At 65.3% G+C, this 54,063-nt stretch carries 55 protein-coding genes and 1 pseudogene (1 of these 56 running past the window's edge); 45 read left to right on the top strand and 11 right to left on the bottom strand.

Annotation, left to right across the window (positions count from 1 at the left end; genetic code table 11):
• A pseudogene (locus HMPREF2716_RS19130) lies at positions 1-820 on the bottom strand (transcription-repair coupling factor); the annotation flags it as partial.
• Between the two features lie 139 nt (positions 821-959).
• Here HMPREF2716_RS19130 and HMPREF2716_RS19135 point away from each other — a divergent pair.
• The 11 genes from HMPREF2716_RS19135 (at position 960) to sthA (ending at position 12,857) form a co-directional block, all read left to right on the top strand.
• Positions 960-2,426, top strand: coding sequence for a glyceraldehyde-3-phosphate dehydrogenase (locus HMPREF2716_RS19135; RefSeq protein ID WP_010793199.1), 1,467 nt, complete (start codon positions 960-962; stop codon positions 2,424-2,426).
• Positions 2,427-2,527: 101 nt separating this feature from the next.
• Positions 2,528-3,937 carry an amino acid permease gene (locus tag HMPREF2716_RS19140; protein WP_003118089.1) on the top strand — a complete coding sequence of 470 codons (1,410 nt, stop codon included), beginning with the start codon at positions 2,528-2,530 and terminating at the stop codon, positions 3,935-3,937.
• Between the two features lie 258 nt (positions 3,938-4,195).
• Positions 4,196-5,533, top strand: coding sequence for a Na(+)-translocating NADH-quinone reductase subunit A (locus HMPREF2716_RS19145; RefSeq protein ID WP_023517799.1), 1,338 nt, complete (start codon positions 4,196-4,198; stop codon positions 5,531-5,533).
• Between the two features lie 3 nt (positions 5,534-5,536).
• Positions 5,537-6,748 (top strand): NADH:ubiquinone reductase (Na(+)-transporting) subunit B, encoded by a 1,212-nt coding sequence (locus HMPREF2716_RS19150; protein ID WP_003109478.1) that lies wholly within the window; start codon positions 5,537-5,539, stop codon positions 6,746-6,748.
• Entirely contained in the window at positions 6,741-7,526 is a 786-nt protein-coding gene (locus HMPREF2716_RS19155; protein ID WP_003105182.1) for a Na(+)-translocating NADH-quinone reductase subunit C, read from the top strand. The genes HMPREF2716_RS19150 and HMPREF2716_RS19155 overlap by 8 nt, the downstream gene beginning before the upstream one ends.
• Positions 7,523-8,197 carry an NADH:ubiquinone reductase (Na(+)-transporting) subunit D gene (gene nqrD / locus HMPREF2716_RS19160; RefSeq protein WP_003119802.1) on the top strand — a complete coding sequence of 225 codons (675 nt, stop codon included), beginning with the start codon at positions 7,523-7,525 and terminating at the stop codon, positions 8,195-8,197. The genes HMPREF2716_RS19155 and nqrD overlap by 4 nt, the downstream gene beginning before the upstream one ends.
• Positions 8,197-8,805 (top strand): NADH:ubiquinone reductase (Na(+)-transporting) subunit E, encoded by a 609-nt coding sequence (gene nqrE, locus HMPREF2716_RS19165; RefSeq protein ID WP_003091182.1) that lies wholly within the window; start codon positions 8,197-8,199, stop codon positions 8,803-8,805. The genes nqrD and nqrE overlap by 1 nt, the downstream gene beginning before the upstream one ends.
• Positions 8,806-8,815: 10 nt before the next feature.
• A complete protein-coding gene (gene nqrF, locus HMPREF2716_RS19170; protein ID WP_003113984.1) occupies positions 8,816-10,039 on the top strand; it encodes an NADH:ubiquinone reductase (Na(+)-transporting) subunit F in 1,224 nt (407 codons plus the stop codon).
• The gene (locus HMPREF2716_RS19175; RefSeq protein WP_023517798.1) at positions 10,032-11,060 is read left to right on the top strand and encodes an FAD:protein FMN transferase; all 1,029 of its coding nucleotides are present in this window, start codon (positions 10,032-10,034) and stop codon (positions 11,058-11,060) included. Before nqrF ends, HMPREF2716_RS19175 begins: the two co-directional genes overlap by 8 nt.
• Positions 11,057-11,284 carry a (Na+)-NQR maturation NqrM gene (gene nqrM / locus HMPREF2716_RS19180; RefSeq protein WP_023517797.1) on the top strand — a complete coding sequence of 76 codons (228 nt, stop codon included), beginning with the start codon at positions 11,057-11,059 and terminating at the stop codon, positions 11,282-11,284. Before HMPREF2716_RS19175 ends, nqrM begins: the two co-directional genes overlap by 4 nt.
• A gap of 178 nt (positions 11,285-11,462) precedes the next feature.
• Entirely contained in the window at positions 11,463-12,857 is a 1,395-nt protein-coding gene (gene sthA, locus HMPREF2716_RS19185) for a Si-specific NAD(P)(+) transhydrogenase (protein ID WP_003091177.1), read from the top strand.
• 42 nt (positions 12,858-12,899) lie between these two features.
• Here the strand turns inward: sthA and HMPREF2716_RS19190 are convergent, their stop codons facing one another.
• Genes HMPREF2716_RS19190 through HMPREF2716_RS19200 form a run of 3 tightly spaced genes read right to left on the bottom strand, consistent with a single transcriptional unit; the run spans position 12,900 to position 14,536 of the window.
• A complete protein-coding gene (locus tag HMPREF2716_RS19190) occupies positions 12,900-13,622 on the bottom strand; it encodes a glycerophosphodiester phosphodiesterase (RefSeq protein ID WP_023517796.1) in 723 nt (240 codons plus the stop codon).
• Entirely contained in the window at positions 13,619-13,927 is a 309-nt protein-coding gene (locus HMPREF2716_RS19195; protein WP_023115228.1) for a hypothetical protein, read from the bottom strand. The genes HMPREF2716_RS19190 and HMPREF2716_RS19195 overlap by 4 nt, the downstream gene beginning before the upstream one ends.
• Positions 13,928-13,936: 9 nt before the next feature.
• On the bottom strand, positions 13,937-14,536 hold the full coding sequence (locus HMPREF2716_RS19200; RefSeq protein ID WP_003105196.1) for a PilZ domain-containing protein: 600 nt from the start codon (positions 14,534-14,536) through the stop codon (positions 13,937-13,939).
• A 102-nt stretch (positions 14,537-14,638) separates the two neighbouring features.
• Here HMPREF2716_RS19200 and HMPREF2716_RS19205 point away from each other — a divergent pair, with 102 nt between their 5' ends.
• The 3 genes from HMPREF2716_RS19205 to HMPREF2716_RS19215 all read left to right on the top strand — a co-directional run bounded on the left by HMPREF2716_RS19205 (position 14,639) and on the right by HMPREF2716_RS19215 (position 17,879).
• Positions 14,639-15,889, top strand: coding sequence for a lipoprotein-releasing ABC transporter permease subunit (locus tag HMPREF2716_RS19205; protein WP_003091170.1), 1,251 nt, complete (start codon positions 14,639-14,641; stop codon positions 15,887-15,889).
• On the top strand, positions 15,882-16,565 hold the full coding sequence (lolD, locus tag HMPREF2716_RS19210; RefSeq protein WP_003118086.1) for a lipoprotein-releasing ABC transporter ATP-binding protein LolD: 684 nt from the start codon (positions 15,882-15,884) through the stop codon (positions 16,563-16,565). Before HMPREF2716_RS19205 ends, lolD begins: the two co-directional genes overlap by 8 nt.
• A 69-nt stretch (positions 16,566-16,634) precedes the next feature.
• Positions 16,635-17,879 (top strand): lipoprotein-releasing ABC transporter permease subunit, encoded by a 1,245-nt coding sequence (locus tag HMPREF2716_RS19215; RefSeq protein WP_003113987.1) that lies wholly within the window; start codon positions 16,635-16,637, stop codon positions 17,877-17,879.
• An 87-nt stretch (positions 17,880-17,966) separates the two neighbouring features.
• On the opposite strand, the gene HMPREF2716_RS19220 is transcribed toward HMPREF2716_RS19215, so the two are convergent.
• Entirely contained in the window at positions 17,967-18,500 is a 534-nt protein-coding gene (locus HMPREF2716_RS19220; protein WP_003091165.1) for a DUF2062 domain-containing protein, read from the bottom strand.
• A gap of 130 nt (positions 18,501-18,630) precedes the next feature.
• On the opposite strand from HMPREF2716_RS19220, the gene HMPREF2716_RS19225 reads away from it, so the two are divergent.
• The 8 genes from HMPREF2716_RS19225 (at position 18,631) to murB (ending at position 25,466) form a co-directional block, all read left to right on the top strand.
• Positions 18,631-20,856, top strand: coding sequence for a DNA internalization-related competence protein ComEC/Rec2 (locus HMPREF2716_RS19225; protein WP_023517795.1), 2,226 nt, complete (start codon positions 18,631-18,633; stop codon positions 20,854-20,856).
• A gap of 72 nt (positions 20,857-20,928) precedes the next feature.
• The gene (locus HMPREF2716_RS19230; RefSeq protein WP_003091163.1) at positions 20,929-21,564 is read left to right on the top strand and encodes a MotA/TolQ/ExbB proton channel family protein; all 636 of its coding nucleotides are present in this window, start codon (positions 20,929-20,931) and stop codon (positions 21,562-21,564) included.
• Entirely contained in the window at positions 21,561-22,001 is a 441-nt protein-coding gene (locus HMPREF2716_RS19235; protein WP_023517794.1) for an ExbD/TolR family protein, read from the top strand. Before HMPREF2716_RS19230 ends, HMPREF2716_RS19235 begins: the two co-directional genes overlap by 4 nt.
• Entirely contained in the window at positions 22,001-22,999 is a 999-nt protein-coding gene (gene lpxK / locus HMPREF2716_RS19240; RefSeq protein ID WP_023517793.1) for a tetraacyldisaccharide 4'-kinase, read from the top strand. The genes HMPREF2716_RS19235 and lpxK overlap by 1 nt, the downstream gene beginning before the upstream one ends.
• A 37-nt stretch (positions 23,000-23,036) precedes the next feature.
• Complete coding sequence (locus HMPREF2716_RS19245; protein WP_003091157.1) at positions 23,037-23,222, top strand: Trm112 family protein; 186 nt, start codon at positions 23,037-23,039, stop codon at positions 23,220-23,222.
• Positions 23,222-23,986: a 3-deoxy-manno-octulosonate cytidylyltransferase gene (kdsB, locus tag HMPREF2716_RS19250; RefSeq protein ID WP_070621984.1), complete on the top strand. Its 765-nt coding sequence runs from the start codon at positions 23,222-23,224 to the stop codon at positions 23,984-23,986. The genes HMPREF2716_RS19245 and kdsB overlap by 1 nt, the downstream gene beginning before the upstream one ends.
• Positions 23,986-24,450 (top strand): low molecular weight protein-tyrosine-phosphatase, encoded by a 465-nt coding sequence (locus HMPREF2716_RS19255; protein ID WP_023517791.1) that lies wholly within the window; start codon positions 23,986-23,988, stop codon positions 24,448-24,450. Before kdsB ends, HMPREF2716_RS19255 begins: the two co-directional genes overlap by 1 nt.
• Entirely contained in the window at positions 24,447-25,466 is a 1,020-nt protein-coding gene (murB, locus tag HMPREF2716_RS19260; protein WP_003124431.1) for a UDP-N-acetylmuramate dehydrogenase, read from the top strand. The genes HMPREF2716_RS19255 and murB overlap by 4 nt, the downstream gene beginning before the upstream one ends.
• 158 nt (positions 25,467-25,624) lie before the next feature.
• On the opposite strand, the gene rne is transcribed toward murB, so the two are convergent.
• Positions 25,625-28,798 (bottom strand): ribonuclease E, encoded by a 3,174-nt coding sequence (rne, locus tag HMPREF2716_RS19265; RefSeq protein WP_031758917.1) that lies wholly within the window; start codon positions 28,796-28,798, stop codon positions 25,625-25,627.
• 576 nt (positions 28,799-29,374) lie between these two features.
• Here rne and rluC point away from each other — a divergent pair.
• From rluC to sppA, 3 genes are read left to right on the top strand one after another with little or no spacing between them, the layout of a single operon-like run.
• Entirely contained in the window at positions 29,375-30,331 is a 957-nt protein-coding gene (gene rluC, locus HMPREF2716_RS19270; RefSeq protein WP_003104143.1) for a 23S rRNA pseudouridine(955/2504/2580) synthase RluC, read from the top strand.
• Complete coding sequence (locus HMPREF2716_RS19275) at positions 30,324-31,016, top strand: HAD-IA family hydrolase (RefSeq protein ID WP_003104140.1); 693 nt, start codon at positions 30,324-30,326, stop codon at positions 31,014-31,016. Before rluC ends, HMPREF2716_RS19275 begins: the two co-directional genes overlap by 8 nt.
• Positions 31,009-31,989 carry a signal peptide peptidase SppA gene (gene sppA / locus HMPREF2716_RS19280; RefSeq protein WP_003091146.1) on the top strand — a complete coding sequence of 327 codons (981 nt, stop codon included), beginning with the start codon at positions 31,009-31,011 and terminating at the stop codon, positions 31,987-31,989. The genes HMPREF2716_RS19275 and sppA overlap by 8 nt, the downstream gene beginning before the upstream one ends.
• Positions 31,990-32,071: 82 nt before the next feature.
• Here the strand turns inward: sppA and HMPREF2716_RS19285 are convergent, their stop codons facing one another.
• Positions 32,072-32,650 carry a Maf family protein gene (locus HMPREF2716_RS19285; protein ID WP_023517789.1) on the bottom strand — a complete coding sequence of 193 codons (579 nt, stop codon included), beginning with the start codon at positions 32,648-32,650 and terminating at the stop codon, positions 32,072-32,074.
• A gap of 109 nt (positions 32,651-32,759) precedes the next feature.
• Here HMPREF2716_RS19285 and HMPREF2716_RS19290 point away from each other — a divergent pair, with 109 nt between their 5' ends.
• The 13 genes from HMPREF2716_RS19290 (at position 32,760) to HMPREF2716_RS19350 (ending at position 42,814) form a co-directional block, all read left to right on the top strand.
• A complete protein-coding gene (locus HMPREF2716_RS19290; protein WP_003091144.1) occupies positions 32,760-33,296 on the top strand; it encodes a YceD family protein in 537 nt (178 codons plus the stop codon).
• Positions 33,297-33,309: 13 nt separating this feature from the next.
• The gene (gene rpmF / locus HMPREF2716_RS19295) at positions 33,310-33,492 is read left to right on the top strand and encodes a 50S ribosomal protein L32 (RefSeq protein ID WP_003091143.1); all 183 of its coding nucleotides are present in this window, start codon (positions 33,310-33,312) and stop codon (positions 33,490-33,492) included.
• Positions 33,493-33,495: 3 nt separating this feature from the next.
• Positions 33,496-34,506 (top strand): phosphate acyltransferase PlsX, encoded by a 1,011-nt coding sequence (gene plsX / locus HMPREF2716_RS19300; protein WP_071533934.1) that lies wholly within the window; start codon positions 33,496-33,498, stop codon positions 34,504-34,506.
• 105 nt (positions 34,507-34,611) lie between these two features.
• On the top strand, positions 34,612-35,550 hold the full coding sequence (gene fabD / locus HMPREF2716_RS19305) for an ACP S-malonyltransferase (protein WP_003104134.1): 939 nt from the start codon (positions 34,612-34,614) through the stop codon (positions 35,548-35,550).
• Between the two features lie 24 nt (positions 35,551-35,574).
• Complete coding sequence (gene fabG / locus HMPREF2716_RS19310) at positions 35,575-36,318, top strand: 3-oxoacyl-ACP reductase FabG (RefSeq protein ID WP_003091137.1); 744 nt, start codon at positions 35,575-35,577, stop codon at positions 36,316-36,318.
• Positions 36,319-36,513: 195 nt separating this feature from the next.
• Positions 36,514-36,750, top strand: a complete 237-nt coding sequence (gene acpP / locus HMPREF2716_RS19315) for an acyl carrier protein (RefSeq protein ID WP_003091135.1) — start codon at positions 36,514-36,516, stop codon at positions 36,748-36,750.
• A 128-nt stretch (positions 36,751-36,878) separates the two neighbouring features.
• Complete coding sequence (fabF, locus tag HMPREF2716_RS19320; RefSeq protein WP_003104132.1) at positions 36,879-38,123, top strand: beta-ketoacyl-ACP synthase II; 1,245 nt, start codon at positions 36,879-36,881, stop codon at positions 38,121-38,123.
• Positions 38,123-38,938 carry an aminodeoxychorismate lyase gene (pabC, locus tag HMPREF2716_RS19325; RefSeq protein WP_003110198.1) on the top strand — a complete coding sequence of 272 codons (816 nt, stop codon included), beginning with the start codon at positions 38,123-38,125 and terminating at the stop codon, positions 38,936-38,938. The genes fabF and pabC overlap by 1 nt, the downstream gene beginning before the upstream one ends.
• Positions 38,939-38,943: 5 nt before the next feature.
• Complete coding sequence (gene mltG, locus HMPREF2716_RS19330; protein ID WP_003104128.1) at positions 38,944-39,993, top strand: endolytic transglycosylase MltG; 1,050 nt, start codon at positions 38,944-38,946, stop codon at positions 39,991-39,993.
• A 28-nt stretch (positions 39,994-40,021) separates the two neighbouring features.
• Complete coding sequence (gene tmk / locus HMPREF2716_RS19335) at positions 40,022-40,654, top strand: dTMP kinase (protein ID WP_023517788.1); 633 nt, start codon at positions 40,022-40,024, stop codon at positions 40,652-40,654.
• Positions 40,647-41,633: a DNA polymerase III subunit delta' gene (locus HMPREF2716_RS19340; RefSeq protein WP_003104126.1), complete on the top strand. Its 987-nt coding sequence runs from the start codon at positions 40,647-40,649 to the stop codon at positions 41,631-41,633. The genes tmk and HMPREF2716_RS19340 overlap by 8 nt, the downstream gene beginning before the upstream one ends.
• 33 nt (positions 41,634-41,666) lie before the next feature.
• Entirely contained in the window at positions 41,667-42,023 is a 357-nt protein-coding gene (locus tag HMPREF2716_RS19345) for a PilZ domain-containing protein (RefSeq protein ID WP_003091119.1), read from the top strand.
• A 14-nt stretch (positions 42,024-42,037) separates the two neighbouring features.
• On the top strand, positions 42,038-42,814 hold the full coding sequence (locus tag HMPREF2716_RS19350; protein WP_003091117.1) for a TatD family hydrolase: 777 nt from the start codon (positions 42,038-42,040) through the stop codon (positions 42,812-42,814).
• A 225-nt stretch (positions 42,815-43,039) separates the two neighbouring features.
• On the opposite strand, the gene HMPREF2716_RS19355 is transcribed toward HMPREF2716_RS19350, so the two are convergent.
• Positions 43,040-44,173, bottom strand: a complete 1,134-nt coding sequence (locus tag HMPREF2716_RS19355; RefSeq protein ID WP_003118082.1) for an aminotransferase class V-fold PLP-dependent enzyme — start codon at positions 44,171-44,173, stop codon at positions 43,040-43,042.
• A gap of 85 nt (positions 44,174-44,258) precedes the next feature.
• Here HMPREF2716_RS19355 and HMPREF2716_RS19360 point away from each other — a divergent pair, with 85 nt between their 5' ends.
• The 4 genes from HMPREF2716_RS19360 to HMPREF2716_RS19375 all read left to right on the top strand — a co-directional run bounded on the left by HMPREF2716_RS19360 (position 44,259) and on the right by HMPREF2716_RS19375 (position 47,202).
• Positions 44,259-44,897 carry a TetR/AcrR family transcriptional regulator gene (locus tag HMPREF2716_RS19360; protein WP_003091114.1) on the top strand — a complete coding sequence of 213 codons (639 nt, stop codon included), beginning with the start codon at positions 44,259-44,261 and terminating at the stop codon, positions 44,895-44,897.
• A gap of 149 nt (positions 44,898-45,046) precedes the next feature.
• Positions 45,047-45,943: a radical SAM protein gene (locus tag HMPREF2716_RS19365; RefSeq protein ID WP_023517787.1), complete on the top strand. Its 897-nt coding sequence runs from the start codon at positions 45,047-45,049 to the stop codon at positions 45,941-45,943.
• 64 nt (positions 45,944-46,007) lie between these two features.
• The gene (locus tag HMPREF2716_RS19370) at positions 46,008-46,640 is read left to right on the top strand and encodes a DUF4823 domain-containing protein (RefSeq protein WP_003091112.1); all 633 of its coding nucleotides are present in this window, start codon (positions 46,008-46,010) and stop codon (positions 46,638-46,640) included.
• Entirely contained in the window at positions 46,633-47,202 is a 570-nt protein-coding gene (locus tag HMPREF2716_RS19375; protein WP_070621985.1) for a DUF1285 domain-containing protein, read from the top strand. The genes HMPREF2716_RS19370 and HMPREF2716_RS19375 overlap by 8 nt, the downstream gene beginning before the upstream one ends.
• A 48-nt stretch (positions 47,203-47,250) precedes the next feature.
• Here the strand turns inward: HMPREF2716_RS19375 and HMPREF2716_RS19380 are convergent, their stop codons facing one another.
• The gene (locus HMPREF2716_RS19380; RefSeq protein WP_003102932.1) at positions 47,251-48,906 is read right to left on the bottom strand and encodes an electron transfer flavoprotein-ubiquinone oxidoreductase; all 1,656 of its coding nucleotides are present in this window, start codon (positions 48,904-48,906) and stop codon (positions 47,251-47,253) included.
• A gap of 320 nt (positions 48,907-49,226) precedes the next feature.
• Between HMPREF2716_RS19380 and HMPREF2716_RS19385 the strand changes: the two genes are divergently transcribed.
• From HMPREF2716_RS19385 to fabV, 3 genes are all read left to right on the top strand, one after another.
• Complete coding sequence (locus HMPREF2716_RS19385; protein WP_003091107.1) at positions 49,227-49,976, top strand: electron transfer flavoprotein subunit beta/FixA family protein; 750 nt, start codon at positions 49,227-49,229, stop codon at positions 49,974-49,976.
• Positions 49,976-50,905, top strand: a complete 930-nt coding sequence (locus tag HMPREF2716_RS19390; RefSeq protein ID WP_003091099.1) for an electron transfer flavoprotein subunit alpha/FixB family protein — start codon at positions 49,976-49,978, stop codon at positions 50,903-50,905. The genes HMPREF2716_RS19385 and HMPREF2716_RS19390 overlap by 1 nt, the downstream gene beginning before the upstream one ends.
• A 184-nt stretch (positions 50,906-51,089) precedes the next feature.
• Complete coding sequence (gene fabV, locus HMPREF2716_RS19395; RefSeq protein WP_003102929.1) at positions 51,090-52,286, top strand: enoyl-ACP reductase FabV; 1,197 nt, start codon at positions 51,090-51,092, stop codon at positions 52,284-52,286.
• A gap of 72 nt (positions 52,287-52,358) precedes the next feature.
• On the opposite strand, the gene HMPREF2716_RS19400 is transcribed toward fabV, so the two are convergent.
• Together HMPREF2716_RS19400 and cobM are read right to left on the bottom strand one after the other, a co-directional pair.
• Positions 52,359-53,306 carry an alpha/beta fold hydrolase gene (locus tag HMPREF2716_RS19400; RefSeq protein ID WP_003091085.1) on the bottom strand — a complete coding sequence of 316 codons (948 nt, stop codon included), beginning with the start codon at positions 53,304-53,306 and terminating at the stop codon, positions 52,359-52,361.
• Between the two features lie 128 nt (positions 53,307-53,434).
• A protein-coding gene (gene cobM, locus HMPREF2716_RS19405) for a precorrin-4 C(11)-methyltransferase (protein ID WP_003102926.1) crosses the window boundary here: on the bottom strand, positions 53,435-54,063 show its 3' portion. 124 nt of this gene lie beyond the right edge of the window; 629 of the gene's 753 nt are visible here — the last part of the coding sequence; its start codon lies beyond the right edge, outside the window; it ends in the stop codon at positions 53,435-53,437.

Genomic DNA, 54,063 nt, shown 5'->3' on the forward strand with positions numbered 1-54,063 from the left:
AGTCGAAGAGGGTCGCGGTTTCCTCGAAGAACAGCGGCAGGTAGTACTCGATTCCCGAGGGTGTCAAACCGCTGGCGAGGTCCTGGTAGATCGGGCAGCGCCGGTAGTCGACGTCGAAGCGCTCGCGGAAGCGGCCGCGGAAACCGGTGACCGCTTCCTTGTTCAGGGGGAATTCGCGTGCCGGCAGCAGGCGGATCGACTCGACCTTGTCGATGGAGCGCTGGGTCTCCGGGTCGAAGGTGCGCAGGGTCTCGATCTCGTCGTCGAACAGGTCGATACGGAAGGGCAACTCGCTGCCCATCGGGAACAGGTCGATCAGTGCGCCGCGGACGGCGAATTCGCCGTGCTCGTAGACCGTGTCGACGCAGCGGTAGCCGGCGCCTTCCAGGCGCAGGCGCATCCGCTCGACATCGAGTTTCTGGCCGACGTCGAGGACCAGGCTGCTGCCGAGCAGGAAGCGGGTCGGCGCCAGGCGGTGCAGGGCGGTGGAGATCGGCACCACCAGCACGCCGTGCTTGAGCTGCGGCAACTGGTAGAGGGCGGCGATGCGCTGGGAAATGATGTCCTGGTGCGGCGAAAAGACGTCGTAGGGCAGGGTTTCCCAATCGGGGAAATGCAATACCGGCAGGTCGGGGGCGAAGAACCGCAGTTCCTGTTCCAGGCGTTCGGCATTCTGGCTGTCGGCGGTCAGCAGCAAGGTGAAGCGCTTGGCGGAACTGGCGGCCTCGGCGACAGCCAGGCTCAGCGCGGCACCGGGGAGGTTGCCCCAGTGTTGCTTGCCGGCGCTGGCCGGCAGGCTGGGAAGACGCAGTACGGACACGGGCAAGCTGGGCTCCGGTCGGGAATTTGACCCGCCGGATTGTAACTTTCCCGACTGCTGGATGTCAGTCTTCCGACTGCTGCAGATTGCCGAGCCTGGCCGGCGCGGTCATAATGTAGCCCCTTTTTTCATCCCCTACATGTGGAAGGTATTGCCCGTGACTCAGAAGCCCGACCAGTGTCTCGGTGAATGGATCGATCGTGAAGCCATCGCGGAAGCCATGATCCCGCTGATTGGCCAGCTCTACCGCAATAACAATGTGGTGACCTCGATCCATGGCCGTGGTCTGATCAACCGCTCGGTGATCGCGATCATGAAGGCGCATCGTTTCGCCCGTCATCGCATGGCTGATGACGCCGAGCTGTCGGTTCACGAGACGTTCCCGATCCTCAAGGCGATGAGCGAGCTCAAGCTGGGCGCCGCTTCCGTCGATCTGGGCAAGATGGTCGCCAAGTTCAAGGCAGAAGGTAACGGCCGCAGCATCGAGGACTTCGTCAAGGCCGAGCTGGCCGAGGTGGTCGGCAAGCAGAACGGCGATGCCCGCGAAGGCACCGACGTCGTGCTCTACGGCTTCGGCCGCATCGGCCGCCTGCTGGCGCGCATCCTGATCGAGAAGACCGGCGGCGGCGACGGCCTGCGCCTGCGCGCGATCGTCGTGCGCAAGGGTGCCGAGAACGACCTGGTCAAGCGGGCCAGCCTGCTGCGTCGGGACTCGGTGCACGGTCCGTTCGACGGCACCATCACCATCGACGAAGAAAACAACACGCTGACCGCCAACGGCAACCTGATCCAGGTGATCTACTCCAACGATCCGGCGTCGATCGACTACACCCAGTACGGCATCAAGAACGCCCTGCTGGTCGACAACACCGGCAAGTGGCGCGACGCCGAAGGCCTCGGCCAGCACCTGAAGTGCCCGGGGATCGATCGCGTGGTCCTTACCGCTCCGGGCAAGGGTGCGCTGAAGAACATCGTGCACGGTATCAACCACACCGACATCGGCGCCGACGACAAGATCATCTCGGCCGCCTCCTGCACCACCAACGCCATCGTGCCGGTGCTGAAGGCCGTCAACGACCAGTACGGCATCGTCAACGGTCACGTCGAGACCGTTCACTCGTACACCAACGACCAGAACCTGATCGACAACTTCCACAAGGGCAGTCGTCGTGGCCGCAGCGCGCCGCTGAACATGGTGATCACCGAGACCGGTGCCGCCACCGCCGCGGCCAAGGCCCTGCCGGTGCTGAAAGGCAAGCTGACCGGCAATGCGATCCGTGTGCCGACGCCGAACGTGTCCATGGCGATCCTCAACCTGAACCTGGAAAAGGCCACCACCCGCGAAGAGATCAACGAGTACCTGCGCCAGATGGCCATGCACTCGGACCTGCAGAAGCAGATCGACTTCGTCAGCTCCCAGGAAGTGGTTTCCACCGACTTCGTCGGTTCGCGCCATGCCGGCGTGGTGGACGCCGAGGCGACCATCTGCAACGACAACCGTGTCGTCCTGTACGTGTGGTACGACAACGAGTTCGGCTACAGCTGCCAGGTAGTGCGCGTGATGGAAGACATGGCTGGGGTCAACCCGCCGGCCTTCCCGCGTTGATGCGCAAGGCGTAGAGGAAAACGGGAGCTCTCGGGCTCCCGTTTTTCATTTCTGTGGATAACCAGAACAAGAAACTACTCACTTCGATTTAGGGTTTTTCAATGGATGGTCAACATCTGCACCAGGGCGAGCTGAAGCGTGGCCTGAAGAATCGCCACATCCAGTTGATCGCGCTGGGCGGGGCGATCGGCACCGGGCTGTTCCTCGGCTCGGCGGGCGTCATCAAGACGGCCGGCCCGTCGATGATCCTCGGTTACGCCATTGGCGGCTTCATCGCCTTCCTGATCATGCGCCAGCTCGGCGAGATGATCGTCGAGGAGCCGGTGGCCGGCTCCTTCAGTCACTTCGCACACAAGTACTGGGGCGGATTCGCCGGTTTCCTTTCCGGCTGGAACTACTGGGTGCTGTACATCCTGGTGGGCATGTCGGAGCTGACCGCGGTGGGCAAGTACATCCAGTATTGGTGGCCGGACGTGCCGACCTGGGCGACGGCGGCGGCGTTCTTCGTGCTGATCAACGCGATCAACCTGGCCAACGTGAAAGCCTTCGGCGAGACCGAGTTCTGGTTCGCGATCATCAAGGTAGCGGCGATCGTCGGCATGATCCTGCTCGGTATCTACCTGCTGGTCGGCGGCGGTGGCGGACCGCAAGCCTCGGTGAGCAACCTGTGGGACCGCGGCGGCTTCTTCCCCAACGGTCTCAGCGGCCTGGTGATGACCCTGGCGATCATCATGTTCTCCTTCGGGGGGCTGGAGTTGGTGGGTATCACCGCAGCCGAGGCGTCCGAGCCGCGGAAGGTGATCCCGAAGGCGATCAACCAGGTGATCTACCGGATCCTGATCTTCTATATCGGCGCCCTGGCGGTGCTGCTCTCGCTGTATCCATGGGACCAGTTGGTGGAGACCATCAACGCTTCCGGCGACGACTACAGCGGCAGCCCGTTCGTGCAGATCTTCTCGTTGATCGGCAGCGGCACCGCGGCCAACATCCTCAACTTCGTAGTACTCACCGCGGCATTGTCGGTCTACAACAGCGGCGTCTACTGCAACAGCCGGATGCTCTACGGCCTGGCCGCCCAGGGTGACGCGCCGAAGGTGCTGATGTCGGTGGACCGCCGGGGCGTGCCGGTGCTGTCGATCCTGGTCTCGGCGCTGATCACCTTCCTCTGCGTGATCGTCAACTACGTATTGCCGCACAAGGCGCTGGAGCTGCTGATGTCGCTGGTGGTGGCGGCGCTGGTGATCAACTGGGCGATGATCAGCCTGTCGCACCTGAAGTTCCGCGCGGCGATGAAGCGCCAGGGCGTGGACACCTTCTTCAAGGCGCTCTGGTCGCCGTTCAGCAACTACCTGTGCCTGGCCTTCGTGGTGTTCATCCTTGGCATCATGCTGATGATCCCCGGGATCAACATCTCGGTGTACGCCATTCCATTCTGGCTGCTGCTGATGTGGTTGTGCTACCGGGTCAAGCTGTCGCTGGCGGAAAGGCGCGGGCTCGGCCAGCAGGCCTGAGCCTGCGGGTGGCGCAGGACGGGAGCTTCGGCTCCCGTTTTTCATTTCGCACGGGCATGTTTTTCTGTCGTTTTCTGTTACGCGTTTCAAGACCCGGTGTGCGGCTTGGGTGGCTCCCGGGGAGGTGGCTCTTTATAATCCCGTGGTTACCTTGCGGGGCCATTCATCAATCGTGCCAATTCAGTACGTTGCGCGCGATGATGGTCATTTTCTGACTTGGGCCTCGTCTTTTTTGTCCACGACCACTAGGCACTAGACATGATCAAGATAAAACGTGGCCTGGACCTGCCCATCAGCGGCGCCCCCGAACAGCGCATCGAGGCAGCACACCCGGTACGCAGCGTGGCGTTGATCGGTTTCGACTACCACGGCATGAAGCCGACCATGGCGGTGCAGGTAGGCGACCGGGTGAAGCTGGGGCAGGCGCTGTTCACCGACAAGAAGAATCCCTCCGTCAGCTATACCGCACCCGGCGCCGGTGTGGTCAGTGCCATCCATCGTGGCGAGAAGCGCGTCCTGCAATCGGTGGTCATCGATCTCGACGGCGACGAGCAACTGGAGTTCGCCCGTTATCCCGCTGACAAACTCGCCACGCTGAGCGCCGAGCAGGTTCGCGACAACCTGTTGCAGTCGGGCCTGTGGACCGCGCTGCGGACCCGGCCGTTCAGCAAGGTGCCCGATCCCGAGTCCAGCCCCAGTTCGATTTTCGTCACTGCCATCGATACCCAGCCGCTGGCCGCCGATCCGCAGGTGGTTATCGCGGAGCAGGGCGAGGCCTTCCAGGCCGGGCTGACGGTGCTCGGGCGCCTGGCCCGGGTGTTCCTGTGCAAGGCGGAAGGCGTTTCGCTACCCGGCGAGGCGCTCTCCGGCGTGACCGCGCAAGCATTCTCCGGTCCGCATCCGGCGGGCCTGCCCGGCACCCATATCCACTTCCTTGACCCGGTGGGTGCCGGCAAGAGCGTGTGGAACCTGAACTACCAGGACGTGATCGCCATCGGCAAGCTGTTCACGACCGGGCAATTGTGGACCGAGCGGGTGATCGCCCTGGCCGGTCCGGTGGTGGAAAAGCCACGTCTGGTGCGCACCCGCTTGGGCGCCAACCTCGACGAACTGGCCGCCGGCCAGTTGCAGCCGGGCAACAACCGGCTGATCTCCGGCTCCGTGCTGGGCGGTCGCACCGCCCATGGCGCCTACGCCTACCTGGGGCGCTACCACCTGCAGTTGTCCTGTCTCAAGGAGGGCGACCAGCGCGAGTTCCTCCACTACCTGCGCGCCGGGGTGGAAAAGCATTCGCTGCTCAACGTGTTCGTCTCCAGGCTGCTCGGCGGCAAGCGCTTCGCCTTCACCACCAGCACCAACGGCAGCCCACGGGCGATGGTGCCGGTAGGTAACTACGAGGCGGTGATGCCGCTGGATATCCTGCCGACTCAACTGCTGCGCTACCTGATCGTCGGCGACACGGAAATGGCCCAGAAGCTCGGCGCCCTGGAACTCGACGAAGAGGACCTGGCGCTGTGCAGCTACGTCTGCGCCGGCAAGTACGAATACGGCCCGATTCTGCGGGACAACCTGGCACGCATCGAGCAGGAGGGCTGAGCCATGGGTTTGCGTAACCTGCTCGACAAGGTCGAGCATCATTTCGAGAAGGGCGGGCGCTACGAGAAGTGGTACCCGCTGTACGAAGCCGTGGACACCTTCCTCTATCGTCCCGGCAGCGTCACCCGCACCACTGCACACGTGCGCGACGGCATCGACCTGAAGCGCATGATGATCATCGTCTGGCTTTGCACCTTCCCGGCGATGTTCTTCGGCATGTACAACGTCGGCCACCAGGCCAACCTGATCTTCGCCCAGAGCCCCGACCTGTTGAGCGCCCAGGATGGCTGGCGCTTCGCCCTGATCGGCGCGCTGGCCGGGTTCGACCCGAACAGCCTGTGGGATTGCCTGGTCCAGGGCGCCGCGTACTTCCTGCCGGTGTACCTGACCACCTTCATCGTCGGCGGTTTCTGGGAGGTGCTGTTCGCCAGCATCCGCCGCCACGAGGTCAACGAAGGCTTCTTCGTCACCTCGGTGCTGTTCGCCCTGACCCTGCCGCCGTCCGTCCCGCTGTGGCAGGTAGCCCTGGGGATCAGCTTCGGCGTGGTGCTGGGCAAGGAAGTGTTCGGCGGCACCGGGAAGAACTTCCTCAATCCGGCACTGGTCGGCCGGGCCTTCCTGTTCTTCGCCTACCCGGCGCAGATGTCCGGCGACGCGGTATGGACCTCGGTGGACGGCTTCGCCGGCGCCACCTCGCTGAGCCTGGCCGCCGCCGGCGGGGTGGACAACATCCTCGGCCACGGCCTGACCTGGATGGATGCCTTCCTCGGCCACATGCAGGGTTCGATGGGCGAGACCAGCACCCTGGCGATCTTCATCGGCGGCGCCGTGCTGCTGCTGACCCGCATCGCCTCCTGGCGCATCGTCGCTGGGGTGATGCTGGGGATGGTCGCCATGAGCTACCTGTTCAACGCCATCGGCTCGGCCAGCAACCCGATGTTCGCCATGCCCTGGTATTGGCACCTGGTCACCGGCGGCTTCGCCTTCGGCATGATCTTCATGGCCACCGACCCGGTCTCGGCGTCCATGACCGATACCGGCAAGTGGCTGTTCGGCGCCCTGATCGGAGTGATGGTCATGCTGATCCGGGTGGTCAACCCGGCGTTCCCGGAAGGCATGATGCTGGCGATCCTGTTCGCCAACCTGTTCGCACCGCTGATCGACCATTTCGTCGTTCAGGCCAACATCAAGCGGAGGCTGGCGCGCAATGGCTAATCAAGAATCCACCACCCGCACACTGCTGGTAGCCCTGGTGGTGTGCCTGGTCAGCTCGGTGTTCGTCGCCGGCGCGGCGGTGGCGCTGAAGCCGACCCAGGCGGAAAACCGCCTGCTCGACAAGCAGCGCAGCATCCTCGCCATCGCCGGTCTCGGCGAGCCGGGCATGTCCGGCAAAGAGGTCAAGGCGCTGTTCGACAGTCGCATCACCGCCAAGGTGGTCGACCTGCAGAGCGGCACCTTCAGCGATGCCCAGGACCCGCTCGGCTACGACCCGCTGAAAGCGGCCAAGGACCCGGCCCTGTCGGATGCGCTGCCCGCCGCCGAGGACATCGCCTCGATCAAGCGCCGCGAGCGCTATACCACGGTCTACCTGGTGGAGACCGACGGCAAGCTCGACACCCTGATCCTGCCGGTGCGCGGCTACGGTCTGTGGTCGACCCTCTACGGCTTCCTGGCGCTCAAGGGCGACCTCAACACGGTCGCCGGCTTCGGCTTCTACCAGCATGGCGAGACCCCCGGTCTCGGCGGCGAGGTCGACAATCCGAAATGGAAGGCGCTGTGGGTCGGCAAGACCCTCTACGACGCCCAGGGCGATCTTGCCGTACAGATCATCAAGGGCTCGGTGGACCCGCAATCGGCGAAGGCGACCCACCAGGTCGACGGCCTGGCCGGCGCCACCCTGACCAGCAAGGGTGTCGACAACCTGCTGCATTTCTGGCTCGGCAAGGACGGTTTCGACGCCTTCCTCGCCAATCTGCGCAAAGGGGAGGCGTGATGGCTGCTCAACCCACGATCCGCGAAGTCCTGTTCAATCCGGTCTTCCAGAACAATCCGATCGGCCTGCAGATCCTCGGGATCTGCTCGGCGCTGGCGGTAACCTCGAACCTGAAGACCGCCACCGTCATGGCCATTGCCCTGACCCTGGTGACCGGCTTCTCCAACCTGTTCATCTCGATGATCCGCCGGCAGATTCCCAGCTCGATCCGGATGATCGTGCAGATGGTGATCATCGCCTCGCTGGTGATCGTCGTCGACCAGGTGCTCAAGGCCTATGCCTATAGCCTGAGCAAGCAGCTCTCGGTGTTCGTCGGGCTGATCATCACCAACTGCATCGTGATGGGTCGCGCCGAAGCCTTCGCCATGGCCAACCCGCCGCTCGTGTCGTTCTTCGACGGCATCGGCAACGGTCTCGGCTACAGCGCCATGCTGCTGGTGCTGGGCTTCGTCCGCGAGCTGTTCGGCGCCGGCAAGCTCTACGGCATCAGCGTGTTGCCGACGGTCAACGATGGCGGCTGGTACCAGCCGAACGGCCTGCTCCTGCTGCCGCCTTCGGCGTTCTTCCTGATCGGCCTGATCATCTGGGCCCTGCGGACCTGGAAGAAAGACCAGGTCGAGGCCCCGACCTACAAGATGGCCCCGCAGGTATCCAGCAAGGAGGCTTACTGATGGAGCACTACATCAGCCTGTTCGTGAAGGCCGTGTTCGTCGAGAACATGGCGCTGGCGTTCTTCCTCGGCATGTGTACCTTCATCGCCATCTCGAAGAAGGTGGAGACCGCCATCGGCCTGGGTATCGCGGTGATCGTGGTGCAGACCATCACCGTGCCGGCCAACAACCTGATCTACACCTACCTGCTCAAGGACGGCGCGCTGGCCTGGGCCGGGCTGCCCGAGGTGGACCTGAGTTTCCTCGGCCTGCTCAGTTACATCGGGGTGATCGCCGCCATCGTGCAGATCCTCGAGATGCTCCTCGACAAGTACGTACCCAGCCTCTACAACGCGCTGGGCGTGTTCCTGCCGCTGATCACGGTGAACTGCGCGATCATGGCCGGCTCGCTGTTCATGGTCGAGCGCGACTACAACCTTGCCGAGAGCACGGTGTACGGCGTCGGCTCGGGCTTTTCCTGGGCGCTGGCGATCGCCGCGCTGGCGGGTATCCGCGAGAAGCTCAAGTACAGCGACGTCCCCGAGGGCCTGCAGGGCCTGGGGATCACCTTCATCACCATCGGCCTGATGTCGTTGGGCTTCATGTCGTTCTCCGGCGTGCAGTTGTAAGGAGAGGCCCGTGATCGGATTCGAGATTTTCCTGGCCATCGGCATGTTCACCGCCATCGTCCTGGGCCTGGTGGCGATCATCCTGGTCGCCCGCGCCAAGCTGGTGTCGAGTGGCGACGTGACCATCCAGATCAACGGCGAGCACAGCCTGACCGTGCCGGCCGGCGGCAAGCTGCTGCAAACCCTGGCGGCGAACAACGTGTTCCTGTCTTCCGCCTGCGGCGGCGGCGGCACCTGCGCGCAGTGCAAATGCGTGGTGGTCGAGGGCGGCGGCGAGATGCTGCCCACCGAGGAGTCGCACTTCACCCGGCGCCAGGCGAAGGAAGGCTGGCGCCTGTCGTGCCAGACGCCGGTCAAGCAGGATATGCAGATCCGCGTGCCTGAAGAGGTCTTCGGGGTGAAGAAATGGGAGTGCACGGTGGAGTCCAACCCCAACGTCGCCACCTTCATCAAGGAACTCACCCTGCGCCTGCCGGACGGCGAGAGCGTGGACTTTCGTGCCGGCGGCTACGTGCAGCTGGAATGCCCGCCGCACGTGGTCGAGTACAAGGACTTCGATATCCAGCCGGAATATCGCGGCGACTGGGACAAGTTCAACATGTGGCGCTACGTGTCGAAGGTCGACGAGACGGTGATCCGCGCCTACTCGATGGCCAACTACCCGGAAGAGAAGGGCGTGGTCAAGTTCAACATCCGCATCGCCTCGCCACCGCCAGGCAGCGACCTGCCGCCGGGGCAGATGTCGTCCTGGGTGTTCAACCTCAAGCCGGGCGACAAGGTCACCGTGTACGGGCCGTTCGGCGAGTTCTTCGCCAAGGATACCGAGGCCGAGATGGTCTTCATCGGCGGCGGCGCCGGCATGGCGCCGATGCGTTCGCACATCTTCGACCAGTTGCGCCGGCTCAAGTCGAACCGCAAGATCAGCTTCTGGTACGGCGCGCGCTCGCTGCGCGAGGCCTTCTATACCGAGGAGTACGACCAGCTGCAGGCGGAGAACCCCAACTTCCAGTGGCACCTGGCGCTGTCCGACCCGCAGCCGGAGGACAACTGGACCGGCCTGACCGGTTTCATCCACAACGTGCTGTTCGAGAACTACCTGAAGGACCACCCGGCGCCCGAGGACTGCGAGTTCTACATGTGCGGCCCGCCGATGATGAATGCCGCGGTGATCAAGATGCTCACCGACTTGGGCGTGGAGCGCGAGAATATCCTGCTGGACGATTTCGGTGGCTGAGCGTTTCCGTCCGCTTGCCATGGCCGGACTGGCAGCGTTGGCGCTGGTCCTGGCCGGTTGCGGCGACACCCTGGAAAGCTTCGGCGGCCCGACCATGGGCAGCACCTATTCGATCAAGTACGTGCGCGGCGCCTCGGCGCCCGACGTCCAGACGGCGAAAGCCGCGGTGGAGGCGATCCTCGCCGAGGTCGACCGGCAGATGTCCACCTACCGCGACGACTCCCTGGTCTCGCGTTTCAATGCGCTGCCGGCGCAGTCCTGCATGGAGCTGCCGCCACCGATGCTGGAGTTGCTGCGCTACGGCGGCGAGCTGTCGGAGCAGAGCCAGGGCGCCTTCGACATGACCGTCGAGCCGCTGATGAACCTCTGGGGTTTCGGTCCGCAGGCGCGGGTGGAGAAGGTTCCCAGCGCCGAACAGATCGCCGCGGCGCGCCGTGACGTCGGCCATCGACACCTGCGCATCGACGGCCAGCGCCTGTGCAAGGACGCCGCCGTACAGCTGGACTTCGACAGCATCGCCGCTGGCTATACGGTGGACGCGGTAGGCGAACGCCTGAAGGAGCTTGGCGTGCGCAGCTACCTGGCGGAAATCACCGGCGAGTTGAAAGCCGAAGGGCGCAAGCCGGACGGCACGCCCTGGCGCATCGCTATCGAAGCGCCGCGCGAGGGCCAGCGGGTCGCCCAGCAGGTGCTGGCGCTGGACGGCTACGGCGTCTCGACCTCGGGCGATTACCGCAACTATTTCGAAGAGAACGGCCAGCGCTATTCGCACACCTTCGACCCGCGCACCGGCGCGCCGATCGACCATCACCTGGCTTCGGTCACGGTGATCGATCCGTCGACGCGCAACGCCGACGGCCTGTCGACCCTGCTGATGGTGCTCGGTCCGGAAGAGGGCTACCGTTTCGCCGAGAAGCACCGACTGGCGGCGCTGTTCATCAGTCGCCAGGGCAACGGTTTCGACAGCCGCACCACGCCACGCTACGAGCAACTGTTCGGCAACCAAGGAGAACGTCCATGACCTGGCTACTGGTCTTCGTCATCATGCTGCTGGTGGTCTTCGGCATGTCCATCGGCGTCATCATGGGCCGCAAGCCGATCGCCGGTTCCTGCGGCGGCATCGCCAACCTGGGGCTCGAGAAGGAATGCTCGATCTGCGGCGGCGACCGACAGAAATGCGAGGAAGCCAACCGCGACGAATCTGTAGTGCCCGGAAAACTCGCCTACGACGCGACCAAACGCTAATGTGCGACATTTCGCACAGGGCGTAACATATGCCCGCCTCGAGGTCGGACCGAGCCTTGCCCGGCGAATGCCGTCGTTCGCACCGACCCGATGATCGAATCGATCCGCCGCGCACATGTTGTGCAGCGGCTTTGCCGGAGGCGCCAGTGGGCGCCTCGGCCTGTTCTGAGGAGTACGCATGGCTGTCTACAACTACGACGTGGTGATTTTGGGCACGGGTCCGGCGGGCGAAGGGGCGGCGATGAACGCCTCCAAGTACGGACGCAAGCTGGCGGTAGTCGACAGCCGTCGCGTGGTCGGAGGCAACTGCACGCACCTCGGCACCATTCCTTCCAAGGCCCTGCGCCACTCGGTGAAGCAGATCATCGAGTTCAACACCAACCCGATGTTCCGCCAGATCGGCGAGCCGCGCTGGTTCTCCTTCCCCGACGTGCTGAAGAGCGCCGACCGGGTGATCTCCAAGCAGGTCGCCTCGCGTACCGGCTACTACGCGCGCAATCGCATCGACATGTTCACCGGCACCGCCAGCTTCGTCGACGAACGCACCGTCGAAGTGGTGACGCCGAGCGGCGCGGTGGAGCGCCTGGTCGCCGACCAGTTCGTGATCGCCACCGGCTCGCGCCCGTATCGTCCTTCGGACATCAATTTCAACCACCCGCGGGTCTACGACAGCGACACCATCCTGTCCCTGAGCCACACCCCGCGCCGGCTGATCATCTACGGAGCCGGGGTGATCGGCTGCGAATACGCGTCGATCTTCAGCGGCCTGGGCGTGCTGGTGGACCTGATCGATACGCGCGACCAGTTGCTCAGCTTCCTCGATGACGAGATTTCCGATGCGCTGAGCTACCACCTGCGCAACAACAACGTGCTGATCCGCCACAACGAGGAGTACGAGCGCGTCGAGGGGCTGGATAACGGCGTCATCCTGCACCTGAAGTCGGGCAAGAAGATCAAGGCGGACGCGCTGCTCTGGTGCAACGGCCGGACCGGCAACACCGACAAGCTCGGCCTGGAGAACGTCGGCATCAAGGTCAACAGCCGTGGCCAGATCGAGGTGGACGAGAACTACCGCACTTCGGTGAGCAACATCTTCGCCGCCGGCGACGTGATCGGCTGGCCGAGCCTGGCCAGCGCTGCCTACGACCAGGGCCGCTCGGCCGCCGGCAACATCGTCGAGAGCGACAGCTGGCGCTTCGTCAACGATGTGCCGACCGGCATCTACACCATTCCGGAGATCAGCTCGATCGGCAAGAACGAAAGCGAACTGACCGCGGCGAAGATTCCCTACGAAGTGGGCAAGGCGTTCTTCAAGGGCATGGCCCGGGCGCAGATTTCCAACGAGCCGGTGGGCATGCTGAAGATCCTGTTCCATCGCGAGACCCTGGAGATCCTCGGCGTGCACTGCTTCGGCGACCAGGCTTCGGAAATCGTCCACATCGGCCAGGCGATCATGAACCAGCCGGGCGAGCTGAATACCCTGAAGTACTTCGTCAACACCACCTTCAACTACCCGACCATGGCGGAAGCCTATCGGGTAGCGGCGTTCGACGGCCTCAACCGGCTTTTTTGAAGGACTCCGGCCGGCGGCCTGAGCCGGCCGGAGGGGATGTGCTCAGCGATTCCCGAGGGTGGCGCTGGCCAAACCGGGAAAGTCTGTGATCAGGCTGTCCACGCCGAAGTCGGCGAGCCGGCGCATCAGCGCCGGTTCGTTGACCGTCCACACCGAGACGTGAAGCTCCTGGCGCTGGGCCTTGAGCAGGCGTTCCGGGGTGCATAGGGTCCAGTTCAGGGCGAGCAGGGCACAGCCATAGTGCTGGGCGACCTTCAGCGGGTCGAGCCAGGCGTATTCGGCGACCAGCCCGCGCGACAGCTCCGGGGTCAGTTCGTTGAGGGCCTTGAGCACGGTCCGCGAACCGCTGGTGACGGTGACCTTGTCGCGGTTGCCGAAGCGCTCGGTCAGCTCCCTGATCCGCGTTACCGTCCGCGCCGCGCGTTCGCGCGAGGCGCTCTTCACTTCCAGTTGCCAGTGCTCGAACGGGCACTTCTCGAACAACTCCTCCAGCCGCGGGATCGGCGTCGGCCGTACCCAGCCGGGGCCGCCCTTGCGCGCGTCGTAGGTGACCAGGGTGGCCGCGTCGTGTTCGGCGACCTTGCCGCGGCGGCCGGTGGTGCGCTTCAGGGTCGGGTCGTGGATCACCATCAGTTCGCCGTCGCGGGACAGGTGCAGGTCCAGTTCGCAACGGTTGACGCCATGCTCCAGGCAGCGCTGGAAGCTGGCCAGGGTGTTTTCCGGCGCTTCGCCCTTGGCGCCGCGATGTCCATAGATGAGAGTCACTGTGGCTCCTTGTTCGAGGGTTGCGCGGGATTCCGCGGCCGATGATGGCGAACGCTGTCGAGCACCCGGCCGCTTTCGAAATATACCGAGAAGTCGCGGTAATCCCAGCGCACGATGGGCGGCTGGCCGACCGCGGGATGTTCCTCGTCGGCCAGGCCGAAGCGTTGCAGCACGGCTTCGCGGCTTTCGCCGTGCGCGGGCAGGGCGACCTGGGTATCGCCCTGGGCGCCCAGCGGAATGCTCAGGGTGTCGGCGAACAGCGGCGGGGCGAGGAGGAGGGAGCACAGCAGTAGCGAACGGAGCATCGGCACATCTCAGGTCGAAGAAGGTTGGCCCGGCTCGCCGAGCGGGCCCTGTCCGGCCCGTGCCAGGCGGCGCTGCTGGGCCTGCTTCTGGAGGATATGCCGGGCCAGCAACTGGCGCTGTGCGTCGCTCAACGCTTCGAACTCGGTGCCGATCTCGAATTCGTCGTCGTGTGGCTGGGCGTGGATTACCCGGGCCCGCAGTTCGAGGCCGAACCCCTGCGGCAACAGGACCATGCGCAGGACGAGCAACTGGCCGACCGGCAATGCGCGGTCGTGGCGGAAGCTGACTCCCCCCTCGGACAGGCTGACCTTGCGCGGTTCGCCGATCTCCTTGAGCAGGCTCTGCACCATGACCTGGCCAAGCAGGTCGATGCGCTTGTTCATCACCTTCAGGTAGTTGGCCAGCGTGCGGTCGCGTTCGCTGATGTGGCGCAGAAGGTGCTGCGACTCGTAATCCATCAGGTGGAGGTCGCTGAGCAGGCTGAACAGGGTGGCCCCCGGCTCGCTCTCCAGGCCGTCTTCGACGGCCCCGGCAGGGCGAAATTCCAGTGCGAGGGTATCTTCGATACGGTAGTATTCGCGGCGGTCATCCGCGTCACGAGTGGACATGGCGAACCCACGGCGGCAGTGATGGTCAGAGTGTAAGGCCGCCGGCGATGCCTCGCCACTTCGCCATCCCGACGCATCCATTTTCTGCCAGCTAAGGGCGACATGTTCAGACCCCTGTCCGTTTTCATCGGCACGCGCTATACGCGGGCCAAACGTCGCAGCCATTTCGTCTCCTTCATTTCGCTGACCTCGATGATCGGCCTGGCACTGGGCGTGCTGGTGATGATCGTGGTGCTCTCGGTGATGAACGGCTTCGATCGCGAAATGCGTACCCGCATCCTCGGCATGGTGCCGCAGGCCACCGTCGAGTCGTACCAGCCCATCGATGACTGGCGCGCCCTGGCCGAGAAGGTCAAGGCCCACGAGCATGTCACCGCGGTAGCGCCGTTCACCCAGATGCAGGGCATGCTCAGCGCCAATGGCGCGGTGCAGACGGTGATGGTCGATGCGGTCGATCCGCTGGAAGAGGCCAAGGTCTCGATCATTCCCGATTTCTTCAAGCAGGGCTCGCTGGCGGAACTCAAGGCCGGCGGCTTCGGCATCGTCATCGGCCAACTGGCGGCGCAGAAGCTCGGCGTCGGCATCGGCGACAAGGTCACCCTGATCCTCCCCGAGGTGGCGGTCACCCCGGCCGGGGTATTCCCGCGGATGAAGCGTTTCACCGTGGTCGGCACCTTCCGAGTCGGCGCCGGCGAACTGGATGGCGGCCTGTCGCTGATCCACCTGGAAGACGCCGCGCGCCTGCAGCGCTGGAAGACCAACCAGGTACAGGGGCTGCGCCTGAAGCTCGACGACCTGTTCCAGGCGCCGCGGGTGGCCTGGGAGATCGCCCGGACCCTGACCGACAATGACTTCTACGCCCGCGACTGGACGCGCAGCCACGGCAACCTGTACCAGGCCATCCGCATGGAAAAGACCATGATCGGCCTGTTGCTGCTGCTGATCGTCGCGGTCGCCGCGTTCAACATCATTTCCACCCTGGTGATGGTGGTCACCGACAAGAAGTCGGACATCGCCATCCTTCGTACCCTCGGCGCCACGCCGGGGCAGATCATGGCTACCTTCATGGTCCAGGGTACGGTGATCGGGGTGATCGGCACGCTGGTCGGCGGGGTCCTCGGGGTGGTCGCGGCACTCAACGTCAGCGCCTGGATTTCCGCCCTGGAAAAGCTGCTGGGCCACCAGTTCCTCGCGTCCGACGTGTACTTCATCGATTACCTGCCGTCGCAACTGATGCTCGACGATGTCGTGCTGGTCTGCGGCGCGGCCCTGGTCCTCAGCTTCTTCGCCACTTTGTATCCAGCCTGGCGTGCGGCGCGCACCCAGCCTGCGGAGGCTTTGCGTTATGAATGACAAGTCGGTGCTGAGTTGCCGCAACCTGAGCAAGAGCTACGACGAGGGGCCGCAATCGGTGCAGGTGCTGTCCGGCGTCGAGTTGAACCTGCTGCCTGGGGAGCGGGTGGCTATCGTCGGCAGCTCCGGTTCGGGCAAGAGCACCTTGCTGAACATGCTCGGCGGCCTGGACACGCCCTCCGCCGGCAGCGTCTGGCTCGCCGGCGAGGAACTCTCGGCGCTGAACGAGACGGCCCGCGGGCTGCTGCGCAACCGCGCGCTGGGCTTCGTCTACCAGTTCCACCACCTGTTGCCGGAGTTCACCGCCCTGGAGAACGTCTGCATGCCGCTGTTGATCGGCCGCACGCCGATCGTGGAAGCCCGCCAGCGGGCGGCCGAGCTGCTGGAGCGGGTCGGGCTGGGGCATCGCCTGTCGCACAAGCCGGCCGAGCTGTCCGGCGGCGAGCGCCAGCGGGTGGCGATCGCCCGCGCGCTGGTCAACCGTCCGCAGCTGGTACTGCTCGACGAGCCCACCGGCAACCTCGACCAGCATACCGCCCAGGGTATCCAGGAGCTGATGCTGGAACTGAGCCGTTCGTTGCAGACCTCGTTCCTGGTGGTAACCCACGATCTCCAGCTGGCCGGGCACATGGATCGCATCCTGCGCCTGGAAGAAGGCCGACTGATCGCCGCGTAGCGGGGCGACGGCGTGCCCGCCGTCCGCTCCCGTCCGGCGAATCCCCCATCGACTCGGTGCATCCGCGACATGTTCAGACCGTTACCGTTCTTCATAGGCCTGCGCTACACCCGCGCCAAACGCCGCAACCACTACATCTCGTTCATCTCGCTGACCTCGATGATCGGCCTGGCGCTGGGCGTGCTGGCGATGATCATCGTGCTCTCGGTGATGAACGGCTTCCAGAAGGAAATGCGCACGCGGATCCTCGGCATGGTGCCGCATGCCACCATCAGCGCGGCGCAGCCGCTGGACGACTGGCAGACCGTCGCCAACGCGGCGCTGCGGCACCGCGAGGTGGTCGGCGCGGCGCCGTTCGCCGAACTGCAGGGCATGCTGTCGTACAAGGGCAATATGCTGCCGGTGCTGGTCAACGGCATCGACCCGCAGGAGGAGCGCAAGGTTTCCATCGTCGGTGAGCACATCGTCCAGGGCAGCCTGGACGACCTCAAGCCTGGCGAGTTCGGCATCGTCCTCGGCGAGATCACCGCGCGGCGCTTCCATGTCAATGTCGGCGACAAGCTGACCCTGATCGTCCCGGAAGCCACCAGCGCGCCGGGCGGCATCACTCCGCGCATGCAGCGCTTCACCATCGTCGCCCTGTTCAAGGTCGGTGCCGAACTGGACAACTCGCTGGCGCTGATCGACATCGCCGATGCCGGCCAGTTGCTGCGCCTGCAACCGGGCCAGGTGCCGAGCGTGCGCCTGGAGCTGAAGGATCTTTACCAGTCGCCGCAGGTCGCCGCCAAGGTGGTCAAGGAGTTGGGGCAGGGCTTCAGGTCCAGCGACTGGACCAGGACCCAGGGCAGCCTGTTCAACGCGATGAAGATGGAAAAGACCATGATCGGCCTGCTCCTGCTGCTGATCATCGCGGTCGCCGCCTTCAACATCATCGCCACCCTGATCATGGTGGTCGCCGACAAGCGCACCGACATCGCGATTCTTCGTACCCTCGGCGCCACGCCGCGGCAGATCATGGCGATCTTCATGGTCCAGGGCACCGTCATCGGCGTGATCGGGACGGTCATCGGCGGGGTACTCGGGGTGTTCGCGGCGTTGAACATCACCGGGATGATCGACCGCATCGAACGGTTGGTCGGACACAAGGTCTTCAGCTCGGATGTGTACTTCATCAACTACCTGCCTTCCGATCTGCAGGTGCTGGACGTGGTGCTGATCTGCAGCGCTGCATTGCTGATGAGCTTCCTCGCCACCCTGTACCCATCCTGGCGCGCGGCGCGGACACAACCGGCCGAGTCGCTGCGCTACGAGTGAGCGAGAAGGCCTGCGCCAGTCCCAGCACGGGGCGGACAAGGCCCACGAAAAAGCCGCCTTCGAGGCGGCTTTTTCATGTCCGGCGGATCACTTCGCGGCGACCCGTTCGCGACGTTGCCGGCAGCGTCGGCTCCAACTGCGCTGCACCCACCAGCGCCAGTAGAGCATCGTCAGCGCGTAGCCGAGGATGGCGGCGATGATGCCGCAGACCACCGAACCGAGCAGGAAGGGCTGCCAGAGGCTGGACAGCTCCTGGCTGATCCATTCCCAGGTGAGATGGTCCGGCAGGGTGCGCGGCGGCACCTGCATCAACCAGGCGCCCAGCTTGTAGGTGCAATAGAAGACCGGGGGCATCGTGATCGGATTGGTCAGCCAGACCAATCCGACGGAGATTGGCAGATTGCTCCGAATCCACACCGCCAGACCGGCCGCCAGCAGCATCTGCATCGGCATCGGGATGAAGGCGGCGAACAGCCCGGCGGCCATGGCGCGCGATACCGAGTGGCGATTGAGATGCCAAAGGTTGGGATCGTGCGTCAACTTGCCGAGAAAGCGCAGCGACTTCTGCGAGCGGATGCTTTCCGGATCGGGCATGTAGCGCTTGAACAGGCGACGCGGCATGTGGGCTCTCGGTGGATATAGGCTTGCGTATTATGCCAAGCAAGATGACAGGATTTCGTTGCCCATTGTATGACCCCATGTGACATGTCGGGGAGCGGAGGGCACGCCACGGGGATGGGAGGAACCGTTCATGCGCCTGGGATTGCCAGCCCTCGCCGCGGGGCTGCTGGCCCTGCGCTTCCTGGCGGAATTGCCGTCGGTCGGCTGGCTGCTGGGCATGGCCGCCGCCGGACTGTTGCTGCTGTTCGGCCGGCTGTACTGGCTGGGGTTGTTCCTGCTCGGGTTCGCCTGGGCCTGCGGCTCGGCGCAAGTCGCCCTGGACGGACGCCTGGCCGCCGAGCTGGATGGTCGCACCCTTTGGCTGGAGGGGCGTGTGGTCGATCTGCCGGCGAGCGGCGAGGGCGTCACGCGCTTCCGGCTGAAGGAGGTCCGCGGTGCGCGGGGCGTGCTTCTTCCCGAGCGTCTGCGCCTGAGCTGGCGCGGCGCGCCGCCGCTGATGGGCGGCGAACGCTGGCGCCTGGCGGTGACCCTGAAACGCCCCCGCGGCCTGGTGAACGCGGCGGGTTTCGACTACGAGGCCTGGTTGTTGGCGCAGCGGGTCGGTGCCGTTGGCACGGTGAAGGCGGGCCAGCGCCTGCAGCCGGCCAGCGGCCTGGATGCCTGGCGCGACGCCTGGCGCCAACGCCTGCTGGCGGTCGACGCACAGGGGCGCGGCGCCGCCCTGGCGGCGCTGGTGCTGGGGGATGGCTCGGGGCTGAGCGCGGCCGAGTGGCGAATGTTCCAGGACACCGGCACCGTGCATCTGATGGTCATCTCCGGTTCGCATATATCGTTGCTGGCGGGGATGCTCTATGGCCTGGTGGCGGCCTTGCATCGCCTGGGCTGCTGGCCGCGGCGCCTGCCCTGGCTGCCCTGTGCCTGCGCCCTGGGTTTGCTTGGTGCCTGGAGCTACGGGTTGATGGCGGGTTTCGAGGTCCCGGTGCGGCGCGCCTGCCTGATGGTCAGCCTGGCGCTGGTCTGGCGCCTGCGTTTCCGCCACCTGGGCTTGCTGACCCCGCTGCTGGCAACGCTGGTGCTGGTCTTGCTGGTCGAGCCGCTGGCCAGCCTGCAGGCGGGGTTCTGGCTGTCGTTCCTGGCGGTTGCCCTGCTGCTCTGGCTGTTCGCCGGGCGCCTTGGGCGCTGGCGCTGGTGGGCGGCCTGGGGGCGGGCGCAGTGGGGGATGGCGCTGGGGCTGGCGATGCCGCTGCTGGCGCTGGGCCTGCCGTTGAGCCTGAGCGGAGCGCCGGCCAACCTGCTGGCGGTGCCTTGGATCGAACTGCTGGTAGTGCCCCCGGCCCTGGCGGGGAGCCTGCTGCTGTGGGTGCCCGGGCTGGGCGAGGGGCTGCTTCGCGCCGCTGGCGTTTCGCTGGACCTGCTGTTTCGTGCGCTTGGCCTGCTGGCGGGCCTGGCCGAGGCCTGGCAGCCACCCGCCGCAGCGGCCTGGAGCGTAGCGCTGGGCATGCTCGGCGCGCTCTGCTGGCTGGCGCCGGCTGGCTTGCCGTTGCGTGCCCTCGGTGCCGCGTTGCTACTGCCGGCATTGTTGCCGTCATCGCCGCCTGTCGAATGGGGGCGGGCGGAAGTGCGGGTGCTGGACGTCGGCCAGGGGCTGGCCGTGCTGGTGCGTACCCGAGAGCATGTCTTGCTCTATGACAGCGGTGCGCGGCAGGGGGCGTTCGACATGGGCGAGCGGGTGGTGGTGCCGGTGCTGCGCAGCCTGGACCTGCGGCGCCTGGACGGCCTGTTGCTGAGCCATGCCGACAACGACCATGCAGGCGGTGCTCCTACGGTCGCTTCCCGATTCCCGCCGGTTTGGCTGGTCAGCGGCGAACCCGCGCGCCTGCCTTCGCCGTTGTTCGCGGACAGCTGCGACGAGCGGAGCTGGTCCTGGGATGGCGTGGTTTTCGAACAGTGGGCATGGGCACAGGCCGGCGACAGCAACGACCGCTCCTGTGTGCTGAGGGTCGAGGCCGATGGCGAAGTCCTGCTGCTGACCGGGGACATCTCGCGTGCGGCCGAGCATGCCTGGCTGGCGCGACAGGCCGATCCGCGGGTCGACTGGTTGCTGGCGCCGCATCATGGCAGCCGCAGTTCCTCCGGAGTCGCCTTCGTGTTGCGTACGCGGCCTCGCCATGTGCTGGTCTCGCGAGGTTGGCGCAACGCCTTCGGCCATCCCCATGGCGAAGTGATGGAGCGTTACGCGAGGGTCGCCGCGCAGGTCCACGACACGGCACGCGACGGTGCCCTGACGTTTCTCCTCGGAAGCCGTGGCGGCGCACGCCGGGAGCGTGATTCGGCGCACTTCTGGCGGGAAAAATGAGAACCGTGGCGGTCGGCGGAAAAGGGTCGCTGTGCTAGAGTGGCGCCACTTTTTTTTCGGGGATATGCCACTGTGTGGGAACTGGTTCAAGCCGGCGGCTGGATGATGCTGCCGATCATTCTGAGTTCGATCGCCGCCACCGCCATCGTCGCGGAGCGCCTGTGGACGCTGCGCAAGAGCCGCGTCGCGCCGCCCGAGCTGCTCGGCCAGGTGTGGAAGCAGATCAAGGGCAAGCAACTGAGCGCCCAGAAGCTCAAGGACCTGCGCGCCAACTCGCCGCTGGGAGAGATCCTCGCCGCCGGTCTGGCCAACTCCAAGCACGGTCGCGAGATCATGAAGGAGTGCATCGAGGAGGCTGCTTCCGGTGTCATCCACGAGCTGGAGCGCTACCTCAACGCCCTCGGCACCATCGCCGCGATGGCGCCGCTGCTGGGCCTGCTGGGTACGGTGTTCGGCATGATCCAGATCTTCGGCGCCTTCATGGACAACGGCATGGCCAACTCGCCGATGCTCGCCGCGGGCATCTCCAAGGCATTGATCACCACCGCCGCCGGCCTGCTGGTGGCGATTCCGGCGGTGTTCTTCCATCGCTACCTGCTGCGGCGGGTCGACGAACTGGTGATCGCCATGGAGCAGGAGGCCATCAAGCTGGTGGAAGTGGTGCAGGGCGATCGTGAAGTCGACTACGTCGAGGAAGGCAAAGCGTGAAATTCCGCCGCAGACGGACGGGTGCCGCCCGTGAAGACGTCTTCATCAACCTGGCGTCGCTGATCGACGTGATCTTCGTCCTGCTGCTGTTCTTCGTGGTCAGTACCACCTTCACCCGCCCCGAGCAGCTCAACATCGAGCTGCCATCGGCGGAGAGCGGCGAAACCGCCGGCACCGAGCAGAAGCAACTGGAACTCTCGGTGGATGCCGAGGGGCACTACGCCCTGAACGGGCAGGCTCTGGCCAAGAACGACCTGGCCACCCTGATGGCGGCGATGCAGCGTGAATCGGCGGGCGACAACAACCTGCCGGTGGTGATCAGCGCCGATGCCAAGTCCACCCACCAGTCGGTGGTCACGGCGATGGACGCAGCGGGCAAGCTGGGCTTCGTCCACCTGCGCATCACCACGGTCGAGAACACGGCGGCCAAGCCCTGATGTCGTTCTCCGAGCGGCTGCTCGCCGCCTGGTACCAGGGGCATCCGGCGCTGGCGCTGCTGCGTCCGCTGGAGGCTCTCTATCGCCGGGTGGCGAACGGCCGCCGGGCGGACTTCCTGTCCGGGCGCAAGCCCGCCTATCGGGCGCCGCTGCCGGTGCTGGTGGTAGGCAACATCACCGTCGGCGGAACCGGCAAGACGCCGATGATCCTCTGGATGATCGAGCACTGCAGGGCTCGTGGCTTGCGGGTTGGCGTGATCAGCCGCGGCTATGGTGCCCGGCCGCCCACCACGCCGTGGCGGGTGCGGGCCGAGCAGGACGCCGCGGAGGCCGGCGACGAACCGCTGATGATCGTCCGGCGCAGCGGCGTGCCGCTGATGATCGACCCGGATCGTCCGCGCGCCCTGCAGGCGCTGCTCGCCGAAGAGCAGTTGGACCTGGTCCTCTGCGACGATGGCTTGCAGCACTATCGCCTGGCGCGCGATCTGGAGCTGGTGCTGATCGATGCCGCGCGCGGTCTCGGCAATGGTCGTTGCCTGCCGGCCGGTCCGTTGCGCGAACCGGCGGAGCGTCTGCAAAGCGTCGACGCGCTGCTTTACAACGGCGCCGACGAGGATCCTGGCGGCGGTTACGCATTCCGCTTGCAGCCTACTGCGCTGATCAACCTGCAGAGCGGCGAGCGTCGACCGCTGGAGCATTTTCCCGCGGGCCAGGAGGTCCATGCCCTGGCCGGGATCGGCAATCCGCAGCGTTTCTTCAGGACGCTCGAGGCGCTACACTGGCGGGCGATTCCGCATGCCTTCCCGGATCACGCGACCTACACGGCGGCCGAACTGGCGTTCAGCCCGCCGCTGCCGCTGCTGATGACCGAGAAGGATGCCGTTAAATGCCGGGCTTTCGCAGCGGCCGACTGGTGGTACCTGGCGGTCGATGCGGTGCCTTCCCCTGCATTCGTCGCCTGGTTCGACGCCCGACTCGAGCATCTCCTGGCGCGCTGACCGGCGGCCGTGCCGCCATTGTATGAAGGACTCCGCCATGGACCCGAAACTCCTCGATATCCTTGCCTGCCCGTTGACCAAGGGCCCGCTGGTGCTCAGCGAAGACAAGACCGAACTGATCAGCAAGCAGGCCGGCCTGGCCTATCCGATCCGCGACGGCATCCCGGTGATGCTGGAGAGCGAGGCTCGCTCCCTGAACGTGGACGAGCGGCTGGACAAGTAATGACCCAGGCGTTCACTGTCGTCATTCCCGCCCGCTACGCCTCCACTCGCCTGCCCGGCAAGCCATTGCAGGATATCGCCGGCCAGCCAATGATCCAGCGCGTCTGGAACCAGGCCCGCAAGAGCGCCGCCAGCCGCGTGGTCGTCGCCACCGACGACGAACGCATCCTGGCGGCATGCCAGGGGTTCGGCGCCGAGGCGCTGCTGACGCGTGCCGAGCACAGCTCCGGCACCGATCGCCTGGAGGAAGTCGCTTCCCGGCTCGGCCTGGCCAGCGATGCCATCGTGGTCAACGTCCAGGGCGACGAACCGCTGATCCCCCCGACGCTCATCGACCAGGTGGCGGCCAACCTGGCGGCGCACCCGGAAGCTGCCATCGCTACCCTGGCCGAGCCGATCCATGAGGTCTCCGCGCTGTTCAATCCGAACGTGGTCAAGGTCGCCACCGACATCGACGGCCTAGCCCTGACTTTCAGTCGTGCGCCCTTGCCCTGGGCTCGCGACGCCTTCGCCCGCGATCGCGACAGCCTGCCGGAGGGCGTGCCCTATCGTCGCCACATCGGCATCTACGCCTATCGCGTGGGTTTCCTTGCCGATTTCGTCGCCTGGGGACCGTGCTGGCTGGAGAACGCCGAAAGCCTCGAGCAATTGCGCGCGCTCTGGCACGGGGTGCGAATCCATGTGGCCGATGCCCGCGAAACCATGCTTCCGGGCGTGGATACGCCGGAAGACCTCGAACGCGTTCGCCGCGTGCTGGGGGGCTGATGCGCGTCCTGTTCGTCTGCCTGGGCAACATCTGCCGGTCGCCCACCGCCGAAGGTGTGTTCCGGCGCAAGGTCGAGGAGGCCGGTCTGGCCTCTCGTATCCATGTCGATTCTGCCGGCACCGCCGGCTGGCATGTCGGCAAGGCACCTGACCAGCGCACCCGCCTGGCCGCGCAAAGGCGCGGCTACGATCTGTCGGCACTGCGTGGACGCCAGGTCGGCATCGAGGATTTCTCCTGCCATGACCTGATCCTGGCCATGGACCTGTCCAACCTAGCCGACCTCGAGACCCTGCGTGCCGGGAGCGGTGCCGCCGAACTGGATCTGTTCCTGCGTCGCTACGGATCCGAGCGGGACGAAGTACCCGATCCCTACTATGGCGGCGAAGAAGGCTTCGAGCAGGTCCTCGACCTGATCGAACATGCCTGCGACCGTCTGTTGATCGAAGCCAAGGGGCGACTGTGAGCCTGGAACTGCAAGAGCATTGCTCGCTGAAGCCCTATAACACCTTCGGCATCGACGTGCGCGCCCGCCTGCTGGCCCACGCCCGGGACGAGGCTGATGTGCGCGAGGCCCTGGCCCTGGCTCGGGAGCGTGGATTGCCGCTGCTGGTGATCGGTGGTGGCAGCAACCTGCTGCTGACCCGTGACGTCGAGGCGCTGGTTTTGCGCATGGCCAGCCAGGGGCGGCGAATTGTTTCCGATGCCGCGGATTCGGTGTTGGTCGAGGCGGAGGCGGGCGAGGCCTGGGACCCATTCGTACAATGGAGCCTGGAGCGGGGCCTGGCCGGTCTGGAAAATCTCAGCCTGATTCCCGGCACCGTGGGTGCGGCGCCGATGCAGAACATCGGCGCCTATGGCGTGGAGCTGAAGGATGTCTTCGACAGCCTGACGGCGCTGGATCGCCAGGATGGAACCCTGCGTGAGTTCGATCGCCAGGCCTGCCGTTTCGGCTACCGCGACAGCCTGTTCAAGCAGGAGCCTGATCGCTGGCTGATCCTCCGCGTGCGCCTGCGCCTGACACGGCGGGAGAGGCTGCACCTGGACTACGGGCCGGTACGCCAGCGCCTGGAGGAGGAGGGCATCGCCAGTCCGACGGCCAGGGACGTAAGCCGGGTAATCTGCGCCATTCGCCGGGAAAAGCTGCCCGACCCCGCCGTATTGGGCAATGCCGGCAGCTTCTTCAAGAACCCGCTGGTGGATGCGGCGCAGGCCGAACGCTTGCGTCAGGCCTTCCCGGATCTGGTTGGCTATCCGCAGGCGGACGGTCGGCTGAAGCTGGCTGCAGGCTGGCTCATCGACAAGGGCGGCTGGAAGGGCTTTCGCGATGGCCCGGTGGGGGTACACGCGCAGCAGGCGCTGGTTCTGGTCAACCATGGCGGTGCCACCGGTGCCCAAGTCCAGGCATTGGCGGAGCGTATCCAGGAGGACGTCCGTCGGCGTTTCGGCGTCGAATTGGAGCCTGAACCCAATCTCTACTGAGGGTGCGGCTGGAGAATGAAAAAGGGATGCCGGCGGCATCCCTTTTTCATTGTGCGTGTTCGGCGGCTCTGGTCATGACGGGCGGTATGCCGGAGTGCCGCGGAATGACACGCAAAAAAAAGGGGATGCCATGGCATCCCCTTTTTTCAGTCTGTCACTCAGGCATGCGGGCGCGAGGTTTCGCTTTCCTCGGTCTTTTTCGCGTGCTCCGTGTCGGTGGCGTCTTCGCCGGAAGCTTCAGGCTCGGCCTGTACCGCTTCCTGGGCTTCGTCCGCCTGGGACGGAACGTCGGCCTGGGCGATTTCTTCAGCCTGGGGTGCAGCAGGTTCCTCCTGGGCCGACGCTTCCTCGCTCGCTACAGCCGGGACCTCCTCGACGGCGGGAGCGGCCTGAGCTGCCGCTTCGGCTGCTGCTGCGGCTTCGCGTGCCAGACGCTCGGCTTCGCGTTGCAGGCGACGTTTTTCCCGTGGGTCGTTGAGGGCACGGCCGGTCGCGTTGGCCGGCACCGCCGCGATGGCCGGGGTCGGCTCCTCGGTGGTTGCGGGCTCGCTAGGGGCTGCTGCTTCGACGGGCACCGGGGCGGCAACTTCTTCGGCCGCTTCCGTTGCCGGTTGCACGGCGCTCTCGGCGTCTTCGCGGCTTTCCACGCTTTCGCTGGCGAAGGGAGCTTCTTCAGTGGCTTGCGCGACCAGCAGGGTGCTCTGGCCGGCTTCGTCCCGGACCACGCTGACGGTCACCGGCGCTTCGATGTCGGCGGTTTCGCCGGTATTGGCCTCGCTGTCCGCGTCCTGGGTTTCGACGGCTTCGCTGGTCGACGCGTCGGTCTCATCGCTTGCCGTGGTTTCGCTGGCAGCCTCGCTGGTAGTGGCCGGGGCTTGCTCCACGTTTGCTTCTACGGCTTCGCTGGCGACAGCGATACCGGCAGCGGCGGCGGCTGCGACGGTGTTCAGCGGCGCGGCGGCATTATCGGTCGCCTCGCTGCCTTCCAGCTCACCGCTGACCTCGCGCTGGCGTTCGCGGCGGTTGCTGCGACGACGCTGGCCGCGGGAGCGGCGGCGCGGGCGCTCGCCATCGGTATCGTCCTGCTCGTCCTGCTCCAGGCTCTCGTCGTTCGGCAGCGCCTCGGCTTCCAGGGCCGCGGCGTCGCGAGCCTGGCGATCCTCGCGCGGCTGGCGCTCTTCGCGGGCCGGGCGCTCGGCGCGTTCTTCACGGCCTTCGCGGGGTTGGCGCTCTTCGCGGGCCGGGCGTTCGGCGCGCTCTTCGCGGCGGCGTTCGCTGCGTTCCTCGCGACCTTCGCGGCCTTCGCGCGGCTGGCGCTCTTCGCGGGGTGTCCGCTCGGCGCGCTCTTCACGGCCTTCGCGCGGCTGGCGCTCCTCGCGAGCCGGGCGCTCGGCGCGCTCTTCGCGGCGACGTTCGCTGCGCTCTTCGCGGTTCGGGCGTTCGGCGCGCTCTTCGCGCGGTTGGCGCTCTGCGCGTTCCTCGCGGGGCTTGCGCTCTTCGTCGCGGCGATTGCCATCGCGGCCATCGCGGCGGCGGTTCTGCTGGCGGCCGTTGCGACGCTCGTCCTGGCGGGTTTGGCGCTCGGCAGCCGGCTTGCTGGTTTCAGCAGGCTTGGCGGCAGGTTGATCCTTGCCTGCGAACAGGCCGACCAGGGACTTCACCAGGCCCTGGAACAGGCTCGGCTCGGGCATCGGCTTGGCCGGCTCGACCGGTGCTTCGGTGTGTTGCGGTGCGGGCTGCTGGGGAGCGACGGTCTTGACTGCTGCTTCCTGGCGGACCAGGGTGCGGGTCGAGCTGACCGGCTGGGCTTCTTCGTGCTCGACGGTGGCCATTTCGTAGCTGGTCTGGCCGGCAACCAGTTCGGGGCTGTCATCGCGCAGACGCTGGACTTCGAAATGCGGGGTTTCCAGATGATCGTCCGGCAGGATGAAGATGCGCGCGCGGGTACGCAGTTCGATCTTGGTGATGGCGTTGCGCTTCTCGTTGAGCAGGAAGGCGGCGACCTGGAAGGGCACGCGGGCGCGGACTTCCGCGGTGCGGTCCTTCAGGGCTTCTTCCTCAATCAGGCGCAGGATGGCCAGCGACAGCGACTCGACGTCGCGGATGATGCCCTGGCCGTTGCAGCGCGGGCAGACGATGCCGCTGGTCTCGCCGAGGGACGGACGCAGGCGCTGGCGGGACATTTCCAGCAGGCCGAAGCGCGAGATGCGACCGACCTGGACGCGCGCGCGGTCGGCCTCGAGGGCTTCGCGGACACGCTCTTCCACGGCGCGCTGGTTCTTCGCCGGGGTCATGTCGATGAAGTCGATGACGATCAGGCCGCCGATGTCACGCAGGCGCAGCTGGCGGGCGATTTCCTCGGCCGCTTCCAGGTTGGTCTGCAGGGCGGTTTCCTCGATGTCGCCGCCCTTGGTGGCGCGCGCCGAGTTGATGTCGATGGAAACCAGGGCCTCGGTCGGGTCGATGACGATGGAGCCGCCGGACGGCAGCTTCACTTCGCGCTGGAAAGCGGTCTCGATCTGGCTCTCGATCTGGAAGCGATTGAACAGCGGAACGCTGTCCTGGTACAGCTTCACCTTGCTGGCGTACTGCGGCATCACCTGGCGGATGAAGTTCAGGGCTTCTTCCTGGGCGTCGATGCTGTCGATCAGCACTTCGCCGATGTCCTGGCGCAGGTAGTCGCGGATGGCGCGGATGATGACGTTGCTTTCCTGGTAGATCAGGAAGGGCGCGCCACGTTCGCCGGACGCTTCCTTGATCGCGCTCCACAGTTGCAGCAGGTAGTCGAGGTCCCACTGCAGTTCCTCGGTGCTGCGGCCGAGGCCGGCGGTGCGCACGATCAGGCCCATGTCGGCCGGTGCGTTGAGGCCGTTCAGGGCCTCGCGCAGCTCGTTGCGCTCTTCGCCTTCGATACGGCGGGAGATGCCGCCGGCGCGCGGGTTGTTCGGCATCAGCACCAGGTAACGGCCGGCCAGGCTGATGAAGGTGGTCAGGGCGGCGCCCTTGTTGCCGCGCTCTTCCTTCTCGACCTGGACGATGACTTCCTGGCCTTCGCTCAGGACTTCCTTGATGTTGATCCGGCCTTCGGGGGATTTCTTGAAGTATTCGCGGGAGATTTCTTTGAGGGGGAGGAAGCCGTGGCGTTCGGCGCCGAAGTCGACGAAGGCGGCTTCGAGGCTGGGTTCGACGCGAGTGATGCGGCCTTTGTAGATGTTGGCCTTCTTCTGCTCGCGGGCGCCCGACTCGATGTCGAGGTCGAACAGGCGTTGGCCGTCGACCAGTGCAACACGCAACTCCTCGGGTTGAGTCGCGTTGATCAGCATTCTTTTCATGTAGTACCAATGGTTTCCGGGGCTACCGGAAACGGCGATCGGCACACACGACTCTCACGGTCGGTGCTCGGGCGCGTATTCAGGAATGGCGGGCCATTCCCGTGTCCAGCGGCGCTCGGCACTGGGTGCCGGTCCGCGACTACGTCTCCTGCTTCCTGTGTTTCAGAAGCACTTGAGTCAGGAGGAGGAATCGGCTGTCGGAGGCGGACGAAAAATGCGTCTGGATCAAGCTAGAAGCTACGCAGTCCAACAGCCGTACATCTCCACCCTACACATGTTCCTTAAGAATCGGGCGCCGCTCGCAGTATCCGGAGCGGGTTGGCATCTCGCGCTCACCGAAGTGGTCGCGGCTCATGTTTCAAGGCTTTGGTTTCGAGTCGTTAGCGGGTTGGAAATTTTCGTATTTCCGCTGAAACGCCTCTGTAGGACGGCCTGACGTCCGTTCAAAGTGTTTGCAGGCGAGGGGGAAATGCAGGTTGGCAATCATCCGCAGGCCAGGCCGCTTATGGCGGCTTCCCGACTATAGCAGCAATGATTAAGTGCTTCAATTGAATGAAAAATTGTTATGATGTACGGATGACTACTCCCGCCTCTCCGACCACCGGTGTCCAGCTGCTCGATGTGCCGCCGGAACTGGCTGGTCAACGTATCGACAATTTCCTTATCGCCCGTCTCAAGGGTGCGCCCAAGACCCTGATCTATCGCATCCTGCGTAAGGGCGAAGTGCGCGTGAACAAGGGGCGGATCAAGCCCGACTATCGGCTCCAGGCCGGAGACCAGGTGCGCGTGCCGCCGCTGCGCCTGGCCGAGCGTGATGAGCCGGCGCCGCTGGCGCAGGGGCTGCTGGAGCGGATGGAGGCGGCGATCGTCTACGAGGACAAGGCGCTGATCGTGGTCAACAAGCCCGCCGGGATCGCCGTGCATGGCGGCAGCGGCGTGAGCGCCGGGGTCATCGAGGTGTTTCGCCAGTTGCGCCCCGATGCCAAGGATATCGAATTGGTGCATCGTCTCGATCGCGATACCTCCGGCCTGCTGATGATCGCCAAGAAGCGCAGCATGTTGCGTCACCTGCATGAGGCCCTGCGGGGCGAGAAAATCGTCGACAAGCGCTATCACGCCCTGGTCCGTGGCCACTGGCCGGCTGGCAAGAAGAACGTGCGCGCGCCGCTGCTGAAGAACAACCTGCGTTCGGGCGAGCGAATGGTAGAGGTGAACGTCGAGGGCAAGGACGCGCTGACCGAGTTCCGGGTGCTGCGTCGCTTCGGCGATTTCGCCACCCTGGTGGAAGCACGCCCGATCACCGGGCGGACCCATCAGATCCGCGTGCATGCCAAGCACGCCGGGCATGCCATCGCCGGCGACCCGAAGTATGGCGACGAGGATTTCTCCCGCGAGATCCGCGAGCTGGGCGGCAAGCGCCTGTTCCTGCATGCCGCGCAGTTGCGCGTGCCGCTGCCCGACGGGCAGGTGCTGGAGCTGGAGGCGCCGGTGGACGAGATGTGGCAGCGTTCGCTGGAGCGTTTGAATGACTGACTACGCGTTGCTGGTATTCGATTGGGACGGCACCCTGGTCGACTCGATCGCGCGCATCGTCGATTCGATGAAGGCGGCGGCGCGGGAAACCGCTCTGCCGGAGCGGGACGATACCCGGATCAAGGGCATCATCGGCCTCGGCTTGCCCGAGGCGATCGCTTCGCTCTATCCGGAGGTTGGCGATCCTGCTCTGGTCGAGCGTTTCCGGTGTGCCTACAGCGAGCATTACCTGGCGCAGGAAGCGCAGCCGTCGCGGTTGTTCCCCGGCGTGGCCGAAGCCATGGTGCATTTTCGCGAGGCCGGGTTCCGCCTGGCGGTCGCCACCGGCAAGAGTCGGCGCGGCCTGGACCGGGTGCTGGCGGGGCATGGCTGGAGCGATTTCTTCGATATCACCCGCTGCGCCGACGAAACGGCCAGCAAGCCGGACCCGTTGATGCTCCACGAGATCCTGGCGCACTGCCGGGTCGAGCCGGGGCGGGCGCTGATGATCGGTGATTCGCCGTTCGACCTGGAAATGGCGCGACGGGCGGGGATGGATTCGGTTGCGGTGGCCTATGGCGCCCAATCGCTGGAGCAGTTGCGGCCTTATGCGCCGCGGCTGGAAGTTGAGCATTTCACCGAGTTGCGCGCCTGGTTGGGCGGTGCTCGACGTGAGGCGGTTTCAGGAGTGGTTGAGCATGTCTGACGAGTGGAAGTCGGAAACGCCGAAGGCGAATGACGACAAGAGCTGGAAGCTGCTGGAAAAGGCGGTCCTCGCCGGGGTCCAGGAGCAGCGGCGGGCGCGGCGCTGGGGGATATTCTTCAAGTCGCTGACCTTCATCTATCTCTTTGTCGTGCTGCTGGCCTTCAGTCCGTTCGGCAGCCTGGAGAAATCGGCCTCGCGCAGCGGTAGCCACACGGCGCTGATCGAGGTGAAGGGCATGATCGCCGACGATGAGCCGGCCAGTGCCGACAATATCGTCACGGCCTTGCGCGCGGCGTTCAAGGATGAGGGTACCAAGGGGATCGTCCTGCGGATCAACAGTCCGGGCGGCAGTCCGGTGCAGTCGGGCTATATCTATGACGAGATTCGTCGCCTGCGCGGCGAGCACCCGAACGTCAAGGTCTATGCGGTGATCAGCGACCTGGGTGCCTCCGGCGCCTACTACATCGCCAGCGCCGCCGACCAGATCTACGCCGACAAGGCCAGTCTGGTCGGTTCCATTGGCGTGACGGCGGCCAGCTTCGGTTTCGTCGGCACCATGGAGAAGCTCGGTGTCGAGCGGCGCGTCTATACCTCCGGCGAGCACAAGTCGTTCCTCGATCCTTTCCAGCCGCAAAAGCCCGAGGAGACCCAGTTCTGGCAGCAGGTGCTGGATACCACCCACAAGCAGTTCATCGACAGCGTGAAAAAAGGGCGCGGCGACCGGCTCAAGGTCGAGGGGCATCCGGAGCTGTTCTCGGGTCTGGTCTGGTCCGGCGAACAGGCATTGCAGCTCGGTTTGATCGACGGTCTGGGCAATGCCAGCTATGTGGCGCGCGAAGTGGTGAAGGAGAAGAAGATCGAGGACTACACCGTGCAGGAGTCGCCGTTCGATCGCTTCGCCAAGAAGTTCGGTGCCAGTGTGGCGGAGCGCCTCGCGCTTTGGATGGGCTGGCAGGGGCCGGTACTGCGCTGAGAGCGTTTCCCTTCCTTATATAAAGAAGCCCGGCTGAAGCCGGGCTTCTTTATATGGGAATGCCGGATATGGGAATGCCGGCTCAGGGGATTTCGACGCCTTCCTCGAGGAGCATGTCGACCAGGCGGATCAGCGGCAGGCCCACCAGGCTGGTGGCGTCCTCTCCTTCGGTGGCGCGGAACAGGCTGACGCCCAGGCCTTCCGCCTTGAAGCTGCCGGCGCAGTCCAGCGGGCGTTCCGCTTCGACGTAGCGGCGGATGCGGCTCTCGTCGAGGTGGCGGAAGTGCACGGTGAACGGCACGCATGCCACCTGGATGCGTCGGCTGGCGCTGTTGAGGAGGGCCAGTCCGGTGAGGAAGGTCACGCTCTTGCCGCTGGCGTCCCGTAGCTGCTGGATGGCGCGTTCGGGGGTGTGCGGCTTGCCGAGGATGTTGCCGTCGAGTACGGCGACCTGGTCGGAGCCGATCACCAGGTGTTGCGGATAGCGTCCGGCCAGCGCTTCGGCCTTGCTGGCGGAAAGGCGGCGCACCAGTTCCTCGGCACTTTCCCCGGCGCGATGGCTTTCGTCGATATCGGGGCTGGCGCTTTCGAAGGGAAGGCGCAGGCGGGTCAGGAGTTCGCGTCGGTAGGGGGAGCTGGAGGCGAGGATCAGGTCGGGCATGAGGTTCTCCATGGCGAGCGGCCGATTTTAACGAAAAGACTCGTCCTTACAGCGGTTTATGGCTAATTTCCTTTGACAGGCGCGGGGGCGTCCCTATAATGGCGCGCTTATGTTGAATGGGCCGATTCCACCTCATATCGATCCGCGCAAGTTGGTCGACCGCGGCGCCACCCTCGAGGGTGTGTACGCGCTCGCCGATATGCCGCGTGTATGCGAGCAACTGACCAGCGATGCCGGTGAGGTGCGCGTGAAGGTTTCCTTCGAGCGCGACCACCAGAAGCTGGCGGTCATGCATATGCAGCTCGATACCGAGGTGAGCATGGTATGCCAACGCTGCCTGGATGCGGCGGCCATTCCCGTGCATGGCGAATATACCTACGCCATTCTTCGGGAAGGTCAGTCCGCCGACGGTCTGCCGAAGGGGTACGATGCGCTGGAAGTGGGGGAGGAACCCCTGGACCTGCTGGCGCTGGTCGAGGACGAGCTGTTGCTCGCCTTACCCATCGTTCCGGCCCATGACCCCGAAGTATGTCAGCACCCGGCTGGATTCGTCGTCGAAGACGAGCCGGAGTCGAGCGAAGTCGAGGACAAGCGTCCTAATCCGTTCAGCGTACTGGCACAGTTGAAGCGTGACCCAAACGTTTAGGAGTTAATCAATCATGGCTGTTCAGCAGAACAAAAAGTCTCGTTCCGCTCGTGACATGCGTCGTTCCCACGATGCGCTCGAGTCCAATGCTCTGTCCGTGGAAAAGAGCACCGGTGAAGTCCACCTGCGCCACCACGTATCCCCGGACGGCTTCTATCGCGGCCGTAAGGTAGTAGACAAGGGCTCCGACGAGTAATCCTTGTCCGCACCAATCATCGCGATTGATGCAATGGGTGGGGACTTCGGTCCCCACTGCGTTGTTCCGGCCTCTATTGCCTTCCTGGCCGAGAATTCCTCTTCGCAACTGATCCTCGTCGGTCAGCCTGCCCTCCTCGAAGAACTCCTTTCCCGCTATCCGTCGCTCGACCGGCAGCGCCTGCGTGTGCATGCGGCCAGCGAAGTGATAGGTTCAGACGAACGTCCCTCCCAGGCCTTGCGTGGCAAGCCGGACGCTTCCATGCGCGTGGCGCTGGAGCTGGTCCGCGACGGCCGGGCGCACGCGTGCGTCAGCGCCGGCAATACCGGGGCGTTGATGGCGCTGTCGCGGCACCTGCTGAAGACCCTGCCCGGTATCGACCGCCCTGCGATGGTGACGGCGGTTCCGACCGAGAAGGGGCATTGTCATCTGCTCGACCTCGGCGCCAACGTGGATTGCAGTGCCGAGCATCTCTACCAGTTCGCGGTGATGGGCGCGGTGGCGGCAGAGGCCTTGGGCTGCGTCTCGCCCCGGGTCGCCCTGCTCAACGTGGGGACCGAGGAGATCAAGGGCAACCAGCAGGTCAAGCTGGCGGCGAGCCTGTTGCAGAAGGCCCAGGGGTTGAATTTCAGCGGATATATAGAGGGCGATGGCCTGTATCGCGGCGAGGCCGACGTGGTGGTCTGCGACGGTTTCGTCGGCAACATCCTGCTGAAGGCCAGCGAAGGCCTGGCTGCCATGGTGTCGGCGCGGATCGAACAGCGCTTCCGCGATGGACTGGCGGCGAAGCTGGTCGGTGCGCTGGCGTTGCCGCTGCTGCGCCGGCTGCGCGGCGATATCGCTCCGGCACGCTATAACGGCGCCAGTTTCCTCGGATTGCAGGGGATAGTGGTGAAAAGCCATGGGTCTGCCGCCGAGGAGGGTTTCCAGAGCGCCTTGCGTCGCGCGGCACTGGAAGTCCGGGAAAACCTGCCGCAACGATTGCATGGCCGTCTCGAGCATCTGCTGCTCTAATGTGTGACCGGGCGGTCCAGGCAGCCATCCAACACTCAGTTTCCTGCGCCAGTCGCGGCTGGCGCGTTATCTCTGACGAGCAAAAGACCACAAGGGACCTATTCAATGTCTGCATCCCTCGCATTCGTCTTCCCCGGCCAGGGTTCGCAATCCCTCGGCATGCTGGCCGAGCTGGGCGCCCAGCAGGCGCTGGTGCGCGATACCTTCGCCGAGGCCTCCGAGGCGCTCGGTTACGACCTTTGGGCGCTGGTCCAGAATGGACCTGAAGAGCACCTGAACCAGACCGACAAGACCCAGCCGGCCATCCTCACGGTTTCGATCGCGCTCTGGCGCCTCTGGCTGGCCGAGGGCGGCGCGCGCCCGGCGTTCGTCGCCGGGCACAGCCTGGGCGAATATTCCGCGCTGGTCGCGGCCGAAAGCCTGGCGTTCGCCGATGCGGTCAAGCTGGTCGAGCGTAGGGGCCAACTGATGCAGCAGGCGGTTCCGGCGGGGCAGGGCGGCATGGCCGCGATCCTAGGCCTGGAAGACGCCGATGTATTGGCGGCCTGTGCCGAGGCGGCCCAGGGCGAGGTGGTCAGCGCGGTCAACTTCAACGCGCCGGGGCAGGTAGTGATCGCCGGTGCCGCGGCTGCCGTGGAGCGCGCCATCGAGGCGTGCAAGGCGCGCGGCGCCAAGCGCGCGGTGGCGCTGCCGGTCAGCGTGCCGTCGCATTGCGAGCTGATGCGTCCGGCCGCCGAGCAGTTCGCCGCCTCGGTCGAAAGCCTGCAGTGGCAGGCGCCGAAGATTGCGCTGGTGCAGAACGTCAGCGCCGCCGTACCGGCTGATCTCGATACGCTGCGCCGCGACCTGCTGGCACAGCTGTACAGCCCGGTTCGCTGGGTGGAGAGCATCCAGCTGCTGGCGGAAAAGGGCGTCACCGAGCTGGTCGAGTGCGGGCCGGGCAAGGTCCTGGCAGGCCTCAACAGGCGCTGTGCGAAGGGCATCAATACCCATGGCCTGGATGGTGTCGAGGCGTTCGCCGCCACGCGCGCCGCCCTGGCCTGAGAGAGAGTGAAAGGAGAGAATCCCATGAGTCTGCAAGGTAAGGTCGCATTGGTAACCGGCGCCAGCCGTGGCATCGGCCAGGCGATTGCGCTGGAACTGGGGCGCCTGGGTGCCGTGGTCATCGGCACCGCGACCAGCGCGTCCGGCGCCGAGAAGATCGCCGAAACCCTCAAGGCCAATGGCGTCGAGGGTGCGGGCCTGGTCCTGGACGTTTCCAGCGACGAATCCGTAGCCGCGACCCTGGAGCACATCCAGCAGCATCTCGGCCAACCGCTGATCGTGGTCAATAACGCCGGCATCACCCGCGATAATCTGCTGGTGCGCATGAAAGACGACGAGTGGTTCGATGTGGTCAACACCAACCTGAACAGTCTCTACCGTCTGTCGAAAGCCGTTCTGCGCGGTATGACCAAGGCCCGCTGGGGGCGCATCATCAACATCGGTTCCGTGGTCGGCGCCATGGGCAATGCCGGGCAAACCAACTATGCCGCGGCGAAGGCCGGCCTGGAGGGCTTCACCCGTGCGCTGGCCCGGGAAGTCGGTTCGCGTGCCATTACCGTGAATGCGGTGGCGCCGGGCTTCATCGACACCGACATGACCCGCGAGCTGCCGGAAGCCCAGCGCGAAGCGCTGCTGGGCCAGATTCCGCTGGGTCGCCTGGGGCAGGCGGAAGAGATCGCCAAGGTGGTCGGCTTCCTCGCTTCGGACGGCGCAGCCTATGTGACCGGGGCCACCGTGCCGGTCAATGGTGGGATGTACATGAGCTGAATGTGACGTTACCTTTCTCGGGTCTGTCATAAGCGCTGTCTAGAATTCGTTGCGGAATTGCAGCCGGGTTATTAGATAGAATTATCGAAGTGGCCGTGGGAAGGTGAGGCGTTCAGCTTGAAAAGCAGAAAACCCTTTCTATACACTTACCCGCAGCCCAGCTGCTCGGATTTTCCATAGGAGTGAAAACAAGGTATGAGCACCATCGAAGAACGCGTTAAGAAGATCGTCGCTGAACAACTCGGCGTGAAGGAAGAAGAAGTCACCAACAGCGCTTCCTTCGTCGAAGACCTGGGCGCCGACTCCCTTGACACCGTCGAGCTGGTGATGGCTCTGGAAGAGGAATTCGAGACCGAAATCCCTGACGAGAAAGCTGAAAAGATCACCACCGTTCAGGAAGCCATCGACTACATCGTTGCTCACCAGCAATAAGTAGTCGTCGGATTTTCCGACGTGGAAAAGCCGCACAGCCTGTAAGGGCGTGCGGCTTTTCTTTAGCGCCTTACCTACTCTGGTAGTCTGTCGGCGCAACCCCGTGAAATGAGAAAGAGGAAGTCGTAGTGTCGCGTAGACGCGTCGTCATTACTGGCATGGGCATGCTGTCGCCGCTGGGCCTGGATGTCCCGAGCAGTTGGGAAGGTATTCTCGCCGGTCGCAGCGGGATCGCCCCGATCGAGCATATGGACCTATCCGCCTATTCCACCCGCTTCGGTGGTTCGGTCAAGGGTTTCAATGTCGAGGAATACCTGTCCGCCAAGGAAGCCCGCAAGCTCGACCTGTTCATCCAGTACGGTCTCGCCGCCAGCTTCCAGGCCGTTCGCGATTCCGGCCTGGAGGTCACCGACGCCAATCGTGAGCGTATCGGCGTATCCATGGGTTCCGGTATCGGCGGCCTGACCAATATCGAGAACAACTGCCGATCCCTGTTCGAGCAGGGGCCGCGGCGCATCTCGCCGTTCTTCGTGCCCGGTTCGATCATCAACATGGTTTCCGGCTTCCTGTCGATCCACCTGGGTCTGCAGGGGCCCAACTACGCCCTCACCACCGCCTGCACCACCGGTACCCACAGCATCGGCATGGCTGCTCGCAACATCGCCTATGGCGAGGCCGACGTGATGGTCGCCGGCGGTTCCGAAATGGCTGCCTGCGGTCTCGGCCTGGGTGGGTTCGGCGCGGCTCGCGCGCTCTCCACTCGCAACGACGAGCCGACCCGTGCCAGCCGTCCGTGGGACCGGGATCGCGACGGCTTCGTCCTGTCCGACGGTTCCGGCGCCCTGGTGCTCGAAGAACTGGAGCACGCCCGTGCCCGCGGCGCGCGGATCTATGCCGAGCTGGTTGGCTTCGGCATGAGCGGCGACGCCTTCCACATGACCGCGCCGCCGGAAGACGGCGCCGGTGCCGCCCGCTGCATGAAGAACGCGCTGCGCGATGCCGGCCTGGATCCTCGTCAGGTCGATTACATCAACGCCCATGGCACCTCCACCCCGGCCGGCGACATCGCCGAGATCGCCGCGGTGAAGAGCGTGTTCGGCGAGCATGCCCATGCGCTGTCGATGAGTTCGACCAAGTCGATGACCGGCCACCTGTTGGGTGCCGCCGGTGCGGTGGAGGCGATCTTCAGCGTGCTGGCCCTGCGCGACCAGGTCGCCCCGCCGACCATCAACCTGGACAACCCGGACGAAGGTTGCGACCTCGACCTGGTGGCCCACGAAGCCAAGCCGCGCAAGATCGACGTGGCCCTGTCGAACTCGTTCGGTTTCGGCGGGACCAACGGCACCCTGGTGTTCCGCAGGTTCGCCGACTGATGCTGGACTGGGTCGACGGCCGGCCCGCCGCCGAGCTGTCCGTGCGCGATCGCGGACTGGCCTATGGCGACGGGCTGTTCGAGACCCTGGCGGTGCGCGCCGGCACGCCGCGTCTCCTGGAGCGCCACCTGGCGCGCCTGGAAGAGGGGTGTCGGCGCCTGGCGATCCCTCTCGACGCCGCGGCGTTGCGCCAGGAGTTGCTGGCGTTCTGCGCGGCGCTGGGCGACGGTGTCGCCAAGCTGATCGTCACCCGCGGCGAGGGTTTGCGTGGCTACGCGCCGCCTGCCGAGGCCTCGCCGCGGCGAATCCTCTCCGGATCGCCGCGTCCGGCCTATCCCGAGCGCCACTGGCAGCAAGGCGTGCGCCTGTTCGCCTGCCGCACGCGCCTGGCCGAGCAGCCCCTGCTGGCCGGTCTCAAGCACCTCAATCGCCTGGAGCAGGTCCTCGCCCGTGCCGAGTGGAGCGACGCCGGGCATGCCGAAGGGCTCATGCTGGACGTGCACGAGCGGGTAGTGGAGGGCGTGTTCAGCAACCTGCTGCTGGTTCTCGACGGCACCCTCGTGGCGCCTGACCTGCGGCGCTGCGGCGTCGCGGGAGTGATGCGCGCGGAATTGCTCGAGCGCGCCGAAGGAATCGGCGTCCCGCTGGCGATACGGGATGTTTCCATGGCTGAACTGGCGACGGCCGACGAGGTCTTTCTGTGCAACAGCCAGTTCGGCATCTGGCCGGTCCGGGCATTGGACGAGCACGTCTGGCCGGTCGGCGAGCTGACCCGTAAACTGCAAGACCAACTTCGCGACGACCTGGATTTCTGACTTTGATGCGCAAACTGCTGGTGCTGCTGGAGAGTGGCCTGTTGTTCGTTGGCCTCTGCGTCGGCCTGGCTGCATGGCAGCAGCAGCGGGCGCTGGAGCAGCCCCTGCAATTGACCGAGGAGCGCCTGCTGGACGTTTCCTCGGGCTCCACGCCGGGCGGCATGCTCGCGCGTCTGGAGCAGGAAAAGGTGCTCCATGGCGCGTTCTGGCTGCGCCTCTACTGGCGTTTCAACCTGCCGGGCCAGGCCCTGCACAGCGGCGAATACCGCCTCTTGCCGGGGATGAAGGGCGCCGACCTGCTGGAACTCTGGCGTGAAGGCGAGGTGGTGCAGTACAGCCTGACCCTGGTCGAGGGCTGGAGTTTCCGCCAGGTGCGCGAAGCGCTCGCCAGGCAGGGCAAGCTGGAGCAGACCCTGGCCGGCCTGAGCGACGGCGAGATCATGCAACGCCTCGGCAAGCCCGACGAAGTGGCCGAAGGGCGCTTCTTCCCCGATACCTACCGCTACACCCGTGGCATGCGCGACATCGACATACTGCGCAAGGCCTACCAGCGCATGCAGACCATCCTCGCCAAGGAATGGGATGGCCGCAGCCAGGACCTGCCTTATCGCGACGCCTACCAGGCGCTGATCATGGCCTCGCTGGTGGAAAAGGAAACCGGCGTGCCGGAAGAGCGTTCGCAGATCGCCGGCGTCTTCGTCCGCCGCCTGCAGCGCGGCATGCTGTTGCAGACCGATCCGACGGTGATCTATGGCATGGGCGAGCGCTACAACGGCAAGATCACCCGCGCCGACCTGCGCGAACCGACCCCTTACAATACCTATGTGGTGCCGGGCATGCCGCCGACCCCGATCGCCCTGGCCGGGCGCGAGGCGATTCGCGCCGCGCTGCATCCGGCCGAGGGTGAGACCCTGTATTTCGTGGCGCGCGGCGATGGCAGCCATGTGTTCTCCAGCAGCCTGGACGAACACAACAAGGCGGTCCGCGAGTACCAGTTGAAGCGTCGCTCGGACTATCGCTCCAGCCCCGCGCCCATCACCCCGCCGCCACAATGAGCGGCGCAGCCAAGATAAGGAGTGCCGTGTGACCGGCCTGTTCGTCACCCTGGAGGGCCCGGAAGGGGCCGGCAAGAGCACCAACCGCGACTACCTGGCCGAGCGCCTGCGCGAGCGCGGCATCGAGGTGCAGTTGAGCCGCGAGCCTGGCGGCACGCCTCTCGCCGAGCGCATCCGTGAACTGCTGCTGGCGCCCAGCGACGAGCCGATGGCCGCCGATACCGAGCTGTTGCTGATGTTCGCCGCGCGGGCCCAGCATCTCGCCGGGGTCATCCGCCCGGCGCTGGCGCGCGGGGCCGTGGTGCTCTGCGATCGCTTCACCGATGCCACCTATGCCTACCAGGGCGGCGGGCGCGGTTTGCCGGAGGCGCGCATCGCCGCGCTGGAAAGCTTCGTCCAGGGCGACCTGCGGCCCGACCTCACGCTGGTCTTCGACCTGCCGGTGGAAATCGGCCTGGCGCGGGCGGCGGCGCGTGGCCGGCTCGACCGTTTCGAGCAGGAGGACCGACGCTTCTTCGAGGCCGTGCGTCAGACCTACCTGCAGCGCGCCGCGCAGGCCCCGGAGCGTTACCAGGTGCTCGATGCCGGGTTGCCGCTGGCCGAGGTGCAGGCTGGCCTGGATCGGCTGCTGCCGAATCTGCTGGAGCGTCTGAATGGCTGATATCTATCCCTGGCAGCAGGCGCTCTGGAGCCAACTGGGCGGCCGCGCCCAGCACGCCCACGCCTATCTGCTCTACGGTCCCGCCGGGATCGGCAAGCGTGCCCTGGCCGAGCATTGGGCCGCCCAACTGCTCTGCCAGCGGCCTGCCGCCGCTGGCGCATGCGGCGAGTGCAAGGCCTGCCAGTTGCTGGCCGCCGGTACCCATCCGGACTACTTCGTGCTGGAGCCGGAGGAGGCGGAGAAACCGATCCGGGTCGATCAGGTCCGCGACCTGGTTGGCTTCGTGGTGCAGACCGCGCAACTGGGCGGGCGCAAGGTCGTGTTGCTCGAACCCGCCGAGGCGATGAACGTGAACGCCGCCAACGCCCTGTTGAAAAGCCTTGAAGAGCCGTCGGGCGATACTGTGCTGCTGCTGATCAGCCACCAGCCCAGCCGCCTGTTGCCGACCATCAAGAGCCGCTGCGTGCAGCAGGCCTGCCCTTTGCCGGGCGCGGCGGCGAGTCTGGAATGGCTGGCGCGGGCCCTGCCCGACGAGCCGGCCGAGGCCCTGGAGGAACTGTTGGCGCTTTCCGGCGGCTCGCCGCTCACCGCCCAGCGCCTGCACGGCCAGGGCGTGCGCGAGCAGCGCGCGCAGGTGGTCGAGGGGGTGAAGAAGCTGCTCAAGCAGCAGATCGCCGCCAGCCCACTGGCCGAAAGCTGGAACAGCGTGCCGTTGCCATTGCTCTTCGACTGGTTCTGCGACTGGACGCTGGGCATCCTGCGCTACCAGTTGACCCACGACGAGGAGGGGCTGGGGTTGGCCGACATGCGCAAGGTGATCCAGTACCTGGGCGACAAATCCGGGCAGGCCAAGGTGCTGGCCATGCAGGACTGGCTGCTGCAACAGCGGCAGAAAGTGTTGAACAAGGCCAACCTCAACCGTGTCCTGCTTCTCGAAGCCCTGCTGGTGCAGTGGGCAAGCCTGCCCGGGCCGGGCTAGAATCCCGCTGATATTCGACTGGCAGGAACCTGCATGAGTTTGCCACCCAATCTGGGGCCGCGTAACGGCATCCTGTCCTTGACCATCAAGGACAAGTCCGTGCTGTACGCCGCCTACATGCCGTTCATCAGGAACGGCGGGCTGTTCATTCCCACCAACAAGAACTACAAGCTCGGCGACGAAGTCTTCATGCTGCTCAACCTGATGGAAGAGCCGGAGAAGATCCCGGTGGCCGGCAAGGTCGTCTGGATCACCCCGAAGGGCGCCCAGGGCAACCGTGCGGCGGGCATCGGCGTGCAGTTCAACGACGGTGACAACACCGCCCGCAACAAGATCGAAACCTACCTGGCCGGGGCGCTGAAGTCGGACCGGCCGACCCACACGATGTAACGCTAGACAGGATCATGCTGGTCGATTCCCACTGCCACCTCGATCGCCTCGACCTGGCCGCCCATGGCGGCTCGCTCGATGCGGCGCTGGATGCCGCGCGAGCGCGTGGCGTCGGTCAATTCCTCTGCATCGGCGTCAGCGCCGACAATGCCCAGGCGGTGAAGGCCCTGGCCGAGCGCTATGCCGACGTGCACTGTTCGGTGGGCGTGCACCCGCTGGACCTGGAGCCCGGAAGCGCGCCAGCGCTGGACTGGCTGCTAGGCGAACTGGCGCATCCGCGGGTGGTGGCGATCGGCGAGACCGGCCTCGACTACCACTACGAACCGGAAGCCGCCGAGTTGCAGCAGGAGGCGTTTCGCCTGCACCTGGAAGCCGCGCGGATCACCGCCAAGCCAGTGATCGTGCACACCCGCGAGGCGCGCGCCGATACGCTGGCGCTGCTGCGCGAGGCGGCGTTGCCGCAGGCCGGCGTGCTGCATTGCTTCACCGAGGACTGGGAGATGGCGCGATCGGCGCTGGACCTGGGCTTCTACATTTCCCTGTCCGGCATCGTCACCTTCCGCAATGCCGATGCCCTGCGCGAGGTGGCTCGCCAGGTACCAGCCGACCGGCTGCTGGTGGAGACCGACTCGCCCTACCTGGCGCCGATTCCCCATCGCGGCAAGCCGAACCTGCCGGAATACGTGCGCGATGTCGCCGAATTCCTCGCGACGTTGCGTGGCGTCAGCCTGGAAACCCTGGCGGAGCAGACTACCGCCAATTTCCATCGGCTGTTTCCGTTGGCCCGCTAGGCCGGCGCACGGATAAAAAAAACCCGGGTTCTGGGGGATGAATCCGGGTCAAGACCATTAGGAGTGGAACAAAGGTACGCATTCCTCGGTACCTTCACTGGCTGGGTACTTGGGGGGAGATACCGCGCGCCAGTACCTTTCAGTATTGGTCATGTTCGTGGGGCGTCCAGACAGGGCTGGCGGTTTTTTAAACAGATTTGGAATACCCTTGCCGTCCTTGAGTACCTAGGTGCCTGCGACCTGGCGCAAGATCGCCAGGGTATCGTCGATCACCGTCGAACTCGTGTAGAAGTGCGGGGAAAAACGGATACCTCCGCCACGCTGGGCACAAATGACCCGTTCCTGGCGAAGCGTTTCGAAGAGTGTCCGATTGTCCTGGCCGTCCAGGCTGAAGGTCAGGATGCCCGCGCGTCGGCTCGGGTTCCGCGGGCTGTGCAGGCGTACCCCGGGAATTCCCGACAGACCGTCCTGTAGCCACTGGACGCGCTCGGCGATGTCTCTGCCGACCCGCTCCATGCCGACCTCCTCCAACAGCCCCAGGCTGGCCTCCAGGGCCATCGCGCCGAGCATGTTCGGGCTGCCGCATTCGAAGCGCCGGGCGCTGCGCGCCGGCCGCCAGTCGCGACGCTCGTAATCGAGGGCATGTTCCAGCATGTGCCAGCCATATTCGTGCAGCGCCAGGCGCTCGCGCTGCTCGGGATGGCAATAGAAGACGCCCAGCCCTTCGGGGCCGAGCATCCACTTGTGCCCATCGGCCATGGCGAAGGCACAATCGTAGGCCTGTACGTCGAAGGGCAGGGCGCCGAGCTGCTGGATCGCGTCGATGCAGAACAGCACCCCGCGGCGGCGACATCCCGCGCCGATGCGCTCCAGGTCAAGGCGCAGGCCGCTGGCGTACTGCACCGCGCTGATCGACAGCAGGCGGGTGCGCGGGCCGCAGGCGGCGAGCAGGGCGCTCTCGGGATCGTCGCCGGCGAGACCGACCTCGACCACTTCGACGCCGCGCGGGCGCAAGGCTTCCCAGACCACTCTATTGGAGGGGAACTCCTCGTTGCCGATGACGACCTGGTCGCCCTCTCGCCAATCCAGGCCGAAGGCTACGAAGGAAAGCGCCTCGGAGGTGTTCTTGACCAGGGCGAGGTCGCTGCCGGCGCGCGCATTGAGCAGTCGGGCAAGGCGCTCGCGCAGGCGATGTTCTATCTTCAGCCATTCCGGATAGTCGCTGGCGCCGTGGGCGACGTTCTCCCGGGCGAAGGCGCTCACCGCGTCGGCGGCGCGTCTAGGCCAGGGTGCGACCGCTGCGTGGTTGAGGTAGCGCAGACCGTTGGTCTGGTCGAATTCGTCCTGGTAACAATTCATCGTCGGATGTTCCGTGCATTTTCGTGCTGAATAGGCATAATACGCGGCTTCGATTTTTGACTCATTTTGACCTGACAGTCTTTTTATGCAGAAAGAGCCTCGCAAAGTTCGTGAATTTCGTCGCCGTGAACAGGAGATTCTCGATACCGCCCTCAAGCTGTTCCTCGAACAGGGGGAAGACAGCGTAACGGTCGAGATGATCGCGGATGCCGTCGGCATCGGCAAAGGCACGATCTACAAGCACTTCAAGTCCAAGGCGGAGATCTACCTGCGCCTGATGCTGGACTACGAGCGCGATCTCGCCGCCCTGTTCCATTCCGAAGACGTAGCCCGCGACAAGGAGGCCCTGTCGCGCGCCTACTTCGAGTTCCGCATGCGCGATCCGCAGCGCTACCGCCTGTTCGACCGCCTGGAAGAGAAGGTGGTGAAGACCAGCCAGGTGCCGGAGATGGTCGAGGAGCTGCACAAGATCCGCGCCTCCAACTTCGAACGCCTGACCCAACTGATCAAGGAGCGTATCGCCGACGGCAAGCTGGAGAACGTTCCGCCGTACTTCCATTATTGCGCTGCCTGGGCGTTGGTGCATGGCGCCGTGGCGCTGTACCACTCGCCGTTCTGGCGCGAGGTGCTGGAAGACCAGGAAGGTTTCTTCCACTTCCTGATGGATATCGGCGTGCGCATGGGCAACAAGCGCAAGCGCGAAGGCGACGCTCCCAGCGCCTGATACCTGTGGTGCCGGGACGCAGTCACTGCGCCCCGCGCACTCTTTGCCGGCAGGGATATACTCGTCGCCCATCGATCCGCCGGCGGGACGTCGGCTGCCCATTTCCGGCGAATCCGCCGGTGGCTCCACGTTCGTTCAGGAGTTCTCCGATGAGTGTCCGTGAATTCCCCATCCACTACATCGAACCGGTGTTCCGGCCCCCGAGCGAGGCGCATTCGCTGATCCTCCCGGTGACCAATGGCTGTTCCTGGAACAAATGCGGCTTTTGCGAGATGTATACCCAGCCGCAAAAGAAATTTCGCGCCCGCGACGAGAACGAGGTACTGGAGGAGATCCGCCGCTGCGGCGAGCGCCTGATCGTCAAGCGGGTGTTTCTCGCCGATGGCGACGCCCTGGTATTGCCGACCCGCCGGCTGCTCGCGGTGCTGCAGGCGATTCGCGAGCACTTGCCGGAGGTGGAGCGGGTATCCAGCTACTGCCTGCCGCGCAACCTGCGCAGGAAGTCGGTCGACGAGTTGCGCGAACTGGCCGACGCCGGGCTGCGAATGGCCTATGTCGGCGCCGAGTCCGGCGACGACGAAGTGCTGGCGCGGGTCAACAAGGGCGAGACCTATTCCTCTACCCTGGATGCGCTGGAAAAGCTTGGCGAGGCGGGGATCAGTCGTTCGGTGATGATCCTCAACGGTCTGGGCGGAATGACCCTGAGCGCGCAGCACGCGGACAACTCCGCGCGCCTGATGAACGCCGCCCAGCCGGAGTACCTGTCGACCCTGGTGGTGAGTTTCCCTACCGGCGAGCAGCGTTTCCGTGCTGGCTTCGCCGATTCCGAGGCGCTGGATCGGCGTGCCCTGTTCGTCGAGGTCGAACGCCTGTTGCAGGGTTTGGAGCTCGAAGACACGGTATTTCGCAGCGACCACGCTTCCAACTATCTGGTGCTCAAGGGCGAACTGGGTGCCGACAAGGCGCGCCTGCTGGCCGAGGTCCGCCAGGCCATCGAGCAGCCGCAGCACGCTGCCCTGCGCCAGGAGTGGCAGCGTGGCCTGTGATGGCGCGGAAGCTGCATCGGCTCGTCATTCGCCGGTTTTCCGACGCCGGCAGGGGAGATGACCGATGTTGCACCTGTTCCGTATCGCCCTGGCGATGCTCCTCCTGGGCAGCCTGTCCGCCTGCATGAAGCCCAGCGACCTGGCCGACGGCGCCGACTACTACCTGCGCGACGCCGGGGTGCTCGATCACAGCGCCAGCCAGCGCAGCAACAACCGGCGGATCCAGGCCGACTCCTTCATCTACATCGGCCAGGGCCCGTTCGTGCCGCCGGGCTACCGGTACGCGCGGCCGAACGTGGTGGCCGAGCAGGCCTTCGAAGGTTTCGTCGAGTATTTCCCGCTGGTGCGCCGCGCCAAGGCGCCGCTCGGCCTGGACGACGCGATGCGCGAGGCGCGTGCCGCCGGCGCTCACTACCTGCTGTACTGCCGTTTCGCCCGGGGCGACAACAGGATCGGCAACTGGGAGGAGTGGGAAGACGAAGAGGAACTCGGCCGGGTCGGGCGCGATCGCAGTGTCATCCAGGTCATGCTGATCGAGACCAGCACCCGTTTCCTGGTGGACAGCGCGACCATCCGCAGCCGCGGCGGTTTCCTGACGTTCTACGACGCCACCCCGGAAGACCTGCTGCGTCCCCCGCTGGAGCAATACGCCCAGGAATTGCTGGGCCTGAACAGTCGAGGAACAGGCTATGAGTGATACCGGCAAGGCCAACGACCTGCTGGCGCAGATCCCCAGGGGCGAAAAGAAGGGCCTGCCGCCCGTGCGCCTGTGGAATCCGCCGTTCTGCGGCGACATCGACATGCGCATCGCCCGCGACGGCACCTGGTTCTACCTGGGCACGCCGATCGGACGCAAGCCGATGGTGAAGCTGTTCTCCAGCATCATTCGCCGCGACGGCGACGACTATTTCCTGGTGACTCCGGTGGAAAAGGTCGGTATCCGCGTCGACGATGCGCCCTTCGTCGCGGTGACCCTGCAGGTGCAGGGCGAGGGCGGGGCGCAGGTACTGCGCTTCGCCACCAACGTCGAGGACGAGGTCGAGGCGGACGCCGGGCATCCGCTGCGCGTCGAGATCGACCCCCGCACCCAGGAACCCACGCCCTACCTGCGGGTGCGCGACAACCTCGAGGCGCTGGTGCATCGCAACGTGTTCTACCAGCTGGTCGAGCTGGCGGTGCCGCGCCGGATCGACGGCATCGAATGGCTCGGCGTCTGGAGCCACGGCGAGTTCTTTCCCATCGGCCCGCAGCCGGACTGACAGGCGCAGCATGAAAAAAGGCTCCCGAGGGAGCCTTTTTCGTTTGCCTTACATGTTGGGGTAGTTCGGCCCGCCGGTACCTTCCGGCGCCACCCAGGTGATGTTCTGCGCCGGGTCCTTGATGTCGCAGGTCTTGCAGTGCACGCAGTTCTGCGCGTTGATCTGGAAGCGCTTGCTGCCGTCGTCGTTGGCCACCACTTCGTACACGCCTGCCGGGCAGTAGCGCTGGGCCGGCTCGTCGTAGAGCGGCAGGTTCTTCTCGATCGGAATGCTCGCATCGGCCAGCTTGAGGTGGATCGGCTGGTCTTCCTCGTGGTTGGTATTGGAGAGGAACACCGAGGACAGCTTGTCGAAGCTGAGCTTGCCGTCCGGCTTCGGGTAGTCGATCTTCGGCGCTTCGCTGGCCTTTTTCAGGCAGGCGTAGTCCGGCTTGTCGTCATGCAGGGTGACGGGGATCTTGCCGCCGAAGATGTTCTGGTCGATGAAGTTGAACGCGCCGCCGCCGATAGCGCCGAACTTGTGGATGGCCGCGCCGAAGTTGCGGCTGCGGAACAGTTCGTCGTACAACCAGCTGGCCTTGAACGCATCGACGTAGCTGGACAGCTCGTCGCCGCCTTCGCGGCCGGCGGCCAGGGCCTCGGCGATCGCGTCGGCGGCGAGCATGCCGGACTTCATCGCGGTGTGGCTGCCCTTGATCTTGGCGAAGTTCAGGGTGCCGAGGTCGCAACCGATCAGCGCGCCGCCGGGGAAGACCATCTTCGGCAGCGAATTCAGGCCGCCCTTGCAGATGGCCCGGGCGCCGTAGGCCACGCGCTTGCCGCCTTCCAGGTACTGCTTGACCACCGGGTGGTGCTTGTAGCGCTGGAACTCGTCGAACGGCGACAGGTGCGGGTTGCTGTAGGACAGGTCGATGATCAGGCCGACGAACACCTGATTGTTCTCCAGGTGGTAGAGGAACGAGCCGCCGGTATTTTCGTCGTTCAGCGGCCAGCCGGCGGTATGGACCACCAGGCCGGGCTTGTGCTTGGACGGGTCGATGTCCCAGATTTCCTTGATGCCGATACCGTAGTGCTGGGCATCGGCCTCGCTGTCCAGGTTGTATTTCTTGATCAGTTGCTTGCCGATGTGCCCGCGGCAGCCTTCGGCGAACAGGGTGTACTTGGCCCGCAGCTCCATGCCGGGGGTGTAGTAGCCTTCTTTCGGGTTGCCTTCGCGGTCGACGCCGAGGTCGCCGGTGACGATGCCGCGGACCACGCCGTTCTCGTCGATCAGCGCTTCCTGGGCGGCGAAGCCCGGATAGATCTCCACGCCCAGTCCTTCGGCCTGCTGGGCCAGCCAGCGGCAGAGGTTGCCCAGGGAGATGATATAGTTGCCCTCGTTGTGCATGGTCTTGGGCACGAAGAAGTTGGGCACCTTGGTAGCGCTCTCGGCGCTCTTCAGGACGTAGATGTCGTCGCCGGTCACCGGGGTATTGAGCGGCGCGCCGAGTTCCTTCCAGTCGGGGAACAGCTCGTTCAGCGCGCGCGGCTCGAACACCGCGCCGGAGAGGATGTGGGCGCCCACTTCGGAACCCTTCTCGACCACGCAGACGCTGATCTCTTGACCGGCTTCGGCGGCCTTCTGCTTCAGTCGGCATGCGGCGGACAGACCGGCGGGGCCGGCGCCGACGATGACGACGTCGAATTCCATGTATTCGCGTTCCACTATCGATCTCCTACTCAAGGCTCACGGTATCTGTTTATTGGTGGCTGAGATCTTTCCCTGATCAGAGCGGGCGCATTATATATAGCTGCATGGGCAGGTCCAATACAAACGTTTGTTTGAATTCTTTGGAAGCCTGATAGAATCGGCATTCGAGGGGGGGAAACCACCCTTTTGCCGTATTGACCGAAAAGGGTGATCCGGTCAAGATACGGGCGGTTTTGCGGTCGCTGTCTAGCAGAGTGTCGGTTTCCGGCCGGCGAGCATCACCGGCCAGGCCTGTCTGGCGACATCCTTATTCACCGGAGAATAACGAGGAATCCATGAAGGTTCTTGTAGCAGTCAAACGAGTGGTCGACTACAACGTCAAGGTCCGCGTCAAGGCGGACAACTCCGGCGTCGACCTCGCCAACGTCAAGATGTCCATGAACCCCTTCTGCGAAATCGCCGTGGAAGAAGCCGTGCGCCTGAAAGAGAAGGGCGTGGCTACCGAGATCGTCGCTGTCTCCGTCGGCCCGACCGCCGCCCAGGAGCAACTGCGCACCGCGCTGGCGCTGGGCGCTGACCGTGCGATCCTGGTGGAGAGCAACGACGAGCTGAACTCCCTGGCCGTGGCCAAGCTGCTCAAGGCCGTGGTCGACAAGGAGCAGCCGCAGCTGGTGATCCTCGGCAAGCAGGCCATCGACAGCGACAACAACCAGACCGGCCAGATGCTCGCCGCGCTGACCGGCTACGCCCAGGGCACCTTCGCCTCCAAGGTCGAGGTCGCTGGCGACAAGGTCAACGTGACCCGCGAGATCGATGGCGGTCTGCAGACCGTCGCGCTGAACCTGCCGGCCATCGTCACCACCGACCTGCGCCTGAACGAGCCGCGCTACGCGTCGCTGCCGAACATCATGAAAGCCAAGAAGAAGCCGCTGGACGTGGTGACCCCGGACGCCCTGGGCGTTTCCACCGCTTCCACCGTGAAGACCCTGAAGGTCGAGGCGCCGGCTGCACGCTCCGCTGGCATCAAGGTCAAGTCCGTGGCTGAACTGGTAGAGAAACTGAAGAACGAGGCGAAGGTAATCTAATGGCTATCCTGGTTATCGCTGAGCACAACAACGCGGCCCTGGCGGCTGCCACCCTGAACACCGTTGCCGCTGCCAAGGCCATTGGCGGCGACATCCACGTGCTGGTCGCCGGACAGAACGTTGCCGCCGTGGCCGAAGCCGCCGCCAAGGTCGAGGGCGTCTCCAAGGTGCTGGTCGCCGACAACGCCGCCTACGCCCACCAACTGCCGGAAAACGTCGCACCGCTGATCGCCGAGCTGGGCAAGAACTACAGCCACGTGCTGGCCCCGGCTACCACCAACGGCAAGAACTTCCTGCCGCGCGTCGCCGCGCTGCTGGACGTCGACCAGATCTCCGAGATCGTCGAAGTGGTCAGCCCCGACACCTTCAAGCGTCCGATCTACGCCGGTAACGCCATCGCTACCGTGCAGTCCTCGGCTGCGGTCAAGGTGATCACCGTGCGTACCACCGGCTTCGACGCCGTCGCCGCCGAAGGCGGTTCGGCTGCCGTCGAGCAGGTTTCCGGCCCGGCCGATGCCGGCAAGTCCGCCTTCGTCGGCGAAGAGCTGGCCAAGTCCGACCGTCCGGAACTGACCGCTGCCAAGATCGTGGTCTCCGGCGGCCGCGGCATGCAGAACGGCGACAACTTCAAGATCCTCTACGCCCTGGCCGACAAGCTGGGTGCCGCAGTCGGCGCTTCCCGCGCCGCGGTCGACGCCGGTTTCGTGCCGAACGACATGCAGGTCGGCCAGACCGGCAAGATCGTCGCCCCGCAGCTGTACATCGCGGTGGGTATCTCCGGTGCCATCCAGCACCTGGCGGGCATGAAGGACTCGAAGGTGATCGTCGCGATCAACAAGGACGAAGAGGCGCCGATCTTCCAGGTCGCCGACTACGGCCTGGTCGCCGACCTGTTCGACGCCGTACCGGAGCTGGAAAAGGCCGTCTGAGCCCGATTCCAAGCCGACAAGACCCGCTCCCCGGAGCGGGTTTTTTTATGTCCGGGCTGCGACGCGTGACCCTTTGGTCACGATTCCTGCCTTCGGTCCGCCCAAGCGGAGGTGTCTCATTTACAATGCGCGACGTCTCTAGCTCCTGAATGTGCTTTTCCGGCATCTAGCAACCGAGGTTTTCATGATCATCAAACCGCGCGTGCGTGGCTTCATCTGCGTCACTACCCATCCGGCAGGCTGCGAGGCCAACGTCAAGCAACAGATCGACTACGTCGAGGCCAAGGGCCCCGTCGTCAACGGACCGAAGAAGGTCCTGGTCATCGGTTCCTCCACCGGCTATGGCCTGGCTGCCCGCATCACCGCCGCGTTCGGTTCCGGCGCCGATACCCTCGGGGTGTTCTTCGAGCGTCCGGGCAGCGAGAGCAAGCCGGGCACCGCCGGCTGGTACAACTCGGCGGCCTTCGAGAAGTTCGCCCACGAGAAAGGCCTGTATGCCCGCAGCATCAATGGCGACGCTTTCTCCGACGAGGTGAAGCGGCTGACCATCGAGACCATCAAGCGCGATCTCGGCAAGGTCGACCTGGTGGTCTACAGCCTGGCCGCGCCGCGCCGTACCCATCCGAAGAGCGGCGAAGTGTTCTCCTCGACCCTCAAGCCGATCGGCAAGTCGGTCAGCTTCCGTGGCCTGGACACCGACAAGGAAGTGATCAAGGACGTGGTCCTGGAGGCGGCCAGCGACCAGGAGGTCGCCGATACCGTTGCGGTGATGGGCGGCGAGGACTGGCAGATGTGGATCGACGCGCTGCTGGAGGCCGACGTGCTAGCCGACGGCGCGAAGACCACCGCGTTCACTTACCTGGGCGAGAAGATCACCCACGACATCTACTGGAACGGTTCCATCGGCGCGGCCAAGAAGGATCTCGACCAGAAGGTCCTCGGTATCCGCGACAAGCTCGCCCCGCTGGGCGGCGACGCGCGCGTCTCGGTGCTCAAGGCGGTGGTGACCCAGGCCAGCTCGGCGATCCCGATGATGCCGCTGTACCTGTCGCTGCTGTTCAAGGTGATGAAGGAGCAGGGTACCCACGAAGGTTGCATCGAGCAGGTCGACGGCCTGTACCGGGAGAGCCTGTACGGCGCCGAGCCGCGCCTCGACGAGGAAGGCCGCCTGCGTGCCGACTACAAGGAACTGCAGCCGGAAGTGCAGTCCCGTGTCGAGGAGCTGTGGGACAAGGTAACCAACGAGAACCTTTACGAGTTGACCGACTTCGCCGGCTACAAGAGCGAGTTCCTCAACCTGTTCGGTTTCGAGGTCGCTGGGGTCGACTACGAGCAGGACGTCAACCCGGACGTGCAGATCGCCAACCTGATCCAGGCCTGAGGCCTGGATCCGAGCCGTCCTCGCGACGGCTCCCGCTCCCCCGAACCGGCGCCCAGGCGCCGGTTCGCGTTTTCAGCGACCGGCCACCTGGGCGTTCCGTACGCCGTCGAGGAAGGCCTGGTAGTGCTGCGCGGTTTCCTCCGGGCGTTCGACCATCGGCACGTGTCCGCAGTTTTCCATGATCACCACGCTGGGCCGCTTCAGCAGCGGACGCATCACCTCGATGCTGGAGACGTCCAGCACGCGGTCGCGGTCGCCCCATAGCAGCAGGGTCGGTGCCTCGATCTTCGGCAGTTCCGGCTCCAGCGGGATGTAGCGCTGGCGCAGTTGTTCGAATATCTGCGCGTTGAACGCCGACGCGGCTACCGCGCGCTCGCCGAGGTAGCGCTTGAGCGGCGCCGGCAGCGGCGGTTGCTGGACGAACACGAAGTCGAGCAGCTTCTGGAAGTCTTCCGGCTGGCGCACCACCAGGGGATTCTCGCCGCGCTCCAGGTCCTCGAACAGTTCGCTCTTGCGCGCCGGCATCACCCCGGCGTTGTCGATCAGCGCCAGCGATAGCACCTGTTCCGGATGGCGCGCCGCGTAGAGCGCGGCGATGTGCCCGCCCATGGAGTTGCCGGCCAGGTGCAGGCGGCGCACGCCGATGGCGGCGGCGAAATTGGCGACTCGCTCGGCCTGGGTGCCGACGTCGTAGCTGGCCTGTTGCGGCTTGCTGCTGTCGCCGAAGCCGGGCAGGTCGAGGGCGACCACATGGTAGCGCTCGGTCAGCGGCCGGGCGAAGCGCAGCCAGTTGTCCTTGTCGGCGCCGAAGCCGTGGATCAGCAACAGGGTCGGGTTCTTTTCCGAGCCACCTTCCAGGTAGGCGATCTCCAGGTTGTCGACCTGCACGCTGTGCTCGCTGAGACCGGCGAGACCGCGCTCGACGGTGCGTACGCTGGCGAGGAGGGTAGCCGGGACGAAGTAGAGGACGCCGGCGGCGACCGCCAGCAGCAGAACCAGACCGAGGAGGAATCGTTTCATGGGTGTCCGAAGGCTTCAGGAAAAAAGGGGCCAGCGCTGAACGCTAGCCGTGCCGGCCCGCTGTCGCAAGCCTTGTGACGAGTCTAGGCGTGCTGCCGGTGGTCGGCGCCGAACCTAAGGACGGCGGTTCATTCGCCGGGTCGATAGAGATGTCGATGCTCGGCGCGGTACAGCGAAGAGTCGGCGAAGCCTTCGGCGGCCAGCACCTCGCCGACCAGGATCAGCGCGGTGCGGCGGAAATTCCTGGCGGCGACCTTGGGCAGGATGTCGCCGAGGGTGCCGCGAACCTGTTCCTGGTCGGGCCAACTGGCCCGGTGGATCACCGCGACCGGGCAGTCGGCGCCGTAGTGCGGCAGCAGTTCCTCGACGATCTTCGCCAGGTGGGCGACGCCCAGGTGGATCGCCAGGGTCGCCCGGTGCCGCGCCAGGTCGCCCAGGCTCTCGCCTTCCGGCATCTTCGTGCGTGCGGCGTAGCGGGTCAGGATCAGCGTCTGGGACACTTCGGGCAGGGTCAGCTCGCAGCCGAGCAGGGCGGCGCAGGCGGCGGTGGCGGTGACCCCGGGGACGATCTCATAGGGGATGCCGAGTTCGCGCAGGTGGCGGATCTGCTCGCCGATGGCGCCGTACAGGGAGGGATCGCCGGAATGCACGCGGGCTACGTCGAGGCCGCGGCGATGGGCTTGCGCGAGTAGCTCGACGATCTGTTCGAGGTCCAGCTCGGCGGTGTTCACCACCTGGCCGGCCTGGTGCCCCTCGA

This window comes from Pseudomonas sp. HMSC076A11 (assembly GCF_001810205.1).
Classification (GTDB): Bacteria; Pseudomonadota; Gammaproteobacteria; order Pseudomonadales; family Pseudomonadaceae; genus Pseudomonas; species Pseudomonas aeruginosa.

What these genes read in the sequence shown, in the direction of transcription:
- HMPREF2716_RS19135 (WP_010793199.1), top strand. Translation starts at nt 960, where the DNA reads ATGTGGAAGGTATTGCCCGTGACTCAGAAGCCCGACCAGTGTCTCGGT.
- HMPREF2716_RS19140 (WP_003118089.1), top strand. Translation starts at nt 2,528, where the DNA reads ATGGATGGTCAACATCTGCACCAGGGCGAGCTGAAGCGTGGCCTGAAG.
- HMPREF2716_RS19145 (WP_023517799.1), top strand. Translation starts at nt 4,196, where the DNA reads ATGATCAAGATAAAACGTGGCCTGGACCTGCCCATCAGCGGCGCCCCC.
- HMPREF2716_RS19150 (WP_003109478.1), top strand. Translation starts at nt 5,537, where the DNA reads ATGGGTTTGCGTAACCTGCTCGACAAGGTCGAGCATCATTTCGAGAAG.
- HMPREF2716_RS19155 (WP_003105182.1), top strand. Translation starts at nt 6,741, where the DNA reads ATGGCTAATCAAGAATCCACCACCCGCACACTGCTGGTAGCCCTGGTG.
- nqrE (WP_003091182.1), top strand. Translation starts at nt 8,197, where the DNA reads ATGGAGCACTACATCAGCCTGTTCGTGAAGGCCGTGTTCGTCGAGAAC.
- nqrM (WP_023517797.1), top strand. Translation starts at nt 11,057, where the DNA reads ATGACCTGGCTACTGGTCTTCGTCATCATGCTGCTGGTGGTCTTCGGC.
- sthA (WP_003091177.1), top strand. Translation starts at nt 11,463, where the DNA reads ATGGCTGTCTACAACTACGACGTGGTGATTTTGGGCACGGGTCCGGCG.
- HMPREF2716_RS19195 (WP_023115228.1), bottom strand. Translation starts at nt 13,927, where the DNA reads ATGCTCCGTTCGCTACTGCTGTGCTCCCTCCTCCTCGCCCCGCCGCTG.
- HMPREF2716_RS19200 (WP_003105196.1), bottom strand. Translation starts at nt 14,536, where the DNA reads ATGTCCACTCGTGACGCGGATGACCGCCGCGAATACTACCGTATCGAA.
- HMPREF2716_RS19205 (WP_003091170.1), top strand. Translation starts at nt 14,639, where the DNA reads ATGTTCAGACCCCTGTCCGTTTTCATCGGCACGCGCTATACGCGGGCC.
- lolD (WP_003118086.1), top strand. Translation starts at nt 15,882, where the DNA reads ATGAATGACAAGTCGGTGCTGAGTTGCCGCAACCTGAGCAAGAGCTAC.
- HMPREF2716_RS19215 (WP_003113987.1), top strand. Translation starts at nt 16,635, where the DNA reads ATGTTCAGACCGTTACCGTTCTTCATAGGCCTGCGCTACACCCGCGCC.
- HMPREF2716_RS19220 (WP_003091165.1), bottom strand. Translation starts at nt 18,500, where the DNA reads ATGCCGCGTCGCCTGTTCAAGCGCTACATGCCCGATCCGGAAAGCATC.
- HMPREF2716_RS19225 (WP_023517795.1), top strand. Translation starts at nt 18,631, where the DNA reads ATGCGCCTGGGATTGCCAGCCCTCGCCGCGGGGCTGCTGGCCCTGCGC.
- lpxK (WP_023517793.1), top strand. Translation starts at nt 22,001, where the DNA reads ATGTCGTTCTCCGAGCGGCTGCTCGCCGCCTGGTACCAGGGGCATCCG.
- HMPREF2716_RS19245 (WP_003091157.1), top strand. Translation starts at nt 23,037, where the DNA reads ATGGACCCGAAACTCCTCGATATCCTTGCCTGCCCGTTGACCAAGGGC.
- kdsB (WP_070621984.1), top strand. Translation starts at nt 23,222, where the DNA reads ATGACCCAGGCGTTCACTGTCGTCATTCCCGCCCGCTACGCCTCCACT.
- HMPREF2716_RS19255 (WP_023517791.1), top strand. Translation starts at nt 23,986, where the DNA reads ATGCGCGTCCTGTTCGTCTGCCTGGGCAACATCTGCCGGTCGCCCACC.
- rne (WP_031758917.1), bottom strand. Translation starts at nt 28,798, where the DNA reads ATGAAAAGAATGCTGATCAACGCGACTCAACCCGAGGAGTTGCGTGTT.
- rluC (WP_003104143.1), top strand. Translation starts at nt 29,375, where the DNA reads ATGACTACTCCCGCCTCTCCGACCACCGGTGTCCAGCTGCTCGATGTG.
- HMPREF2716_RS19275 (WP_003104140.1), top strand. Translation starts at nt 30,324, where the DNA reads ATGACTGACTACGCGTTGCTGGTATTCGATTGGGACGGCACCCTGGTC.
- sppA (WP_003091146.1), top strand. Translation starts at nt 31,009, where the DNA reads ATGTCTGACGAGTGGAAGTCGGAAACGCCGAAGGCGAATGACGACAAG.
- HMPREF2716_RS19285 (WP_023517789.1), bottom strand. Translation starts at nt 32,650, where the DNA reads ATGCCCGACCTGATCCTCGCCTCCAGCTCCCCCTACCGACGCGAACTC.
- HMPREF2716_RS19290 (WP_003091144.1), top strand. Translation starts at nt 32,760, where the DNA reads ATGTTGAATGGGCCGATTCCACCTCATATCGATCCGCGCAAGTTGGTC.
- rpmF (WP_003091143.1), top strand. Translation starts at nt 33,310, where the DNA reads ATGGCTGTTCAGCAGAACAAAAAGTCTCGTTCCGCTCGTGACATGCGT.
- fabD (WP_003104134.1), top strand. Translation starts at nt 34,612, where the DNA reads ATGTCTGCATCCCTCGCATTCGTCTTCCCCGGCCAGGGTTCGCAATCC.
- fabG (WP_003091137.1), top strand. Translation starts at nt 35,575, where the DNA reads ATGAGTCTGCAAGGTAAGGTCGCATTGGTAACCGGCGCCAGCCGTGGC.
- acpP (WP_003091135.1), top strand. Translation starts at nt 36,514, where the DNA reads ATGAGCACCATCGAAGAACGCGTTAAGAAGATCGTCGCTGAACAACTC.
- pabC (WP_003110198.1), top strand. Translation starts at nt 38,123, where the DNA reads ATGCTGGACTGGGTCGACGGCCGGCCCGCCGCCGAGCTGTCCGTGCGC.
- mltG (WP_003104128.1), top strand. Translation starts at nt 38,944, where the DNA reads ATGCGCAAACTGCTGGTGCTGCTGGAGAGTGGCCTGTTGTTCGTTGGC.
- HMPREF2716_RS19340 (WP_003104126.1), top strand. Translation starts at nt 40,647, where the DNA reads ATGGCTGATATCTATCCCTGGCAGCAGGCGCTCTGGAGCCAACTGGGC.
- HMPREF2716_RS19345 (WP_003091119.1), top strand. Translation starts at nt 41,667, where the DNA reads ATGAGTTTGCCACCCAATCTGGGGCCGCGTAACGGCATCCTGTCCTTG.
- HMPREF2716_RS19350 (WP_003091117.1), top strand. Translation starts at nt 42,038, where the DNA reads ATGCTGGTCGATTCCCACTGCCACCTCGATCGCCTCGACCTGGCCGCC.
- HMPREF2716_RS19355 (WP_003118082.1), bottom strand. Translation starts at nt 44,173, where the DNA reads ATGAATTGTTACCAGGACGAATTCGACCAGACCAACGGTCTGCGCTAC.
- HMPREF2716_RS19360 (WP_003091114.1), top strand. Translation starts at nt 44,259, where the DNA reads ATGCAGAAAGAGCCTCGCAAAGTTCGTGAATTTCGTCGCCGTGAACAG.
- HMPREF2716_RS19365 (WP_023517787.1), top strand. Translation starts at nt 45,047, where the DNA reads ATGAGTGTCCGTGAATTCCCCATCCACTACATCGAACCGGTGTTCCGG.
- HMPREF2716_RS19370 (WP_003091112.1), top strand. Translation starts at nt 46,008, where the DNA reads ATGTTGCACCTGTTCCGTATCGCCCTGGCGATGCTCCTCCTGGGCAGC.
- HMPREF2716_RS19375 (WP_070621985.1), top strand. Translation starts at nt 46,633, where the DNA reads ATGAGTGATACCGGCAAGGCCAACGACCTGCTGGCGCAGATCCCCAGG.
- HMPREF2716_RS19385 (WP_003091107.1), top strand. Translation starts at nt 49,227, where the DNA reads ATGAAGGTTCTTGTAGCAGTCAAACGAGTGGTCGACTACAACGTCAAG.
- HMPREF2716_RS19390 (WP_003091099.1), top strand. Translation starts at nt 49,976, where the DNA reads ATGGCTATCCTGGTTATCGCTGAGCACAACAACGCGGCCCTGGCGGCT.
- fabV (WP_003102929.1), top strand. Translation starts at nt 51,090, where the DNA reads ATGATCATCAAACCGCGCGTGCGTGGCTTCATCTGCGTCACTACCCAT.
- HMPREF2716_RS19400 (WP_003091085.1), bottom strand. Translation starts at nt 53,306, where the DNA reads ATGAAACGATTCCTCCTCGGTCTGGTTCTGCTGCTGGCGGTCGCCGCC.